Origin of the sequence: Lacisediminimonas profundi (assembly GCF_008831265.1) — a bacterium.
In the GTDB taxonomy this organism is placed as follows: Bacteria; Pseudomonadota; Gammaproteobacteria; order Burkholderiales; family Burkholderiaceae_D; genus Lacisediminimonas; species Lacisediminimonas profundi.
The window spans coordinates 170690-228360 of sequence record NZ_VTTH01000006.1; the positions used below are offsets into that span (position 1 = coordinate 170690).

Genomic DNA, 57671 nt, shown 5'->3' on the forward strand with positions numbered 1-57671 from the left:
GGCGCGATATCCAGCACGATGTCGCCGACACCTGCGACCGAACCTGTGATGCGGTCGCCCGGCTTGACCGGACCCACGCCTTCCGGCGTACCGGTAAAGATCAGGTCACCCGGTTGCAGGTGATAGTACTGCGACAGGTCGGCCAGCAGTTCCGGGATGTTCCAGATCAGCTGGCCAAGGTCCGCCTTCTGCTTGGTCTCGCCGTTGACGGCAAGTTCGATGTTACCGGTCGACAGCATGCCCAGCGGGGCGGCCGGAACGATGTCGCCACACACGGCCGACTCTTCGAAATCCTTGCCAAGATCCCATGGGCGGCCCTGGTCGCGGTACAGCAGTTGCAGGTCGCGGCGAGTCATGTCCAGGCCGGTTGCATACCCATAGATGTAGTCCAGCGCTTCAGCTTCCTTGATGCGGAACCCTGGCTTGCCGATTGCAACGACCAGTTCCATTTCATACTGGTAGTTCTCCGTGCCCGGCGGATAGGCGACCGTTGCCCCCGACTCGACCAGGGTGGACGCTGCCTTGTTGAAGTAGAACGGCCGGGCGTTGGCCTTATCCACCGGACGGCCCATCTCGATGGCATGGGCGTGGTAGTTGCGTCCCACGCAGAAGATGCGGGTGACGGGGTAGCGGACGTCGCTGCCGCGAATCGGCAACGAGGGAGTCACGGGTGTGAACAGGTATTTGGCAGTCAAGATAGTTCCTTGGCAATCGGTGAGTGGATGTTCTATTTGCGGACTTCGTACATGCCCAGCTTTTTCTGGAAAGGTGCATCGTCGGCAATGAACAGATAGGCCGGTTCGGTGGATGAGTGGTTCTCAAGCACGACCGCGGTGTAGCCGGGTATGCAGCAGGTGTCGGCTTCGCCCAGCCGGAATTCGGCATTGTCCACGCTGACCGAGGCACCGCCCTCGATCTGGTGGAACACGCAGGAACTGGAGCGAGCCGACAACTGCAAACGCTCGCCGGGACGCAGCATCAGGGCCGAGTAGCCAAGGATCTTCTGGCAATCGTCGCCGGTCTCGGGATTGATGTAGGACACCTGCACCGATTCGATAGCGGCATCGCTGGCGGCCAGCGCCTGCAAGGCGGCACGCACTTCGGCCCATGGGTAGCGCAGCAGCGGGAACGCGCTCTTGTTACGCTCGAACATGGGTGACGGTGCCACGCCGCCGCGCCGGTAGGCACCGGAGCTATCGTCGCTATGGCCGAATTCCGGCCCGCCTTCCATCACGTAGGACGCTTCCATGTAGTACACCAGCGGCAGGTCGAGCACATCGAGCCATACCACTGGCTCGCTGCCGTCATGGCCATGCTCGTGCCACATGCCGGTCGGCGTCAGGATCAGGTCGCCGCGCTCCATCGGGCATTTCTCGCCGTTCACCGTGGTGTAGGCACCGCCGCCTTCGACGATCATGCGCACCGCGTTCGGCGTATGACGGTGATTGGGTGCAGTCTCGCCCGGCAGCAGCAGCTGCATGCCGAGATAGATGGTGGAACTGGCCTGCATCTTCTCCAGCCCGTGACCAGGGTTGGCCAGCACCAGGACGCGGCGCTCCGCTTTCTCCATCGGCGTCAGTTCGCCGGCCTTGAGCAGCAGCGGACGCAGGGTCTGGTAGGGCCAGCAGGTCGGCTTGGTGCGCACGGCCGGTTTGCCGGGCGGCAGCACCGAGCGCAGGCTGGGCCACAGCGGCACAAGGTTCAGCTCGGTAAGGGCGGAACGGTAGTCTTCAGGCAAATCTTCGAGTCGGCCGAGTTCATGCACGGTGTGCGTCTCCTTGTCGTCGTTGCGCCCCCGGCTGGCTGCGCGTGCGCGCGATCCTGCCAATCTGGGCGATGGAGCAAAGATGGTAGGCCTGGAGCCCCCCCCCGTAAAGTCCATGGGTTTAATATACCGTATTCGAATATCGAATAATGGTCGCAGCCCATGGAATCCTTCGACACCCGCCTGCTGGCTGTTTTCGCCGGCATTTACGACATGCGCAGCGTGAGCCGCGCGGCCGACGACCTGCAACTGCCGCAACCAACAGTCAGCCTGGCGCTGGCCAAGCTGCGCAAGCACTATGACGACCAGCTGTTCGTGCGCACATCTTCCGGCATGGAGCCGACAGCGCTGGCGCAGGGCCTGATCGGCCCGGTGCGGCAAGTGCTGGAGGGACTACAGTCGGTGCTCTCCTACCATGACGGCTTCGATGCGACCCGCTCCGACCGTCGCTTCCGCATCTGCATGGCCGACATCAGCCAACTGGTCCTGCTGCCGCGACTGTGGGAAAGCCTGCGCGGCACGGCGCCGGGCGTGGCCATAGACGTGCTGCCGCTGGCGGCCGACACTGCACGTTTGCTGGAAAGCGGCCAGGCCGACCTGGCGATCGGTTACATGCCGGAACTGGAAGCCGGCTATTTCCAGCAACTGCTGTTTCACCAGAAATTCGTGTGCATGGTGGGCGCCAGCCATTCACGTATCAGAAGCCGGCTGACGCTGAAGCAATTCGAGAATGAAGAGCATGCTGCGGTCTCGGCATCGGGACCGGCGCCGTGGATCCTCGATCGCGAGATCGCGCGACACGGCATCAAGCGCAAGGTCGCGCTGCAATTGCCGAACTACCTCGGTGCCGGCTTCGTGGTGGAGAACACCGAACTGCTGGTCACGATCCCTTCCCGCTTGGCCGAACTACTGCAAGAGCGCGGCCAGTTCCGGGTTTTTCCTGTGCCCTTCCCTCTGCCCGAATATGACATCAAGCAGTACTGGCATGAGCGCTTCCACGGTGACCGGGGCAACCAATGGCTGCGCGGATTGATTTCCGGGCTGCTGCAGGAGGCGCCGCCGGCGAGATCCGTGCGCAACGCCAGCTGAAACCCGGGTAGCGGCTGCACAAGCCCTGGAAAAGCAAAAAGCCCAACCGAAAGGCTGGGCTTTTTGCTTGATTCATTTGGTGCCGGCTGCAGGACTCGAACCCGCCACCCCCTGATTACAAATCAAAGCGACAGGCAATTTTCCTATGTCGATGTGGATTCCGATATTTTATATATTTAATTAAATTCATATAGTTATGGAATTTCATCTTCGAAATATCATTCAGAAACATTGCTCCGCGTTGATATAATTTGCCTACACAGTGCCTACACAGTGCCTACACGGAGTCCGAACGATGAAGCGGGAGAACTTTACCAGCGAGAGAGTAGCAAGCTTCAACTGCGAGCCCGGCAAGCAACAAACCCTGTTTTGGGACGGCAAGGCTCCGGGCTTGGGCTTACGAACCACGGCAAGCGGGGCAAAGTCTTTCATCTTCGAATCGCGACTGCACGGCAAAACCCTTCGCATCACTATTGGAGACGTTCGGACTTGGACCATTGGCAAAGCGCAGGCGGAAGCAACCCGTCTGAAATCGCTGACGGACCAAGGCATCGACCCGCGCCAGCAAGAGGCCGACAAACGAGCAGCAAGGGAAGACGCAAAAATAGAAGCGAAGCGCAAGGAACTGACCTTTGCCGACGTTTGGTCCGAATACCTGATCGCCCGCCATTCGAAATGGAGCGACGGACACTATGAGGACCATGTAGCCCTGTCGTCTGCTGGTGGAGAGAAGAAGAAACGCGGCAAAGGTGAAACTGCGCCCGGACCGCTGGCGGCATTGCGCCCCATCAGGCTAAGTGACCTCAGCGCCGAAAAAATCTCTCGATGGCTGGAGAAGGAAGCCACCACCCGCCCCACCGCCGCCGCACTGAGTTATCGCCTATTAAGGGCCTTCATCCGCTGGGCCGAGGATACAGCGGACTACAAGGGGCTAATCCCCGCGGATGTGTACAACGCCCGGAAGGTCCGGGAGGCGCTACCCAAGAGCCAGACCAAGGAAGGAGACAGCCTGCAGCGGGAACAGTTGGCCGTGTGGTTTGAATCCGTTCGCAACATTAGCAACCCGATTGCAAGCGCCTACCTGCAGGCCCTGTTACTTACTGGGGCTCGTCGGGAAGAAATGGCCGCCCTGCGCTGGGAAGACGTCGACTTTCAATGGCGAAGCCTAACAATCCGGGACAAGGTGGACGGCATTCGGGTTATTCCGTTACCGCCTTATCTCGCAAGCCTGCTATCCGCCCTTGCCCGCCGAAATGAATGGGTATTCAGCAGCCTAAGCGCTAAAGGGGGAAGGATTGCCGAACCGCGCTATGCGCACATGGCGGCTATTGCCAGGGCGGGTTTACCCCACATCTCAATTCATGGCTTGCGCCGCTCCTTCGGAACATTGTGCGAATGGGTGGAGATGCCGAGCGGGATTGCCGCCCAAATCATGGGACACAAGCCTAGCGCCCTAGCTGAGAAGCACTACCGCCGCCGCCCCTTGGACCTGCTACGCATGTGGCACGACAAGATAGAGGTGTGGGTACTGAAGCAAGCGGCAATCGAATTTGTGCCGGCTCAATCCCGGCTGATGGTAGTTAATTCCTGATGAGATTCCGGGGAATTTTAAAAGGAGTAAGGGCGTAAATGTTCAATGTCAAAGTAGAGGCTAACGAGCTGGAGATCCCATTAGAAAAGCTGATCGATAGAATAATCAGATCAACGAGGCCCAAAGCATCCGCAGCATCATCCGGCGGGCCCAGTGATGCACTGCGGATTTTTTTTAAAGATATCGAAATCGAAAATGAACACGCTCGGCGGATTCAAAATCTGATCGCCGAAGAGGTCGCGGAGAGACGGCTAAGTGTTGTTAATACAAACGGCAAAAAAACCGTCTTGCTCTATGACCTAGTTGCATGGACAAACCTTTACGGAAAGCTGGTCCAGCAAGCCCCCTACCCTGGTCAAATTGCTTACGTGGTTGACTGCTACAAGCGCTTGCGCGAAGCCAGTTCTGCTCTACCCAATCATGCCACCCACACCAATCGCAGCAATCCAAGCCGAAAGCAGCCAAGCGGAGGCGATTCTATTACTGAAATTATTTGGGAGGTTTGCTATGAACTTCAGGACAGGAATTTGAAGATTACTGCCATGCCTGTTATGAAAGAGCTGAAAAAAAGGGCAGATTCCGAAGATAAAAACCTGAAAGGTCCGCTAATGTCTTCTACCGCTGGTGGTGTATTTTATGAATATGCAAATGGCGACCAGCGAGAACTTTGCTCCGAGAACTTACGAAAGCGGATTGGCGAATGGAAAAATTTTCAGAAAAAACGGAAGGTTCCGTAATCCAGGCGGAAGGCCCCGGAGACTAGCCGGAGGGTCTGTTTTCTAAATTAGAACTGATGCATATATTTCGTATCACCCCAATCAACAAAGGTGATACGAAATGAATGCCCCTAAACTCTTTCTTGCGGCCTCTGCGGCCGCGACAACAGGTACCCCACCCCCACGACAGGCGACCGTTACCGAGTCCGCAGGTTTGAAAACTAGTCCGCAATTTCTTTCAATTGAGCAGGAAACTCGCAGCCACGTTGAGACTGCCTGCGCTGCGTTTCACCTGACAAGAAAGTCGCAGACACTACGCATTTGGGCCTGCCTTGAAAACGGTCCTATACGCCCGATCCGCATCAATGGCCGCCTAGCATGGCCGGTGGTGGAACTTAGGCGCCTACTGACCGGTGGCACTCAATGACCATGCCTGCAGAAAGGAATACCCGCCGGGAAGTGGGTCCGGATGCTAGGGGTGGGGACGTGATCGGCCTGCGGAAGATCGAGTCTCAGGATAGTTCGTGGCTGGCGATCTCTTGCCGGCGCACCTCCCAAATTCAGCACCATAGAAAGTTAGGTTATCTGATTTTCCCGCTGCGAAATGTCGGCGGCGTGGTCGACGCGTCTGAAGGGGGTGGCGATCAATACGAGCGTTCAGCAACACCTCGGCGAGTCCAAAATTGCCGCTCTTATTGGGCGGTGAATGAATGAACTTCTACAAGCACTATATCGGCGATTACGGCCGTTCGACCGGCGATCTGAGCCTCTCTGAACATGGTGCATATCGCTTGATGCTGGATCATTTCTACGGCATCGGCAAACCGCTACCCGCTGAAAAGAAATCGCTATATCGGCTCCTCCGGGGAGAGAGCGCTGGTGATCGCGCGGCAATTGATGCGGTATGTATCCGTTTCTGGAGGTCGCTTCCCCCGGATCTAGACACAATCTACGAATGGCTCAAACTCGATAGTCAGGAGGCGCAGTCCAGATATAAAAAGGTCGCGGCTGAGTGGGACGGCAGCGGCCTCATCAATATTCGGGCTTTGCTGGAGATCCTAAGTGCAGCCGCGATTGCTGAAAAAAACCGAGAAATTGCCATCGATAGGGAGGAAAAGCGGAGGCTAAAAAGGGCGGGGGAGACGTGCAAGCAATACGATACGGGAGCCCGTCCATCATGATCCCTCACTACGTCGAAGATTGCACAAATCTAATGCTAACCGTAGCACGAAATCAGCACGAACCGTGCACCGAGAGTGCAACGGTGTGTGAACCAATCCATAGCCATAGCCAGATAAATACAGTAACCCCTAACCCCAGCCAGCCAGGAGATCAGATTCGCGGAAATGGTCGATTGGATGGGCCTGACGTTCATGAATATCCGTTCGAAACCCGTTCAGAGGCAACCCGCGGTATACGGCATATACAGCGTCTATCGATGGGCAAGGAGGCACTCAATGCACCTGCATAGGCGGAGAACAGCAGACCTCGCGAGGGGGCGTTGGCCGGGCATTCTCGAAGCACTTGGCGTAGAGGCGCGTTTCTTGCGGTACAGGCACGGTCCCTGTCCAATGTGCGGTGGCAAGGACAGGTTCCGGTTTGACGATAAGAACGGGCTTGGCACCTGGTTCTGCAATCAATGCGGGAGCGGGGACGGCTTTACGCTCCTCCGATATTTTAAGGGATGGGCTTTCGACAAAGCAGCGAAAGCGGTAGACGGCGTCATAGAGGCGGTCCCGGCGGGAGCAGTCGAGGCTGAACGCTCCGAAGTGCATAAGGTGTGGGCTCTGCGAAAGGTATGGACCGACAGTCGGGAGGTGGCTCATGGCGACCCGGTTTGGAGGTACCTGAACGCTCGAACTGGAATAAAAAAGGCTCCCATGGATATCCGGTTCCACCCAAGCCTCCGGTATCGTGCCGAGGACGGCAAGGATCAGGGCGAGTTTCCCGCGATGCTGGCGCTGCTCCGCGATCCGGATGGGAACGGAGTTACGATCCATCGGACATATTTGACCGACGCCGGTGATAAGGCCCCTGTGCCGAATCCAAAGAAAATCATGCCCGGAAAGGCGCTCAGTCGTGCTGCTGTGAGGCTTGCTGTCACGCAAAATTGTATTGGTATAGCGGAGGGGATTGAAACCGCTCTCGCTGCGTCTCTCAGGTTTGATGTGCCGGTCTGGGCGGCGACCAGTGCCGGACTTTTGCAGAATTGGGAGCCCCCAGTTGGCGTTAAGCTGGTACTCATAGCAGGCGACAATGATGCCAACTACACAGGGCAGGCGGCCGCCTTTGTACTGGCGAGACGGTTGCTAAGTCACGGGTTGCGCGTAGAGGTCCAGATTCCTGGTATGGAAGGCAAGGATTGGGCCGATCTTGGAATGAGCCGTAAGGAATAAGCTCTCGATACATTCGCGGTTTTAGCGACCATCTACTCGTCAGCCTCGCGCGCGTAGGCGTAAGAAAATTCTGCGATCCGGTGAGACAAACAATGCACTACCTTCGTGGTAGCCCCGAAGGCATTCCGGACGGAAACCGTGGATTACAAAGCTAGCCGCAATGGCTGGAGGTTGCACCTTGACGGAACATTGGTACCTCGGGCCAAATGAGTCGAGCCTTCTTGAGAGAGGCAGAGGGCGCCCAATGACAATTTGAATTGCACTCATCCCAACGACGAAGGAGGACCTGACGCAGTTGGTGCCGTGCTTGATCCGTCATTGTGGAAACTCAATCTTTCCTCATTGCACTCAGATTGCTCGAAAAGTGTCGCATCTTGCGCAAGAAATTTGCGCAAGTTACGCAAGTAAGTTACGCAAGTTACGCAAGTTACGCAAGCAAGTTGCGCACGAAGTGCTGCGCAACCGGCGCTATGGACGAACCGCTATGCAAATCGCTACGCCATTTTATCCACGCGCGCAACGTCGCAAAGCTGAAGAAGTATTGGGGCTATCTGGCCAACAACGTGGTGTTCATTCAGATCTCCACAGACGTCAGTAGCGCGCTGAAAATTTTCGAGACCATCAATGAGCGCGGCGTGGGTTTGAACCCGATGGATTTGCTCAAGAACCTGCTATTCACGCAGGTCAAGCAGACCCAGTTCACCCAACTCAAGGATGAGTGGAAAAAGATAACCAAGCCACTGGAGAAAGAGAAGGAAAAGCCGCTCCGCTTCCTTCGCTACTTCCTGATGGCCAACTACGTCATCAAGAACGAGCGCGGTGACTCGGTGGTGCGCGAGGACGAAATCTACGACTGGTTCGTGGCCAAGGACAACGCGGCGTTGTGCGATTATGCGAACAAGCCGTTCGAGTTCGTCCGCAAGGTGATTCGAAACGTCGAGCACTACCTGGCCTTCGCCAACGGGATGGGCAACGATGGAAAGCCTAGCCTCGCAATGGACAGCCTCAAGCGGTTGGCCGGCGGCGCCTTTAGTTTGCACTATGTCCTGCTGCTGGCTGCCGCGAATTTCCCGAAGCCACTATTTGACCATTTCGTTGCGCAGCTGGAGAGCTTCCTCTTTTACTACATCTTCACCAAGACGCCGACCAAGGATTTGGAGCGTAGCTTTTCCCAATGGGCCGACGAGCTGCGCGCGATTGCCGAGGTCAGCGATTCGATGAAACAAAAGGCGCAGCTCAACGCCTTCGTCACTGACCGCTTCGAGAAGAACATGGCAGGTAAGTTGCAGGAACTGGCCGATGCCCTCAAGCGCTTCACCTTGTATTCGATGCAGCAGTACCGGACACGTTACCTTCTGGCGCGGCTGACCCAGCACGTCGAGATGGCCTTCAGCGGGCTGAAGACGCCTGGCAACCTAGAACCGTTCACCAATTTGGAAATTGAGCACATCTTGCCCAACAAGCCAGAGGACGATCTGCGCGGTAAGTGGGCCGCCGAGAACCCGGGTTTTGTCTACGACGACTACAAGAACCGGCTGGGCAACCTGGCCTTACTGGAGAAGCCCATCAATATCGTTGCGGGCAATGACTTCTACACGGCCAAGCAGGTTGAATACCGCAAGAGCGCCAACTACTTAACCCGTAGTCTGGTGGCGCTGACCGACGTTGGGAAAAACACGTCCATCTCGCGGATCAACGCGAAGCTGGAAGCGTTCCCGACGTGGAACGCCGCATCCATCGAGAAGCGGCATGGTGTGCTGGTCGCGCTTGCGAAAGACGTCTGGAAGACGACGCCTATCGACGTTTGAATGGGGGCCGGCCAGCATGCCGGATTCAAATGAATCAGCGGCGATGTCTGATGCCTACAGAGGTTTCGTTGGGCGCCACGCGGAACGGCGCCGCATCACCCGCGCGTTTGGACGTGACTCAGCCACTGATGCGCGCCCGTCCGGCACCCCACGATACAAATAGTTACGCATTCTGATAAATCTGGGATCGGGGAAGGCGCCACCTACGTTAAAAGCGCACCCCGCGTAACCACAAACGTGCTTGCATAAATCCGTACCGACGCGACTTCAGGTGCTGATCGTACAGACCAATTGCACCGCCCCCTAGGCAGATGACGGCGGAAATTAGGATGTCACATCCCGTACACACGAATCGATAGAAAAGACATTGTGCTCGCACGGCAGACACTATCCTCTGCCAAATCCCCATTCCGACCGAGGAAACCAGCCCATAACATGGATTCAGGCCGTACTGCGCATGGAATGGAATTTGCTGCGGGCTATGTCCACCGTCGGTTTTCCATGAGGACGACAGTGCCGGCGGGATGATTTGGGGAGAAGCGGGTCCGGAATTCAGGATCTTGACATGCATTCACCAACATGCTTATCACAATAACTAAAGAGGAGCATCAATGAAGCACACCTTACGCGCTGCGCTTGTCGCCGCATCCATTCTTCCCGGATGCGCACTTGCCCAGATATCTGACGATATCGTCAAAATCGGGGTCATCGTCGACAAGACCGGTGTCTATTCGACCAACGGTGGCCCGGGCGCGGTAAAAGCCGTCGAAATGGCAATCAAGGATTTTGGTGGCAAGGTCAACGGAAAGCCGATCCAGATGGTCAATGCCGACTATCAGAACAAGGTCGACGTCGCCATGTCCAAAGCACGCGAGTGGATCGATCGCGACAAGGTCGACATGATCATCGAATCGACCGATTCGGCCGCTGCTATCGCGATGCAAAAACTCGGCGCGGACAAAAAGCGCGTGATGATCTTCGCCGGTTCCGCATCGACTGCGCTGACCAACAAGGAATGCTCGCCTTACGGCATCCACTACGTGTATGACACGTACGCGCTTGCTACCGGCACCGGTCGCGCGATCACGCAGGAAGGCGGCGACAGTTGGTTCTTCATTACCGCGGACTATGCGTTTGGTCACTCGCTTGAACGGGATACCGTCAAGGTCGTGAAAGAGTTGGGTGGCAAGGTGGTAGGCGCGATCCGCCATCCGCTTTCCGACTCCGACTTCTCTTCCTACCTGGTGCAGGCGCAGGCTTCGAAAGCCAAGGTCGTCGGCCTGGCCAACGCGGGCAAGGACATGCAGAACTCGGTGCGTCAGGCGGCCGAGTTCGGACTGACCAAGGGTCCGCAAAAACTGGCTACCTTGCTGGTGTTCGATGCTGACATCAAAGGACTGGGGCTGCAGGCGGCGCAGGGCCTCCTGTTCACCACCGGTTTTTACTGGGACTACAACGACGAGACCCGTGCCTGGGCCAAGCGCTTTTATGCCGAGACCAAGTACATGCCGACCATGATCCAGGCTGGCGCCTACTCAGCAACAATGCACTATCTGAAGTCGATCCAGGCCACCGGCACCGACAACGCCGATGTAGTGATGAAGACAATGAAGGCGACCGAGATCAACGACTTTTTCGCCAAGGGCGGCAAGATCCGGGCGAACGGCCGCATGGTGCATGACATGTACCTGGCCGAAGCCAAGAAGCCGTCGGAGTCGAAGGGAGAATGGGACATCATCAAGATCAAGCGTGTGATACCCGGCGAGCAAGCGTTCCAGCCACTGAGCGAAAACACCTGTCCGCTGAAGTAAAGTCACGGCATGGGGCTGCGATGCGACTGCAGCCCCATGCGGTGAACACTGGGCCCGACGATGCATCTATTGCCGACAGTTCGCCCGGAGACGCTCTCCAAATATATGGTGCCTATTCTGAAAATAGTATAGCCCGATCGACTGTCTATCAAAAATACAGCTCTCCCCGGCGGGTCGGCCGCGCGTCGTGGGCAAAACCCATCAAACGGCGAGCGCAGCCCCGGGGCTAAGGTCGGGCGCCAGAGCGATACGGCCCCCGATACGGCGCAATCAGGAATCAACCGTGCGAAAAACAGGCATAAATGTTGCTGAGTTGCGTGCAGGATCCACACACCAGCCACCTCTATTCCATGCTACCTGCTGATAAATTACCGCCACCGGGACCGGGAGAGCCACTCCAGCTGCTCGACGGCATACGCGTCCTTGATCTCACCACATCGGTCGCCGGCCCCTATGCGACGCTCTTGCTTGCGGATCTCGGCGCCTCGGTGGTCAAGGTCGAACGACCTGGCCGCGGCGACGATGCCAGGTCGTGGGGTCCGCCGTTCCTCGACGGCGAGTCGCTCTGGTTCCTGAGCGTCAACCGCAACAAGGAAAGCATCACGCTCGACTACTCGAATCCAGCAGGATTGGAGGTGCTGCATGCATTAATCGCCGTAGCGGATGTCCTCGTTGTGAACCAGGTCGCGCGCAGCCAGGAAAAGCTCGGCGTCGATTACCAGACCGTCAAGGCGATCAATCCGAAGCTTGTCCACGTCTCCATCAGCGGCTTTGGCCTGACCGGCGCAAACAGCAACCAGCCGTGTTATGACCTGATCGCCGAGGGCTACAGCGGTGTCATGGACCTTACTGGCGAGATTGCCAATGATCCCCAGAAGATCGGCACGCCTGCAGCGGACATGCTGGCGGGATCTGACGCGGCGCTCGCCACGATGGCAGCGCTGATCCGGCGCAACCGTACCGGAGAAGGACACGAAATCGACGTCTCGATGGTGGAAAGCATGACCCGCTTCATGGCGCCGCGCATCGTCCCCTACCTTGGCTCGGGAGAACAGCCGCGCCGTTCCGGCGGCAAGGACAGCGTGATTGCGATCTACCAGACATTCAACACCGCCGACAACCCGCTTACCCTGGGCCTTGGCAACGACAATATCTGGCAGCGTTTTTGCGAAACCATCGGCCGCCCGGACATGGGTTCGGATCCCCGCTTCGCCGATAATGTCGGACGGCGCGCGGTGCGCGAGGAAATCGTGCGCGAAATCCAGGCGACCCTGCTGCTGCACCCGAGAAACCACTGGCTGACGATGTTCGCGAAGGCGCGCATCCCGGCCGGACCGATCAATCGCCTGGATGAAGTCGCCGACGACCCCACACTGCGGGAACGCGGCCTCCTGTTTTCCGCGCAGCGCAACGGCACCGCCGTCCCCCAGGTCGGCTTGGGCATCCAGTTCAACCGTAACAACCGGGTCTACCGCAAAGCTCCTCCGCGCCTTGGAGAAGACAATCATGCGGTATTCTCATCATGGCTTTGCTGGGGCGATGAGCGAGTGCGGGAACTCGATAATTCCGGCCTGCTCTGACCAAGCCCCTGCCCTTACCATTTCAACTATCCGGAGACACATCCATGACACGACAATTCGAAACGATCATCTACGAAGAAGACGGACCGATCGGGACCATTACTTTGAATCGCCCGGCCAATGGGAACATGTTCAATGCCACCATGTGCCACGAAATCCGAGACTGCATCAATGACATTCGCCGCGAAACGCGCACACGAGTGATCGTCATCACCGGAGCCGGGGACAAATTCTTTTGCATCGGCGGCGAGAAGACCGACATGGAGGACACCAACCTCTATGCAGGTGTACTACCTGTCCTGGACATGTACGAAAGCATAGATCGCCTGCAAAAACCCGTGATTGCGTCGGTCAATGGATTCTCGGTGGGTGGCGGTCATGTGCTGCACGTCGTGTGCGACCTGACGATTGCCAAGGAGAGCGCAATTTTCCGCCAGGTCGGTCCGATGATGGGAAGCTTCGACGCCGGCTACGGCACCTGGTACCTCGAAGACCTGGTCGGCAAGAAGAAGGCGAAGGAAATCTGGATGCTCAATCCGAAAATGACTGCCGCGGATGCGCTCGCAATGGGCCTGATCAACAAGGTTGTGCCGGACGATCAACTCCAGGCCGCAACCCGGGAGATGGCGCTCGAACTCGCCAATCGCGGCGCGTTCGCGCTGGCCTCGATCAAGGCTGCATTCGGTGTCCGCCACGGCGGTGTCGGCGGAATGTCGCGCATGTCGCACGATCTGCTGTTGCGTCTCAATCTCGATACGGACGAGTCCAAGGAACTGGCGAAATCATTTGCCGAGAAGCGCACTCCGGACGCATCGAAGTTCGGCCACTGAACGCGCGAATCGGATCGAAGGAATGAACACCATTCTTACCCTGCAGGACCCGCAACAAGCACGTTCGTATTATGCCGCCGGCGTTTGGCAGGATGACACGTTCTACTCGCTCCTGAAGCGTCACGCCGAAATTCAGCAGGACGCTTTCGCCATGCGCGACAGCGTCCTGCGGCTGACCTGGGCCCAATTGCTCGAATGGACCGACGCGGTCGCAGCCGACCTCGAACAAGCAGGTTTGCGCAGGGGCTCGCGCGTGTCCATATGGCTGCCCAACCGGATCGAGGCGCTGCTGGTGTTCCTGGCCTGCTCGCGCAACGGGTATATCTGCAATCCCTCCTTGCACCAGAACTACACGGTTACTGAGATCGTGCAGTTACTCGAGCGAATCCAGTGCGAGGCGTTTTTCGGCCAGACCGGATACGGCGCGGATGCGAATCGGCCAGGCGTCGCCGAGCAGATCGGCGCGGTCGGAACACTGCGCCGGGTGTGCTGGCTTGCCCCGCACAACACGCCGGCCAGCACACCGGCCACCTTCCCGCAGCCGAACGGAAAGCGGCCCACATCCGCAGCCGACAACAATCCGGACAAGGTGGTCTATCTGGCATTCACCTCCGGCACCACTGGCACGCCCAAGGCCGTCATGCATAGCGATAACACGCTGTTGGCCAACGGCCGCGCGATGGTCAGGGACTGGCGGCACGACGAGGGCACCGTCCTGCTCACCTTGAGTCCCATCAGCCACCACATCGGCACGGTGGCGCTGGAGCAAATGCTGGCCGCTGGCTTCGAGCTGGTGCTCAACGACCCGCCAGCGGGCATGCGGCCAATCGACTGGATCCTGGAAACCGGGGCGACCTACGTGATGGGCGTGCCGACGCACGCGATGGACATCCTGGCCGAGATGAACCAGCGCGGCATGGAGCAGCTGGGCAAGGTCAAGGTGTTCTACATGGCCGGCGCACCCATCCCCACCGAAACGGCGCAAGCCTTCATTTCGCGCGGCATCCTGCCGCAGAACGTCTATGGCATGACGGAAAACGGATCGCACCAGTACACACTGCCGGAAGACGACGAGCAGACAATAGTCCAGACCTGCGGCCGCGCCTGCAATGCGTACGATGTCCGGATCTGGAATGCCGAAAATCCCGACATCGAGGCGGCGCCCGGCGAAGTCGGCGAAATCGCCGGCCGGGGCGGCTGCCTGATGCTCGGCTACTTTGACAACCAGCGCGCCACGGAAACTTCCTTCAACGCACACGGCTGGTTCTTGAGCGGCGATCTCGGCGTGCTGGATGCCAATGGCTGCCTGCAGATCATGGGGCGCAAGAAGGACCTGATCATCCGGGGCGGCCACAACATCCATCCGGCCACGATCGAGAACCATGCCCTCACCCATCCGGCGATACTGAAGGCGGCCGCCTTCCCCGTCGCCGACGATCGCCTGGGGGAAAGGGTGTGCCTGGCGGTGATCGCCAATGAGGCTGGCGCACCCGAAGCGTACGCCTTGCTCGAGCATCTGAACGAATCGGGCTTGTCGAAATTCGACATGCCGGAATACTTCATCGTGCTCGAACAGTTTCCGCTTACGCCCAGCGGCAAGATCCTCAAGCGCGAGCTGGTCGAGTGGGTCAGGCTGGGCCGCATCGCCCCCGCGCCGGTGCGCTGGAAAGCGCCCGCCCAAGCATCTTCAACAGAGGTCAAATAAACATGCCTATCACGCTCTCCTTCAAGGAAGAATTCGCAGTCCTGACAATCGATCGACCGGAAGCGCTGAACGCGCTGAGCTTTTCGCTGATCCGCGACATCGGGGCGCGCCTCGATGAAGTTGCCCGCTCGGATGCGCGGGCGCTGCTGGTCACGGGCGCCGGTGCGAAGGCATTCTGCGCCGGGGCGGACATCACTGAACTGATGAACCAGCCTGCCGAAACGCACAAACGCGGCATTGAGCTCGGCCAGGGCGTGTTCTCGTCACTGCAGTCGCTGCCGATACCATCGGTTGCGATCATCAACGGCTTCGCGTTCGGCGGCGGTCTCGAGCTTGCGTTGTCGTGCACCTTCCGACTTGCCTCGGCAAATGCCAAGGTGGGCCTGCCGGAGATCAAGCTGGGACTGATTCCCGGCTATGGCGGCACCCAGCGCTTGTCGCGCCTGATCGGCGAAGCCCGCGCAATGGAAATGATCCTGACCGGTCGCACGGTGCGCGCCGACGAAGCGCTGCAAATGGGCTTGGTCAATCGCCTGGTGGAAGGCGATCCGGTCGAAGCGGGAATGAGCTTCGCGCGCGAATTCACCTGCCACAGCCTGGCATCGCTGCGCCATGCCCGCGGTGCCGTCCATCGCTCCTTGCAGACCTCGCTTGCCGAAGGCCTCAAGATCGAAGCGGACCTCTCGACCCTGGCGTACCAGACGGCGGACGCCGCCGAAGGCATGACGGCCTTCCTGGAAAAACGCAAACCCAGCTTTCAGGACCGGTAACAACATGACGACAAAAGGCACCATCATCGTAACCGGCGCAAGCCGCGGCATCGGCGCGTCGATCGCCATCCATCTGGCCCGGCAGGGTTACACCATTGCCTGCCTGACGCGCCGCGCAGAACTGCCACCAGCAAGCAGTGCGGACAGCGAGGCTCTCGCCCGCTGCGTCGCCATTGCCTGCGATGTGACCAAACCCGAGAGCATGCGCGCCGCGTTTGCGCAGGCCGCTGCGCTGGGCAAGCCGGTCGTCGGGGTGGTCAACAATGCCGGCGTGCACCTGGAAGGGCCGAGCGACCGCTTCTCGCTGGAGGACTACGAAACCGTCTTCGCGACTAACGCAACCTCGGTATTCCTCGGCTGCCAGAACGCCTATCCGCACCTGCTCGCGGCGGGGGGCGGCCTGATCGTCAACATCGGATCATTCTTCGACAAGATGGGCGTCAAGCGCAACCTGGCGTACTGCGCGTCGAAAGCCGCCGTGGGCGCCATTACGCGCTGCCTGGGCGTGGAATGGGCCAGCAAAGGCATTCGCGTGATGGATATTGCGCCGGGATACATCTCGACCGACCTGAACAAGGAGAGCATGGAAGGTCCGTTGAAGGAATTTCTGGAAAAGCGTATCCCCGGGCGCAAACCCGGGACGGCGGAAGACGTCGCCAAGCTGGTAGTTGCACTGTTCACGATCGATTCCCCATTCCTGACCGGCGAAACGATTTACATCGACGGCGCGCATGCAATCGCGCACTGAACCAAGGTCCCGACTCCTGATTGAAGAGGCAAGCATTTGAACATTTTTGAACGGCTGGATGCGGCCATTGAATTATCCGACGACGAGAAGCTCCTGGTCGAAAGCGTGCGCGTGCTCGCGCGCGGCGAAATCGCGAAGCGGGCTGAACACCACGACAAAACTGGCGAGTTCCCCTGGGAGAATGTAAAGGCGATCAACAACCTGGGCTTGAACGCGATGTTCATTCCCGAGGAATACGGCGGCGCCGCCTTGTCCTATACCGTCTACCTGGAATGCGTGCGCGAAATCACCAAGGCCTGCGCCTCGACGGGAATCATCTGGGCCACCAATTTCCACGCGATCAAGCCGGTGATCGACTTTGGCACGCATGAACAGAAGAGCCGCTTCCTGCCGCGCGTGGCCGAAGGCGGGCTGGTGTCGCTCGCGATCACGGAGCCGAACGCCGGATCCGATGCGACCGGCATGCGCACCCGCTTCACGCCCGATGGCGACGATATCGTCATCAATGGCGGCAAGACCTTCATTACCAACGGCGATGTCGCGGACCTTTATCTGCTGTTCGGAAAATGGAGCGAGATCGACGACCCCAAGAACGCCATCACGGCGCTGGTGCTGGAAAAGGGAACGCCCGGCCTGTCGGTGGTGCGCAAGGAAGACAAGATGGGCCATCGCGCATCGAGCACGGCCACCATTTCGTTCGACAACTGCCGCGTGCCGCGCGCGAACCTGCTGTGCAATCCGGGCGACGGCTTGCGTCTCCTGTTTGCATCCCTGAACAAGTCGCGTCCGAGCGTTGCAGCGCATGCGCTGGGCATCGCCCGCGCGGCGTTCGAGGATGGGATCGCCTACATCAACGAACGCAAGCAGTCCGGCCGCAAGATCGTCGAATTCCAGGGCATCCAGTTCATGCTGGCCGACATGGCGACTGACCTGGCGATGTGCGAGGGCTGGTTGTGGCGCATGGCAAAAGTGATCGACGGCGGCGGCACCGATTTCGGCATCGAAGCCTCGATGCTGAAGATGCGCGCCTCGGATATCGCCATGCGCATCACCACCGATGTGGTGCAGCTGTTCGGCGGCTATGGCTATTGCAGTGATTTTCGTGTCGAGCGGCTCATGCGCGACGCCAAGATCACACAGATCTGGGAAGGTACCAACCAGGTCCACCGCCAGCTGATTGGCCGCAGTTTCTTGACTAAATGAGGACGCAATGAGTGATATCAAAACCATCGGCGTAGCCGGCAGCGGCACCATGGGCGCCGGCATCGCGATCGTCGCAGCACGCGCCGGCTTTCGCACCGTCGTATACGACACACGGCAGGATGCGCTGGACCGCTCGCGCAAGCAGACAGCGGATTTCTTCGCAAAATCGGTGCAGCGCGGAAAGCTGACCGAGGAGCAGGTCGCCACTATCATGGCCAATCTGGTCGGTACCACGAACCTGTCGGACCTCGCTGCCTGCGACCTGGTGATCGATGCCGTATTCGAAGACCTGCGCGTCAAGCACGACCTGTTCGGCAAGCTCAATGAAGTGTGCCCCGCACATACCATTTTCGCGTCCAACACCTCGACCCTGTCGATTACGGAAATTGCGGGTGGTTCCGGCCGCGATGACCGCTTTGTCGGCATGCACTTCTGCCTGCCGGCTCAGTTGATGAAGCTGGTCGAGATGTCGCCGGGCTTGAATACGTCTGAAGAAACCTTCAGCAAGGCATGGGCTGCATGCGAAGCCATGGGCCAGCGTCCGGTCAAGACCAAGGACAATCCCGGTTTCATCCTGAATTATTTCCTGGTGCCCTACAACAACGATGCGATCCGGCTGGTCGAAGCCGGCGTAGCCGAACCCGCCGACATCGATCGTGCGATCAAGGAAGGATTGGGCTACCCGATGGGGCCGCTCGAATTGCTGGACCTGATCGGACTCGATACTCAACTCTTGCTGTGCGAAGCGCTGTATGGCGTGACTCACGAGCCGCGCGCGGCATGTCCGCCGCTGGTCAAGCGCATGATCGCTGCCGGCCATCTCGGACGGAAGTCGGGACGCGGCTTTTACACATATCAAGGCAATGCCATGTTCGGAGGCTGATCAATGAAATATTCAATTATCGATACCGGCAACGGCCGTTCCTTTCCGGCGCCGCATGCTCTGCTGGACGGGAAGTCGGCAGAGGGAGCGCTTGTCATCCTGTTGGGCGCCAAGGCAGGCGAGGCGCTTTCGACTGTTGCAAATGCGGACAAGAAAGCAGCAATCCTGATTGAACTGGGCAACGAATGCCTGGGCGTGCACACCGGGGAAAGCCGCGGCAATGAAGGATCCAATGTGCTCGGCTTCAACCGATTCCGGCTGGGGAATGGCGATCCTTCCAATCTGATCGAACTGGTACGCCAGCCCAACACGGCCGAGCCCGCGATTGCGGCCGCCAAAGAAGTGCTTGAAGCGGCCGGGCTGAAGGTCGCTGTGTGCTTTGATTTCCAGGGACGAATCATCGACCGTCTTGTACGCCCTTACTACAATGCCGCGCTGCGTCGCCTGGACGAAGGCCTGGCGAGCGCGGACGACATGGACCTGACGCTTCGCCTGGGCCTCGGCTATCCGGAAGGGCCGATTTCCCTGTTGGAGCGGACCGGGCTTGAACATCATTTCGACGTCACCAGCGCGCTGTTCGACGCCTATGGCGAGTCGCCCTATGCGCCCGCACGCCGGGCCCGCGTGGCCAAGGCCCGCGCGCCGGACAGAAAGGCTTGACATGATGCGCCCTCTGGAAGGAGTGCGCGTCCTCGACTTCAGCACGCTTCTGCCGGGGCCGATGGCGACACTGGTACTGGCTGAGGCCGGCGCCGAAGTCATCAAGATCGAGCGTCCCGGCCGTGGCGACGAGATGCGCAGCTATGAGCCGAAATTTGGCGAAGATAGCGTGAACTTTGCCTTGCTCAACCGGGGCAAGCGCAGTATCGCGATCGACCTGAAGGAAAAAGGGATCATCGACAAGCTGCGTGGCCTGATAGCGAGCGCTGACATTGTCGTCGAGCAGTTCCGGCCAGGGGTCATGGATCGGCTGGGCCTGGGCTACGAAGCACTGTCCGCGATCAACGACAAGATCATCTACTGCGCAATCACGGGATATGGCCAGTCGGGCCCCCTGGCGCAGGTTGCCGCGCACGACCTGAATTATCTTGCCGTATCCGGAATGCTCGGGCTCTCGGCGGGATCGGATGGCACTCCGGGGCTTCCACCTGCCCTGATCGCCGATATCGCAGGCGGAACCTACCCGGCCATTGTCAACATCCTGCTGGCATTGCGTCAGCGCGATCGAACCGGCAAGGGCTGCAAGCTCGATATCGCGATGGCGGACAACCTGTTCACTTTTCTCTACTGGGCGATCGGCAACGGCCAGTTGGGGCAGTGGCCGGTGCCGGGTGGAGAACTGGTGACCGGCGGCACGCCACGTTATCAGGTCTATCGCACCAGCGATGGCAAGTTCATCGCCGCGGCGCCGCTGGAAGATAAATTCTGGGCCAATTTCATCGAGGCGATCGGCGCTCCCGAGGAGCTGCTCGACGATGCCACGGATCCAGGGATGGTCAAGTCGGAAATCCAGCAGATCATCAGCGCACAAACGGCCGAGCATTGGGCCAAGTGCTTCGAAGGCAAGGATCTGTGCTGCGCCGTCGTCGCTTCAATGAAGGAGGCGATGGAGCATCCACACTTCCGGAGCCGCGGCCTGTTTTCGAAGCAACTCGCCAGCGGAGACCGCAGCATTGCCGCATTGCCCATTCCCGTCGCAAGTGAATTCCGCGACCAGAAAGCCGTCGACGGCTACCCGGGCCTGGGCGAGGCGAACCACGAATTCGGCCTCGATCACTAACAAAGAAAACGGATAGAACACGCATGCGTGCAATCGTAGTCAGGGAACACGGCGAACCTGAAACACTGAAACTTGAAGAAGTCGGCACGCCTGCCTTTGGCGATGATGAAGTGCTGATCGAGGTCCACGCCGCCGGCGTGAACTATCCGGATTTGCTCGTCATCAGCGGCCAGTACCAGATACTCCCGCCGCGGCCTTTCAGCCCCGGGAAAGATGCGGCCGGCGTGGTGCTTGCCACCGGCCGCAACGTCAGGACCTGCAAGCCGGGCGACCGTGTCATGGCGCAGGTCGAATACGGCGCGTACGCCGAGCAACTGGTGACCAGCGGGGAGAACTGTTTCGTCATTCCGCACAGCATGTCCTTTAACGATGCTGCTGCAATGGGCCTTGTGTACCAGACCGCGCATTTCGCGCTGGTCGAGCGCGGCATGTACCGACCGGGAGAAGTGGTTCTGGTCAACGGCGCCGGCGGCGGCGTCGGCCTGGCCGCAGTGCAGATCGCAAAGGGCCTTGGCGCGACGGTGCTGGCAGGCGTGCGGCGCGAAGAACACGCAAGGCTGGCCACGGAAAGCGGGGCCGACCATATCATCAAGCTCGACGCCGACAATCTGCGCGACTCGTTGCGCGAGCAAGTGCAGGCGGTCACCGACGGTCACGGCGCCGACGTAGTCCTCGACCCGCTAGGCGACGATGTATTCGATGCCAGCATGCGTGCGCTGGCCTGGCGCGGCCGCATGGTGGTGATCGGATTTGCGGCGGGCCGAATCCCTGCCATCAAGGCGAATTACTTACTCGTAAAAAACATCCTCGTGTCCGGCTTGCAGTGGAGCGATTATCGCGAGCGCGATCCGGCATGGGTGCGGCGCGTGCAGACCGAGCTGTTTGACCTGTACACCGCAGGGAAGATCAAACCCAATGTGATGCGCAGCTTCGCGCTGGAAGACTGCGCGCAAGCACTGGCACTGGTCAAGGCCGGCAAGGTCCAGGGCAAAGTGGTCCTGACCACTGCAAACGCGAAGGCGTGATAGCACTTATTGCACCGGTGCTCCCGACCTTGCGAGTACGCCGCGTGGACACGCCCCTTCATGATTAGCTATTCCAAGGAAACATTTCAATGACAACTCGATTAGATCCCTCATGCGTTGTGGCTGTCGTCGGCAGCGGGGCGATGGGCGCTGGCATTGCGCAAGTGGCGGCAGCGGCCGGCCATCCAGTCAAGCTTTATGACACCCGGCCGGAAGCCGTCGACAAGGCCATTGGCAGCATCCGGAAGACATTCCAGATGCTGGCCGAAAAAGGCCGCATGAGCGCACAGGCGGCAATGGAAGCCAGCGCACGGATTGTGCCGGCGACAAGCCTTGCGGAGACGGCAGGCGCCGCCCTGATCGTCGAAGCAATCATCGAGAACCTGGACATCAAACGCCAGTTGTTCGCTGACCTGGAAAACGTCGTCGGGGAGGATTGCATCCTGGCGACGAATACCTCGTCCATTTCCATCACGGCGCTGGGCGCGAAGCTGCGCAATCCGGGCCGCCTGGTCGGAATGCACTTCTTCAATCCCGTGCCCCTGATGGCGCTGGTCGAGGTGATCAGCGGATTGGCGACCGACCAGCGGGTAGCAGACATCGTGCATGCGACGGCAGCGGCATGGGGCAAGAGTCCGGTCTACGCAAAGTCAACGCCGGGTTTCATCGTCAATCGTGTTGCGCGTCCGTATTACGCGGAAGGCCTGCGCATCCTGGTCGAGCAGGCCGGCGAACCGGCAACGATCGACGCCATCATGCGGGAATCCGGCGGCTTCCGGATGGGGCCGTTCGAACTGATGGACATGATTGGCCATGACGTCAATTTCGCCGTCACGAACTCGGTGTTCGATGCCTATTTCAATGATCCACGCTTTACCCCGTCCGTCGCCCAGCAAGAATTGGTTGCAGCTGGATTCCTGGGCCGCAAGTCCGGCCGTGGCTTCTACCAGTACGCGAACGACGCGGCACCGCCGCAACCGCGAACGGAAGCAACACAAAGCGCACCAGCCAGCGCGACCGTGAGCAGCGCGGGCGCTGTCGCTGACGCCATCGCCGCACGCATGACGGCATCCGGGGGCGCCTTCACGCGCGGCGCGCCGGCCAGGGAGGACGCCATACTGGAATGCGAGGGCGCGCTGCTCTACCTTACGGATGGGCGAAGCGCGACACAACGCGCCGGCGAGACCCGCATTGCCAATACGGTGTTGCTGGATCTAGCGCTGGATTACAGGACGGCCAAGCGAGTGGCCCTGTGCCCTGCCGACCAATGCGATCCACAGGCATATCGAGCCATCGTTGGCTTGATGCAGGCTGCAGGCTACGCCGTCTCGCGTCTTGGCGACGTGCCCGGCATGGCCGTCATGCGAACCGTGACGATGCTGGCCAATGAGGCGGCCGACGCGGTCAACCAGGGCATCTGCACCGCGCCAGGCGCCGACACGGCGATGCAGAAGGGCGTGAACTATCCGCTCGGGCCGCTCGCCTGGGCCGATTCGATCGGATTGCCTTTCGTGAGGACCGTCCTCAATAACCTGGCGTCCACCTACGGGGAGGATCGTTACCGGGTTTCGCCGCTGATCCAGCGCAAGGTGTGGAACGGCTCAAGGTTTCACGATTAGAACGCCCCTTCCGAGTCAGCAAGATCACAGTCGGCGACATCGGGGATTGTTTCGTACGAGGGGGAAAATTGCCGAATTGCCGAGGATTGCGACAATGGCATTCCCAGCTTGTTAAATCCCGCATGTAGCGGATCAAGCACGCAGGAAACCATCGCTCTGTCAGAGCGTGCTACCCACTACGAGGCAGTATGCAGGCACATCAATTCATACCTGGTAAGCGACCCGATCAGCAGCCCGTCACGTTGACTGTCGCATTGAAGCACCTCGCTGTGCAAGGCTAGTGACAGGCGCACCGGGTCATAGCTCTCGATCAGCAGTACCCAGTCGACATAATGGTCGGGCAATGCGCGCCGCACTAACTCGGAATTGGATGAAGATGTTATCTCGGCGTCGGATTCGCAAAGCGACATAGAAACCATGCAGCCCGACTCCTTCAGGTGCTCGGCGAAACGGCCTCGGATGAAGCTGCGCGCGACATCTTCCTTGCCTTCTATCGCCTTGCACTGGACGACGATCATGCTGCCGCCTATCGCGATGCCGCTGCGCCACACTTCACGGCACGCGGCGCGCACCACGTTCTGGAAACTCGACAGAATGGCCCTACTCCTCGGCGTCGGGTTTTCGAGTACCTGGCGATATGAAGGTGAAATCAGGTCAATTATGGATTGGCACCTGTAGATCACCATGTAGGCCGGCTGGCCACCGACGGCACGGTAGCGGCGCACCGACCGAAAACCAGGCAGCGCCAAGCGCTCGGCAAAGTGCTCATCTGGATACCAGCGGTTGAATTCCTGATCCATCTCCTCCGGTATATCGTGCATGAGCAGCAGCAGTCCGGGGTATATCTCGGGGAGTGTCTTCATCTGTCGGCCTTTCTTTCCTGATGTCGTGGTTAGCGAAGAACGGTTGCTTTCCTGCGATCTAAGGCAAATTCTATTCCATTACCCAACTGGCCCGCGAACTCCTGAGCCCGGAGCGTGGACTGCAATTTCATAATTCAAGTGTATCCAAAAAATACACCTCCCTGTCTGCCGAACTGACAGCATTGCATTGCTTGTGGGCGCAAGGAAAGCAATCGCACACATAAGGGCCGGCGCAGTGTATGGCATGGACGTTGCACAAGTCTTTCTCACGCCGGGCATTCCGCCCGGCGTCCTACCAGTGACACGGAGTACGTGCTTTGCCGCCATGACACCCCACCACCCGCCGGTTCCAATGCGTCCCGCCACGCTGTCGGCAATCCTGTTGATCCTCTGCCTCGGTACGTTTTGCTCAGGCGTGTCGATGCGGCTGATGGATCCACTACTACCTTTTCTCAGCACAGAGTTCCAGGTGTCGCTCAGTGAGGCGGGGCAAACCGTCACATGGTTCACCCTTGCATATGGCTGCAGCCTTTGCTTCGTCGGCGTACTGGGGGACTACTATGGAAAGCTTCGCGTCGCCGCCAGCGCCAGCCTGATTTGCGCAGCCACCACCATGCTGTGCGCATTGGCACCCGACCATGCCGCCCTGAAATTGGGCCGTCTGCTGTCCGGTGCCGCCAGCAGCGGGGTGATGACGCTGGCGATGGCATGGCTCGGTGATGTCATACCCTATGACCGGCGACAGTCAGCACTGTCGCGGCTGTTGATCGGGATGTCACTCGGCGTATCGGCCGGCATTCTGGTTGGCGGGTTCGCCGCTGACAGACTGATCAACTGGCGAGTGGTCCTCGGCGTGCTGGCGGCCGGCTTCCTGACTGTCAGCGTGACCCTGTGGACAATGGAATGCACGCGGACCACACCGACCCGGCAACAGCGCGAAACTCCCCGCTCATGGCTATCCATCGTTGTAGTCGAGTGCCGCAGCATCCTCGCGCTGCCTCGTGCCCGGCTGATCCTGCTGACGGTAGCGATCGAAGGCGCGTTCTACTTCGGCGCCCTGGTTTTCATTCCGAGCCACCTTCATAGTGCGCGCGGCATTTCGCTAAGCCTGTCGGGCTCGGTGGTTATGCTGACCGGTGCCGGTGGCTTGTTCTTTTCAGTGTGCGCTCCGCTGTTCCTGCAGTTTGGAGAGCGACGGCTGGTCGCATGGGGCGGCGTTGTCAGCTCGGTTTCCCTACTGGTTGTGGCGCTCGCACCATGGCAAGCCGCCCTGCCCGGCTGCTTTTTCGCAGGTATGGGCTTCTACATGCTGCATAGCACTTTCCAGGCACAGGCAACGCAGATGGCACCCGAGCGGCGGGGCTCGGCTGTCGCCTTCTTCTCAGCTGCTTTCTTCCTTGGCCAGGCGGCGGGGGTAGCGGCGACGAGCAGGATGATCGACCATTTCGGATCGGAACCCGCCATCACGAGTGCTGCACTAGGCCTGCTCGCCATCACTTGGGCATTCAGCCGCAAGCTGAAAGGCCCAAAAGCGCAGACATGACAAATTGCCTGTCTTCGCCATGAGCAGCCTTTTGCCTGTGCCAAATACATCGACTAGCCTGCCCGACTTTGCGCGAAGCGCGCCGACGACAACCCCGACGCGCCGGTAAGCCGTTGACTACGATTTAAAAACTCTATACGGAACAATGGCTTGCGCCAATAATTCTGTCACATCGACGAATTGCCCCCCCGCTTTTGGCTGCTTGGCACATACATTGCTGATTGACACTCGCCAATCACAAAGACGATCGATGACCATGGAAGAATCAGGAGAGGTTTTACTGGACAAGGCAAACGGGCTCGCGGTGATTACCTTGTCCCGTCCGAACAAGCGCAACGCACTCTCGCCGACGATGCGGGCGAGCCTGGGCGAATGCTTGGCCGATGTCGGGAAGGACGAAGCGGTCAAAGTGCTCCTGTTGCGCGGTGATGGTCCGGCATTTTGTGCAGGTGCGGATATCGTCGACGCGCCGCAATCGCCGCTTGCCTGGCGAGAGCGAATCCGAATGGCGCAAGCCCATCACATCGCGATCGTCCGCATGAACAAGCCGGTGATCGCAGCGGTACAGGGCGCAGCGACCGGGGGGGGCGCATCGCTTGCATTGGCGGCCGACATACTGGTAATGGCCGACGACGCGAAACTGTCCTTCCCCTTCGTGCGCCTGGGGCTCGTTCCTGACGGCGGTGCCTCGGCCCTGCTGCAGGCCAAGACGAATGCCGCTACCGCACTCGACTTGCTGCTCACGGGCGGCTCAATTACCGCAGTCGATGCTCAGCACCTCGGTCTCACGCGGCGGGTCGTCCCGGCCGAGCAACTCGATGCCGCCAGCCGGGCTCTCGCTTCAGATCTTCTCAATCTCCCATGGGAAGCGCTGATGCTAACCAAGGCATTGTGTGCGCAACACTGGGCAGCGGGACTTGAGCCCGTGCTCGCCCACGAGGCCGAGGCGTTCGCACTGGCCTCATCTACCGCAGGGCACCAGTCCGCGCTTGCCGCGATGCTCTTGAAACTCAACCAAAAGGGAAAATCATAGTGTTCACTGCCGATACATTGAAGGGACGGGTCGCACTAATCACAGGCGGTGCCGGCGACATTGGCCTGGAAATCGCCACCACCTATGGACGGCTGGGCGCGACGGTGGTGCTAGCCAGCCGCAACCAGGAGCGCCTGGACAGGGCCTGCGGGCAACTCGCGGCCGAGGGGATCACAGCTGCCGCGTTCCGTACCGATGTGCGCGACTTTGATGAAGTGAAGCGTACGATCGACAATGCGGTCGAGCGCTTCGGCTCGCTTGATGTCCTCGTCAACAACGCCGCTGGCAACTTCCACTGCCCGACCGCAGGTCTTACGCCCAAAGGCTGGCGCACGGTGATCGACATCGACCTGAACGGCACCTTCTACTGCTGCCTGGCTTCTTATGAACACCTGAAGCGGTCACAGTTCGGCGGCTCGATCATCAGCATCATCACCATGCTTGGCGTAACCGGCTGGCCGGGCGCTGCGCACGCGGCAGCAGCAAAAGCCGGCATCCTTTCACTCTCGCGCACGTTGGCCGTCGAGTGGGGACCGGACGGGATTCGCGTCAACACCATCTCGCCCGGGCCGATCGGCGATACCGAAGGCGTCAAACGCATGTACCTCGACACTGGTCGCGGTGAACTGGAACGCAAGAAGACCGCGCTAGGCCGCTTCGGCGCCAAGATCGATATCGCCAACGCCGCGACCTATCTGGCGTCCGACCTTGGCTCTTACATGACCGGCGAAAACATGGTTGTCGACGGTGGCCGCTGGCTCAAGTACGTGGCCTCCTGAAGCCGACCATCCACTTCTTGACGAGGTAGTCCCTTGAATTTCGAACCGACTGAAGAGCAGAATCTTCTTCGTGCCGCCATCGAACGCTTGGTGCGAACCGAGTGCTCGCACGAGAAAGTACGGATTTGGGATCGCGATGGCATTTTCCCCGAGCCGGTCTATCAAGCCATGGTGCAGGCCGGTTTCGTCGCCATGGTGGTCCCGGTTGCCTACGGTGGCCTCGGCAGCTCGATGGCCGATTGCACCATCCTGTACGAGGAAGTTGCCCGGCCCAGTGTTGACTTCGCAACCCGCATCGCCCTGCAGGCCTGGGGGTCAATGATCCTCGCGGACTTTGCCTCGGAAGATCTGCGACAGGAAATCCTGCCGAAAGTAGCGACCGGGCACGTCAAGCTTTCCTTCAGCCTGACAGAACCGCAGTCCGGTTCGGACGCGGCATCTCTGACCACCGCCGCCCGTCGTGATGGCGACGACTGGCTGCTGCGAGGACAAAAGGTATTTTCCAGCGGCGCCGATGCGCCGGACAACATGATGATCGTCGCCGCACGCACGGCAAAAGGCGCCACCCGTCAGGAAGGTATCTCGCTGTTCCTGGTCCCCAATAACCTGCCAGGTTTGACGATCAATCGCCTGGACGTTATCGGGCGCCGAATACTGGGACTGACGGAAATATTCTTCGACGACGTCCGTCTGCCATCAAGGTACCTCATCGGCGAAGCCGGCGAGGGCTGGACCTACATCGGGCGCCACCTGGAACGCGAACGAATCACCTTGGCCGCCAATTACATCGGTACCGCCCGCAGCGCCCTGGAGGAAGCCACGGCCTACGCTCGGGAAAGGCAGCAATTCGGCCGTCCGATCGGGCAGTTCCAGGTAATCGCTCACAGTCTGGCTGACATGGCAACAGAACTGGAGGCGGGGTGCTGGCTCACTGCAATGGCCGCATGGCGCTATGACCAGGGCCTGCCTTGCCGCAAGGAGGCGAGCATGGCCAAGCTCTTCGTTTCAGAAATGTTGCAGCGCGTTACCGCGGCCGGCATGCAAATCCTCGGCGGCCATGCCTACACCACCGATTACAACATGCAGCGCCACTGGCGCGATGCCCGCAACGCTACCGTGGGCGGCGGCACCTCGCAGATACAACGACAACTGATTTCAAGGGAATTGGGACTATGAGAACGACAACGGGTTATGTACCGAACCGCACGCGACTTTTCGGGCGCAAAGAGATGCGGCGGCTTATTGATCCGGCCAGCATTGCCGTCATCGGCGCCTCTGAAACACCGGGCTCGTTCGGAGCACGAACGCTGGACAACATTCGTATCGGATACGCCGGCAATATTTACCCTATCAATCCTCGCTATGAATCGGTCTCCGGACTGAAGTGCTACTCGAGGCTGGAGGACCTGCCCGAAGTACCTGATTGCGTGATCGTAATCGTACCGATGGCCCAAGTCGAAGATCTGGTGCAGCGCGCATCCGCAATGGGTGTGGGCGGCATGATCCTGTATTCGGCCGGTTTCGCCGAAGTCGGCAAACCCGAGTCCATTCAGACACAGTACCGCATGGCGAAGATCGCCCAGGAGTCCGGCATGCGCCTGCTGGGACCGAACTGCGTCGGTATTGCCAACCTGAACAGCATGGTGGGCCTGAACTTCATGCCGAAGTTTAACGAGATGCGCATGGTCAAGGGCGACATCGGGATAATTTCCCAGAGCGGTGCGCTGGGGTACTGCATGATGCAATCAATGGAGCGCGGCATCGGCTTCACGCACTACCTCTCGCCGGGAAACTCCTGCGACGTCGACGTCTGCGACATGATCAACTATCTGGTCGAGGACGATGCCACCAAGGTGATCTGCTGCATGTTCGAAGGCGTTCGCGACGGGGAGCGCCTGCTGGAAGCGGCACGCAGGGCATTGGCTGCCGACAAACCCCTCCTGATCTACAAACTGGCAAACAGTGTCATCAGTCAGCGAACTGCCATGTCGCACACCGGCACCATGGCAGGGTCCGCAGCTGCCTATGAGGCCGCATTCCGCGCCACTGGGGTGGTAATCATCGACAACTGGGAGGCAATGGTGGAAACGGCGGTCCTGTTCTCCAAGTCAGGCCGGCCCAAAGCCGAGGGCGTGGGCGTGATGGCAAGTTCGGGCGGCGCAGCCGTGATGGCGGCCGACAAAGCGGAGGAAATCGGGCTGACGCTACCGCCCCCCACCGCCGCCACCTCGGCCAGGCTGGCAAACGTGGTACCGGACTTCGGCTCCACCGCCAACCCCTGCGACCTGACTGCCGAATCGCTCAAGAGCGTGCAGATGTATGGCGACTGCATACGCGCATTCGCAGAGGATCCAGGTTTTGCCGCAGTGGTTGTGCCCATGATGTCGGCATACCGTCCGACCACGATCGAACGGGCACAATTCCTGTCCGGCTTGGCTGACGAACTGGACAAGCCGGTCTGCCTGGTGTGGATCAATGAATGGCTCAACGGTCCAGGCAGCGAAGTGTATGACGCTTCACCGCGAATCTCCATGTTCCGCTCCATGACTCGCTGCATCAAAGCGCTCAAGTTGTGGACAGACCATTACCGCAACCGGGACCGGCTGTTGCAGGCGCCTGCGCTGGCGGCCGAGGGCGACGCCAAAACCGCACGCGAGGTATTCGCCGGTGCAGCCGCTAGTGGCCACGGCCCGGCCCTGAGCGAGAGCCAGTCCAAGCGAGTACTTGCCGCATACGGGGTTCGGGTGACGCGCGAAATACTGGTGGCCAATCCGGCAAGCGCGGTCAAGGCCGCTCGCGAAATCGGCTTCCCGGTCGCGATGAAAATTGACTCCAACGACATTCCACACAAGACGGAAGCAGGCGTGGTGCGCCTGAATCTGGCGGACGAGGCCGCGGTCGAGCGCGCCGCAAGCGAGCTGCTGAATACGGCCGCAGCGCTACCGGGCACCCCCATCATCAATGGCATACTGGTGCAACAGATGGTCGAACGGGGTGTCGAGATGATGATCGGTGCCCGCCGCGACGCGCAATTCGGGCCGCTGGTTGTATGCGGGTTTGGCGGCGTCGACGTCGAACTTACCCGCGACGTTGCCGTCGCCCTGGCCCCGGTCAACCATTCCCAGGCGCGGGACATGATCCTGTCGCTGCGCAAGGCGCCGCTGTTGACCGGTTTCCGGAACATGCCCGCACTGGATGTCGATGCCCTTGCCGAAGCCGTATGCCGGGTATCGGCGCTGGCAGCCGACCTGCGCGACGCTGTCAGTGAAATCGACGTCAATCCGTTCATCCTTGGCAGGAAGGGTGGCGTTGCCGTGGACGCACTGGTCATCGGCAACCGGGAAGACCAGCCATGAATGCACCTTCCACAGCGCACCCGATGAGCATCGACACCCCGGCCAGCAAAGCGCTGGGAATCCGCTATCCAATTGTACAAGGCGGCCTGGCGCGTATCGCCCGCGCAGAGCTGGCAGCAGCAGTATCTGCCGCTGGCGGAATGGGACAAATCGCGGTCGCCGGCCTGGCCGAGGTAGACCTGTTGCGCGCAGAAATACGCAAGACCAAGCAGCTTACGAGCGCACCCTTCGGCGTCAATTTTCCTGTCGGGCATATCAAGATCGACCACCTGCTCGATCTGGTTGCAGAAGAAGGCGTGGCGGCGGTGTCCTTCACCGGGGGCAATCCCAAGCCCTATATCGATCGTCTGGCCGGCACCGGGATCAGCATCCTGGTGCTTGTCTCCGGTCCCGAGCAGGCAAAGAAGGCGGAACAGGCGGGCGCACATGTGCTGGCGACCGTCGGCTACGAGGGCGGCGGGCATATCGGCCGCACAGACCTGACCACTCTGGTGGCGATACCGCTGGTCAAGCGCGCCGTAAGCATTCCCGTGCTGGCAGGCGGTGGCATCGCCGACGGCTTTGGAATGGCGGCAGCACTGGCGCTAGGCGCCGACGGCGTGGAGGTTGGCACCCGCTTCATCGCAGTACGCGAAGCCTTCGCGCACCAGAACTACAAGGATGCCGTGATCCGGGCTGGCGCCGATGACACGGTAGTCATCAAGCGGTCGGTGGGCACCCCCGGGCGGGCCTTGGCCAACGAATGGGCCGGCAAGATTCTCGACGTCGAGAAAGCGGGCGGCTCGCGCGAGACCATACTCGGCATGGTTCGCGCCGACGCCAACGAGCGCGCGATCATCGATGGCGACATGCGTGGAAGCGTCGCTTGGCTGGGTCAGTCGGCTGCTCTGGTCGACGACATCCCGGGCGCAGCCGAAGTCGTGCAACGGATGGTGGCCGAGGCGGCAACCGCAGCCGCTCGCTTGGCCCATCAGATGCAAGTAGTGGAACGATAAAAAATCGCGAGAAATCGCCAGACCTGGTCAACTGGCCAGCACAAAGGGGGAGATGATGAAGCTGAACATGGTTCGGGGTTTTCTCGAGTTGGCCACGCGCGTGACGCTTTGCATCGCCGGAGTCGGCTTGCTGCTGATGATGGTGCTGGTAATACTGGACGTATCACTCAAATATCTGATCAACGCGCCGGTCCCCGGCACGCTGGAGATGGTGTCCTTCTACGCCATGGCAACCTGCGCATTCCTGCCGTTCGCCTACGTACAGAAGACCAACCACCACATCGTAATGACGCTAGCCACCGAACGCATGCGTCCCAAATCGCTACGCATCCTGCTGGCGGTGGTCCACATGGTCAGCGCCGCCTATCTGTTTCTGTTCGCCTGGGCGTCCGGCGTTGAAGCGATCCATATGAGCACCGTTGGCGAATCCACCAGCGCGATCCATTTCGACATTCTGATCTGGCCGGCACGTTGGTGCGTTCCGGTATCGACCTTCCTGATGGGCTGCTGGATGCTGATGCAGACCCTGCTTTCATTCACGGAGAAGACTGATGACTGAATTTTCCCCCGTTGCAGTCGGCTTCATCGGACTTGGTCTTCTGGTCGTCCTGATGGCACTGCGCTTCCCGATCGGAATCGCACTGGGTACGGTATCGCTGAGCGGCATGTTTGTCCTGCGCGGCCCGTCCGCTGCGATGGCCGCACTGGCCGGGCTGCCATTCGAGTTTGCCGCAAGCTGGTCCCTCTCGGCAGTGCCGATGTTCCTGCTGATGGGCGCGATCGCCTTCCACACCGGACTCACCCGCAGCCTGTTCTCGGCAGCCCGGAAGTGGCTCAGTTTTCTGCCTGGCGGCCTGGCAGTAGCGACCAACTTCGCAAGCGCAGGCTTCGCGGCCGTCTCCGGTTCCAGCCTGGCCACTGCTGCCGCCATGGGACGCATCGCGATTCCGGAAATGCTCAAAGCCCGCTACGATCCCGGCCTGGCTACCGCAGTCGTTGCGGCCAGCGGGACACTGGGCTCGCTGATTCCGCCCAGCATCCTTTTCGTGCTGTACGGCATCTTCACCGACCAGCCCATCGGCAAGCTACTGATCGCGGGCATCCTTCCGGGGCTGTTAACCGCGTTTGTCTACGCCGCCATGATCATCGGACGCTGTTACCTTAATCCGAATCTGGCGCCGGCTCTCGACGAGAAGGTCACCATGACCGAACGCTTGGCCGAACTGCGCAAGGTGTGGCCGGTACCGGCCCTGATCCTGGCGGTGGCCGGCAGCCTGTACAGCGGGCTGGCGACGACCACTGAAGCAGCGGCCGTCGGCGCCTTCATGGCCTTCGTGGTGGGAGCGCTGCAGGGCCGACTGACCTGGCGTGCCTTTATCGACAGCGTGCAGGAATCACTGGCCAGCACGGCATCGATATTCTTCGTCGCCATAGGCGCCATTCTGCTGACACGATTCTTGGCCCTTAGCGGCGTGCCGAACTACCTGGCCACGCTGATGGGTGCCTGGGCGCTTGATCCCATTCTGGTGGTGCTGGGCGCATCGCTGATCTACCTGTTCCTGGGCATGTTCCTCGATCCGGTCGGACTGATGCTGATCACGCTGCCGGTACTGATGCCGATGTTCCGGGCCCTCAACCTTGACCTGATCTGGATCGGCGTGCTGGTGGTCAAGTACCTGGAGATCGGCTTGCTGACGCCGCCGGTGGGACTCAATGCCTACGTGATCAGCGGCGTGGTCGGGTCTGCGGTGCCACTATCGCGCATCTTTCACGGCCTTATCTGGTTCCTGGCAGCAGAGGCATTGATCATGGCTCTACTTATAGGGTTCCCGCAGATCAGCCTGTACCTCCCGAATTTGATGAGCAACTAGTCCAATTTCCGCAGTCGCGGCGTTCAACAAGACCGAGAAGGTCGACAAGGAGACGATCATGAAAAAGTACTTTAGGATGGCTGCATTGCTCGCACTCGCGGCAATTGCACTCCCGACCGTGGCACAGCAGAGCAAGCCATTGAGCTACTCCAACTACCTTCCGCCCACTCACGCCAGCAACCGGTACGCATTGGAGCCTCTATTCAAGACGGTGGAACAGGAAACCAAAGGCAGCCTGAAGATCAATCTGCATCCAGGTGGCGCCATGGTTGGCGGCAAAGGAACAATCTCCGCCATCCGAGACGGCCTGGTGGACGGTGGCTTCATCGTATCGCTATATCATCAGAACGAAATCCCGCTGAACACAGCGCTTTCCGACCTCGCATTCCTGGTAGAAAATCCACTGGTGGCGATGGGGGCTGTAAACGAGACGGTACTTTTGGGTTGCCCCGAGTGCCTGCAGGAGTATCGCAAGTACAAGACGATCTACATGGGCACCTATGCAACTACGCCCTACCTGATGATGTGCAAGAAGCCTGTGCAGACGCTGGCAGACCTCAAGGGTCTGAAAATGCGCGCTGCGGGCACCGTATACGGGCGCTGGGCCTCCCGCCTGGGCGGTGTTCCGGTCAACATAACCAACGCCGAAGCCTATGAAGCAATCGAACGCGGTCAACTCGACTGCATGATCGGCTCACTGTCATGGCTGCAGACCCTTTCGCTGTGGGACCTGACGCGCAACGTGATCGACCTGCCAATGGGTGCCTACCTTGGTGGTGCGTTGGTTGCCTTCAACGAGTCGAGCTGGAAGAGCGTGAAGGAATCCGATCGTGCTACTTTCGTCAAGAACCTACCCGGCGCCATGGCAAGGCTGGCAGTTGGCTATGTCAAGGACGACCATGACGTCGAAGAGCAAGCCAAGGCCAAGGGCGTAACCATCAGAAAGCCCGACCAGGCACTGACCAACCTGCTGGCGAGCTATCGCCAGGATGAAATCCGCAATGCGATCGAGGCTGCCAAAAAACGTGGCGTCCGCAATCCGGAGGTTGCCGTCAACGCCTTCGTGAAAAACCTGTCGAAATGGGAAGCAATCGTTGCTCGCACCGGAAACGACCCCGTCAAATTCGAGCAGGCATTGCGCGACGAGATCTATAGCAAAGTGAAATTCTGACCATCGCATCACTTCGTTCCCGACGGATCACGTCGGGAACTCAATCCGGAGAGGTAGCAATGGAAGAGACAAACGCACCGCCATATAAAGGACTGAAAGTCCTCGACCTCAGCCAAGGAATCGCCGGCCCGTATTGTGCAGAGATCCTGGTACAGAACGGTTGCGACGTGATCAAGGTGGAACCGCCAGGGGGTGACTGGGGCCGCGGCATCGGATTCGCACCCGAGGGGATGAGCGCGCTGGCGCTCGCCTACAACATGGGCAAGCGCTCGATCTCCCTGGATGCTGGCAGCGATCAGGGACGGACCATCTTGAGGGAACTGGCGTCCCGAGCGGACATCATCGTCGAAAGCTTTCGGCCCGGCGTGATGGAACGCTTCGGGCTGTCGTACGCACAGCTATCACGCGACAACCCCAAGCTGGTCTATGTGTCTGTCAGCGCTTTCGGATCCGACGGTCCCTATGCCGAACGCCGCGGCTCCGACTCGACGCTTCAAGCAATGAGCGGCCTGATGATGGCCAACCGTGACGCCCAGGGTACACCGCGGAAGATCGGGATACTGATCGTGGATGTATCGACCGGCCTATACGCAGCCCAGGCAACCGCTACTGCTCTTTACCGCCGCGCTACCCGCGGTGAAGGCGCGCATGTCCAGGTCTCGCTACTGGACGCATCGGCTGCAATACAGGCCAATGCGATCATCGAAGCCACGTTGACTGCCGGTCGGCCTCGCACCCCATACAGTGTGCCGGCTGGCACCTTTGCCACCGCGAACGGCCACATTAACGTGACCTCCCTGCACGACCGTATGTTTGCCGGACTGTGCCGCGCCGTGGGCCGGGAGGACTGGCTCGACGATCCGCGCTTTTCCGATTCTCAGGCACGCTTCCGCCACGCTGCGGACATCAACAAGGCACTGGAGGATATCTTCCTCACCCATCCGAGTGAGCACTGGATGCGCATCCTCGGCGAGCAGAGCGTGGTCTGCGGCCCGATCAGCGGCTATCAGGATTTCCTCGCTGATCCCCAGGTGAAGCAATGCGATATATTCCAGCAGGTCGATCATCCGGGTCTGCCTCCAGTGTCCGTGCCGCGGGTTCCTGGCGTGCAGCCACAAGCCACGCTCAGGCCTGCGCCCCGGGTCGGCGAGCACACGCGCGCAATCCTGATCGAAATGGGCCGACAGGGCGCCGACATCGACGACCTTTTCGAGACTGGCGTGGTTTGCGGGCCCGCGCCGAGCTGATTTGCCCGATGTATCAGCCCGGCATGGCAGGACACCGCATGCGACTGCTCTGCCCCGCCATCCGATGACCAATTCAGCAACGAGAGAGATCGCTTGTCTTGACCAAAGACATGCTTCACTTTCCTCACCGTCTCCATGAAAGACAATCCATCTATGCGGACGCCAATCATGATACCGTCATTGCCGTTGCGTGCTTCTGCCGCGATCATGTATCCTCGAATGACACCGAAGATAACGGGGACATTGAAAATGGCGGGGACCGAGACATCCGAGTTTGGAGTGCTGGTGGTAGACGGCAGCGGTGCAGTAGCACACGCCTCCGGCTGCGCGAGCGATCAGCAGTTGCAGGCCAGCCTGCTCGCAGGATTGGCGGACAAGCGAACTCGTGGCAGCGGCATGATAGCGCTGGAGATGGGGCACCAACTGGTGGCCACCTACCGGGCCTATGCCAAATCAGTGGTATTCCTGATCCAGCCGTTCGGTACCAGATCGACGTTGTTCGACCTGATCGCCAGCGTCGATTTCGCTGATGCAATCTTCAGCCATCTGGTCGACAATCCCTACACCGCCATGGTGGTGGTTGATGAGCAGGCGCGCATAAAGTTCATCCCGCCTGTGCATGAGAAATTCTTCGGGCTCAAGCCCGGAGAAGCGAACGGCAGGCTCGTCACCGAGATAATAGAAAACACAAAGCTTCACGAAGTGGTCCGTTCGGGCAAGGGGGAAGTCGGCAAGCTGCAGGAACTCGGCGGCATCACGAGGGTAGTATCGCGCGTCCCGATAAAGAAAAATGGCATCACCGTCGGGGCGATAGGACAGGTCATGTTCAAGGAGCCGGAGACAGTACACCATCTCTCGCGGGAGGTTGCCCGGTTGCGCTCCGAAATCGAGTTCTACCGGAAGGAACTGTCCGGGATCGCGAGCAGCGGCTACGGCTTCGAGCAGATGGTCGGCGACAGCGACGCCATCCGCCAACTTAAATCCGACATACTCAAGGTCGCGCCACTGCAAGTGCCGGTGTTGATCGTGGGTGAGAGCGGAACCGGCAAGGAACTGGCGGCCCAGGCCATCCATGTACTCAGCCCACGCAACAAGAACCGGATGGTCATCGTCAATGCCGCCGCCCTCCCCGCCACCTTGGTTGAAAGTGAGTTGTTCGGCTATGAATCGGGCTCCTTCACTGGCGCCGAAAGAGGCGGCCGCAAAGGGAAGTTCGAGTTGGCCGACAACAGCTCGCTGTTCTTCGACGAGATGGGCGACATGCCGCCCGAAATTCAGGTCAAGCTGCTGCGTGTCCTGCAGGACGGCATGTTCGAGAGAGTCGGCGCCCAGCGCATCTGTCATTCCGATTTCCGACTGATCTCTGCCAGCAACCGCAACTTCCAGGAAATGATCGCCAACGGCGAGTTCCGCCTCGACCTGTATTACCGCATCAGCGGAGTCACCATCCGCATGCCTAGCCTGCGCGAGAGGCTGGAGGATCTTCCCCTGCTGGTCGAGCGGTTTCTGACGGCTTTCGCAAAGCGGCATCGCACCGGCGTCAAGCAGGTCGACCGGCGGGTATATGCTTATCTGGGCGAGCAATCCTGGCCGGGAAATGTCCGGCAGCTCCTGCATGAGGTGGAAAAAGCAGCCATCTTCTGCGATGGTCCCGAAATTACAATCGACAGCTTCCGGCTGATGACGGACATCCAACCGGAAAAATCAACATCTTCCACGCCGCCCGCAATTGCTGATGCGCCGGTAGCCGGTCGACCTGCGACTGATCTGTTACCGGCGACGCCCGCTGGCGCCGCTCCCGAAGCACCGCGCCGGATCCAGGATGCCATCGATATGCTGGAGAAAGCCATGATCCACGAGGCGATGAGCAAGTATCGCGGGAACAAGAAAAAAGTCGCAGAGGAACTGGGCATCTCGCGCGCTTATCTTTACAAAAAACTTCCGGTCGAATAAGCCTTTCGTCTATTCACAGCGTGGGGTTGCTGTCACCGCGGTAGGCAGAATCCTGTATTCGTGGTGAACAGAAAAGCCGAAACACATCGCCGTCAAGTGTCGGCCAGTACTCGTTCTACCGTTGGGCTCCCATCTTTCCCCCTCTCACGCAACGCCGGCAAAGGCGCACCTTCCGGTGATCGCCTTGCGCTTTGGCATGCGAATTGCTGTTCCTCCGGAATACTAATCACGCCCGGGTCGTTGACCCAGATGGAGGAAACAGATGGAGCCACATACAGAGCCGGACAACGACGCGGCCGTGAGTGATCAGGGGGCGACGCATTTTGGCGCCCTGCTGGGCTTTCAACACCGTGCGGCAGAAAGTGATACTGCCATCCTCGAACTCACGCTAAGGCCCTCTCACTGCAACAAGTACGGCACCGTACACGGCGGCGTGCTGATGGCCATGCTCGACGCCGCCGGACTTTGGGCTGGCGCGCCACAGGACGGCTCGTTGCCGCAGGGTGTAACGGCGGCACTCAATTGCAATTTCCTGCGCGGCGCGCGCTTCGGCGATGCAATCTCCTTGCGGGCAGAGGGCCGCATCGCCAAGCGCGGCCGCAGCATGTACTTCTCCTCCATCACAGTCACGGCGATGCCAGGCGATGTTCTGCTGGCGTCGGCACAAGGCGTATTCAGCACCCCTCAAGCCCATCCTAATGCCTAGCGGCGCCGTGCACACACCCACGCCCAACACAAACCGAACGCATTCACACTAATGCATGGAGTCGAATTGAAACAAGCACTCGAAGGAATCAAGGTACTCGACCTTTCACACGCCCTGGCCGGACCATACTGCTCGACGCTGCTGGCAGATTTTGGCGCCCAGGTTTTCAAAATCGAGCCACCGGGAACTGGCGAGATTTCGCGTTCCTGGGGACTCCCCCTTCCGGGCGGCGTGGAAAACGACTATTTCGCCAGCCTGCACCGCAACAAGAAGGGCATGGTACTCGACCTCAAAAACACCGCGGGCCGGGATCTGTTGCTGCGCATGATGGAGCGATGCGATATCGTGCTGGAGAACTTCCGGGTCGGCACCATGGACAAACTCGGCCTAGGCTACGAACAGGTGCGCCAGCGCCACCCCGGCATCGTCTACTGCAGTATCTCCGGCTACGGCCAGGACGGTCCCTACTGCGACCGTGCCGGCATGGATATGATCCTGCAGGCCGAGAGCGGCATGATGAGCGTCACCGGCGAACTGGGCGGGCGTGGCGTGCGCTGCGGGGTATCGATCGCCGACCTCACCGCCGGCAACAATGCTGCGATGGGAATCCTGTTCGCTCTGCGCGTCAAGGAAAATACAGGCGAGGGTCAGCACATCGACGTCTCGATGATGGAAGGACAGATGGCCCTGTTGAGCACAATCCTGGGAGCATATCTTTCCACGGGAGATATACCAGGGCCGATGGGAACCACGTACAAGCCAATCCTGCCCTACCAGACATTTCGCACGCGCTCCCGCGATCTGGCGCTTGCTGTCGGTACCGAGAAGCTCTGGCAGGACTTCTGCCCTGCGATCGGTTGTCCGGAACTGGCAAATGATCCGCGCTACGTCGACAACAGCACGCGCAATCGTCATCGGGAAAGCCTCATTACCCGACTGCAGGAAGTGTTCCTGACCAGAACCTACGAGGAGTGGGAGGAAGTCCTTGTACTGCGTGGCATACCGGTCGGCGCAATCAACAACCTCGAGGAACTGGTCAATCATCCGCAAGTCAGGGCACGCGGTTCCCTGGTGGAAGTTGACCACCCGCGGGCAGGCAAGCTACGCATGGTCGGCACCCCGATCCGTCTTTCTGGCACTCCTGCCACCATCCGTACCGCTGCGCCGCTGCTGGGTGAACATACGCGGGAGGTCCTGCGAGAACTGCTTTTACTGAGCGATCGCGAGTTGGAGGAATTGTGCCAGGATGGCGCGTTCGGTGAAGCAGCCCCCGCCATGATGGAGAACACATGATGACAAATCCTGTGATCCTTCGGCGCGAACAAGCCACCCTCGTAATCACCCTCAACCGGCCGGAACGACGCAACGCGTTCGACCTCGAAATGCGACAGGCTCTGGGCGAAGCCATACTCGCCGCCCGCGACTCCACTGACGTGAGAGCGGTCGTCCTGACCGGCGCAGGCGATCATTTCTCTGCTGGCGGAGACCTGAAAGCTCTGTCATCGCAGACCCTCGATCCGCATGCAGTGCGGGACCGCATCCGCCGCCTGCATCCCTGGTTCAGGGAATTGGTCAATCTGGAGAAGCCGGTCATCGCCGCAGTAGAAGGCGCAGCATTCGGCGGCGGATTTCACCTGACGCTAGCCTCGGATTTTGTCCTGGCCGCAAGCAACGCCCGTTTTTGCGCCGTGTTCGCCCGAATGGGGATGGTCCCCGATCTGGGCGGGCTCTACCTGCTCCCTCGCATCGTCGGCCTGCAGCGCGCCAAAGAAATCGTGTTCACCGCGCGCGAAATTGCCGCTGACGAAGCCGCAGCACTGGGCATCGCATTCGGGGTATATCCGCCCGGCAGTACGCTCACTCATGCGATGGAGCTGGCGGCGCGCATGGCGGACGCGCCCACTCAGGCGCTAGGAATGGCAAAGAACGTGTTGAACCGTTCGTTCAATCTCGATCAGGACACGCTTGCCGAACTCGAATCCTATGCGCAGGCGGTGGCCCTTCATTCCGACTATCACCGCGACGCAATCGAGCGCTTTATGGGCAAGAAGACGGCCCGCTTCAACTGGAACAATCGGAGCTAGTAAATGATCCGGAAGACGCCGGAATGTATTCGGCACTGCCAGTCGCGGGCTGACTGTACATCGAGTAGACACATCACACACGATCCGCCGCGGCCACAGCATTGAACGGCGCATTGCGAAATGAGCTAAATCAAGTGCGCGAACCGCATACAAATCAAGGACTTGCAGCGCACTGATGCCCCCACGCTGTGATAAACGCAGAGAGCATTGTCTGCACTGGCACATGCATTGCTAATGCAGCTTCGCACAACGACTTTTTCCAATACTTGCCGAAGGGGAGACAGATGACAGACAAATTGGTGACAACAACGCGAGAGGGCCCGGTAATGGTGATCCGCCTATCCAGCCCTGAAACGCGCAATTCGCTGACAGAGCCGCTGCGCGACGCACTCGGCATCGCTGTCAACGAAGCCGCGCTTGACCGCTCGGTGCGCGCCGTGTTCCTGACCGGTGAAGGCCCTTCGTTCTGCTCGGGAGGCGACCTCTTCGCACTGCAGAAGGCTTGCGACCCATGGCCGGTACACCGACGCTTCCGCAAGCTCAATTGCTGGCTGTCGCCGCTGATCAACTTGGACAAACCTGTCGTTGTCGGCGTCAATGGTCACGCTGTCGGCGGCGGCATGGGACTGGCACTCACGGGAGACGTGCTGATCGCAGGAGAAAGCGCGAAATTCGTCGCCGGTTTCTTTCGGCTCGGCGCCGTGCCGGACATCGCCACCCTGTACCACCTGCCGCGACTGATTGGCATGGCGAAAGCGAAGAATTTTTTGTTCAGCAACGGCACCTTCACCGCTCAGCAGGCCGCCGAACTGGGTCTGGTAGCACGAGTGGTACCGGACGACGAACTCTATGCCGCCGGTCTGGCGGAAGCTCAACGCATTGCACAGGGACCGGCTGAAGTGATGGGCTTGGCGAAGATACTGCTGGCACGCAGCTTCGAAACATCGCTGCCCGACATGCTCGCCTTCGAAGGGATGGGCCAGGCATTGGCAATGTCGAACCCTGAATTCCGGGAAGGACTGGCTGCCGCCATCGAACGCCGGTCGCCGGATTTTCTTGGCAGCGCCCAGAAGGACATGGCCAACTCGCAAGCGAGCCAGTCATGAGCGCACTACTTCCAGCACCAGTTACCAACCCGGACTCCCAACAGTACTGGCAAGGCGCACAAGATGAGCGCCTGCTGATCCGCAAATGCAAATTTTGCGGCGTCCTGCATTTCATGCCGCGCTATCTCTGTCCGTCCTGCTGGTCAACGGATCTTGAGTGGATTCAGGCCAGCGGCCGCGGAACCGTGCACAGCTATTCCGTGATCCGGCGGGCGTCGGACCCCGAATTTTCCGACCGCGTTCCCTATGTAGTCGCGCTGATCGACCTGGAGGAAGGGCCGCGCATGATGGCCAACATCCTCGGCGACGATGCGCTCGACATCAGGATTGGCCACCAGGTCGCGGTCTGCTTCGAGGAGCGCGCAGGGGGAGCCAAGGTCCCACAATTCAGACGCAGTGCCAGCAAGGAGGAAAACTAAAATGTCTGAATCAATAAATACGGCCAACAACTTGCGCAACAAGGTCGCAATTGTCGGCGTTGGCGAATCAGACATCGGTAAGGTGCCCGGTATGAGCGGGTTGGGCCTCAATGCGCAGGCGGCACGCCGCGCGCTCGACGACGCCGGGCTGAAGGTATCGGACATTGACGGTGTCCTGACTGCTTATTCCTTCACCGAACCCTACTTCATGCTGGGCAGCGTGATCTGCGAGTACCTCGGCATTCAGCCGCGCTACAACGCATCGATGGTGGTCGGTGGCGCCAGCCCTGCCGTCATGCTCAAACACGCAGCAGAAGCGATTGCAGCCGGCCAGTGCCATACGGTGCTGGTATGCGCTGGCGAAAACCGCGCCACCGGCCAGAGCCGGGATCAAGCGGTGAACGTCCTTCTTGCTGTGGGACATCCCTACTTCGAGCGTCCCTACGGCGGCTCGATTCCCGGCTTCTACGCCATGATCGCGCGCCGCCACATGGAAAAATTCGGAACCACTGAGGAACAACTGGCGAGCGTGGCAGTTACAGCCCGCCAGCACGCCCTGCTTCACCCCAATGCCCACATGAAAAAGGCGATCACGTTGGACGATGTGATGAATTCCAAGCCGATCGCCGATCCGCTGAAGATGCTCGATTGCTGCCTGCTTTCGGATGCCGGCGGCGCATTCATCGTGACGTCGGCAGAGCGAGCCAAAGACTTGCGAAGCGCACCGGCCTACTTGGCCGGAATCGGCGAGTTCCATACCCACGAACATCTGATGTGCGCGCCCAGCCTGACCGAATTCGGCGCGCGCCAATCCGGGAAGGCAGCCTACAGCATGGCCGGCCTGGGTCCATCCGATATCGACGTGGCACAACTTTATGACTGCTTCTCGATCGTCCCAGTCATCGAGCTCGAAGAGTTGGGCTTTTGCGCACCCGGCGAGGGCGGCCTCTATTACCAGGAAGGGCATGCCCGGATCGGCGGCACGATGCCGGTTAACACTCATGGCGGCATGCTGTCGCACGCCCATGCCGGCGCCGCCGGCGGGTTGTTCGGGATTGTCGAAGGAGTGCGCCAGTTGCGTGGAGGACTGGGTCCTCGCCAAGTGGAAGGTGCGGAGGTTGCTCTGGTACACAACGAGGGCGGAATCCTTTCTTCACACTGCACGCTAATCCTCACCAAAGACAAGCGCTAAGTCCTAAAAACAGTAACCAGGAGCCAAAGATGAGTACACCTGTCATTCGCGGGAAATATTTCGAGGACTTCGAGGTCGGTGTGGAATTCACCACGCCAGCTCGCACGATCACACAAACCGACATCGTTAACTTCGCCTGCCTTTCGGGCGACTTCAACGAAGTCCACACTAATTTCGAGTATTGCAAGACGACTGCCTTCGGCGAGCCAATCGCGCACGGCCCCATGGTCTACGCAGTTGCGGCAGGCCTGCAGTACGCCAGCGGCGTGAACGATGGCACCCTGCTTGCGCTATTGCAAATCGATGGCTGGAAGATGCTCGGACCGGTCAAGCACGGCGACACCATCCGTCTGGTGTCAACGGTGCTCGAAAAAAAGGCATCGAGTAAGCCCGATCGCGGAACGCTGAAATTCATGCGCCGGATCGTCAAACAGGACGGCTCGGTGGTGCAGGAAATGCAGGCGACGCTTCTGTACCGCCGGAGGCCGCAATGAGCAAGGCCAGTCAAGAAAAACCCTGCGGCGCGGTGGCGAGATGATGACGACAGCCAGTGCCGACTTCGGCCTGACCGAAGAACAAAAGATGATCCGCCGCAGCGTGCTCCCGATGCTTGCCGAAGTTCTTCCGCACGACAAGATAATGGAGATGGACGAAGCGCGAGAATTCCCCTTTGACGCCTATCGCGCGCTCGCCCAAGCTGGATGGATGGGCCTGCCGCATGAGGAAGCGTATGGCGGCTCGGACGGATCATACAAGGATCTCGCAATATTCGTCGAGACCGTCGCCTACCACAACGCCCAACTGGCATCGGCCTATCTTACCTCTGTCATCTACGGCGGCATGCAGGTCAAGCATGGAGCATCTGCTGCGTTGAAACGGGAAATCCTGCCAGGCATGATCGCTGGTGATATCCGACTGGCGCTGTGCATCACGGAACCGGAAACCGGCTCCGACGTAGCGTCGATCCGCACACGCGCAGTGCAGGATGGTGACGACTACCTGATCAGTGGCCAGAAGGTATACATCACCTGCGCGCACGTCGCACACCACTTGATCGTCGCGACCAAGACCGACCGGGATGCCGGGCACAAGGGCATTACGCTTTTTATGGTCGATGCTCGTTCGCCGGGGGTTTCTATTCGTCCACTCAAAGCGCTCGGCCGCCGCATGATCCACACCAACGAAGTCTATTTCGACGATGTTCGCGTTCCGGCCAGTCGGATGCTGGGGGAAAGAAACAACGGCTGGAGTGCCTTGATGCGCGGACTGAATCTGGAGCGTCTGTGCTTGGCGGCGGCCGCCTGCGGAAACATGATGCGCATCATCGACTATGCCGGCAGCTATGCCCGCGACCGTCAGCAATTCGGCAAACCCATCAGCAGCTTCCAGGCCATTTCCCACAAATTTGCAGACATGCAAATCATGGCGGAAAGCGCACGGGTGATGGTGCATCGGGTGGCTGACCTGCTCGACGCCGGCGAATCTCCCACGATGCAGACCGCTATCGCGAAGGTGCTGGCCACAGAGAACAACTCACGCTGCGCTGACATGGGAATCCAGATCATGGGTGGGGCAGGCTACATGATGGAACACGAGATGCAGATGTATTTCCGGGACGCCCGGGTGGGCGCCATTGGTGGCGGCACCAGCGAAATCATGCGTACTGTCATCGCCAAGCAGATGGGCCTTTAGCAGTTCGACGATCCGGTTCGCAACAACCGGCCGTCCATCCAAGCGCAACCATACATACACAGACGGAGACAACAAATGAAAATAGAATCCACGAGAAGACTGATTCTGGCCTGCGCAGTGACGCTGAGCACCACCTCAGTAGCGTGGGCCCAGAGCTTTCCATCGAAGCCAATACGCCTGGTCGTCCCGTTCGCCGCTGGTGGGCCGACCGATATCCTTTCCCGCACCTATGCCAAGGGACTATCCGAGGTGCTCAAGCAAACGGTCGTGGTGGAAAACAAGCCGGGCGCCGGCGGTAACCTGGGCGTCGACACCGTAGCCAAGGCGGTCCCGGACGGCTACACGATTGGCTTCGCTACTATCGGCCCGCTGGCGGTAAACGTGACACTGTTTGGCAATTTGCCCTATGACCCCGTAAAAGATATCGCCCCGATAACGCGCTTCGCCTTCGTTCCCAACGTGTTGCTCGCGCATCCAAGCCTGGGGGTCAAAAACTTGAACGAACTGATCCGCTTGATCAAGTCCAATCCTGACAAGTACAACTATGCTTCCGGCGGCAACGGCACCACGCAGCATTTAGGCGGCGAGATGCTCAAGGCCATGGCGCAACTCAAGCTGCCCCACATCCCCTACAAGGGCGAAGGCCCGGCCATGACGGATGTGCTGGGCGGCCAGGTTCCCATGACTTTCTCCAGCATCGCCGCCGGAATGCAGCACATAAAGGCAGGCAAATTAGTGCCAATTGCCGTTACCTCGGCGCAGCGAAGCCCTGCCTTGCCAAACGTGCCGACGGTGGCGGAGATGGGCTTCCCCGGCTACGAAGCCACCGCGTGGTATGGCGTCATTGCCCCAGCTGGCACGCCCAGCGACATCATCCAGAAGCTGCATGCCGCAAGCGTAAAGGTGATCAACTCACCGGAAGTCACGGAAAGGCTGGCTGCCGGCGGTGGCACGCCTGCGCCGACTTCGCCCGAGGCATTCGGGGCCTTCATCCAATCTGAAATTCCGCGCTGGGCTCAGGCAATCAAGGCGGCCGGCGCGCGAGTCGACTGAGCTTGGGCGGCTGCAATGTCCCACTACATTGACGTGTGAAATCCATGAGTCTGATGGCGCAAAACTTCAGACCCTGGAAAATTAATCGAGTCCTGTCGACACCATAGGCGGGTTGCCCCGCCTGTTTGCAGGGAGCCAACACTTGCGCGGCTCAGCCGCCGCAAGCTCAGAAATTTGAAAAGCACATGAACGAGACTGAATCAGTTTTTGCCGGACTTCGCGTTCTGGACGTCGGTAGCTTCATTGCATCGCCGGCCGCCGCGACTGTCTTGTCGGACTTCGGCGCACAGGTGATCAAGATCGAGCCCCCGGGTAGCGGAGATCCATATCGGGCCTTGGCTAATCAACCAGGCTATCCACAGAGCCCGCATAACTACTGTTGGTCGCTCGACGGACGCAACAAACGTAGCCTAGCATTGAACCTGGCCGGGTCGGAAGGTCAAGAGGTTTTGCATCGACTGGTCCAGACAGCTGATGTGTTCGTGACCAACGCCCCTCTGGCTAGCCGGGATCGGCTGGGTATCGACCATCAGCAGCTGGCGAAACTGAACGGGCGGTTGATCTATGCTTCGTTCACCGCATACGGCGAGGTCGGGGATGAGGCTCATCTGACGGGATTCGACTCAACCGCCTGGTGGGGTCGATCAGGCTTGATGGACCACGTACGGCCTGACAGCCAGAGTCCACCAGCACGATCGGCGCCAGGAATGGGGGACCATCAGTCCGCTCTGTCCTTGTTCGGTGCGATCGTCACAGCCCTGTACCGCCGCGAACGCACGGGCACGGGTGCCTATGTAGGTTCATCACTGATTGCCAACGGGGCATGGTCCAACAGCTGTCTGCTGCAAGCTGCATTGTGTGGTGCCAACTTCAGCGAAAAACCTCCACGCACCGAGGCCAAAATCCCCCTGTCCAATCACTATCGATGCCGTGATGGTCGCTGGATCATCCTCAGCATGAGCGTCAGTCCCGTGCAGGAAGAACGGAGTTGGCCGGCATTCGCCCAAGCCATTAGCCACCCTGACTGGGTTGAAGATCCTCGCTTCGCTACTAGGTCAGCGAGGATGAAGAACCATGAGCAATTGGTTTCCGCGCTTGATGATGCCTTTGGCATTCGGGACGCTCGGGATTGGCGTGACGCACTCGCGGCAATCGGCGTGAGCGTTGGAATCGTTGCTCGCGCAGAGGATCTTGTTGATGACCGACAAATGCTTGCAACCGGTGTTTTCGTTCCTCTTCCGGGAGGCGATGGAGCAGAGTTAACGGTCAGCAGTCCATTCTGGCTCGCTGAGTCAGCCAAAGTTACCGCGCGCCCCGCACCGAGTGTGGGTCAGCACACTGACGAAGTATTGCGTGAGCTCGGCTTTGACTTCCCGCACATTGAGTTATTGCGTGCGGCCGGCACGGTCGCCTGATTTCAAACCTCTTTGGAAGATTACAGTGAAAAATATTTCTACCGCTTTTGTCCGCCGGTTCCGCTCAGCGCTTCTAGGATTGGCAACCCTGGCATGCTTCAGTACTGGCGAAGTCCTGGCACAGGATTACCCGAACCGGTCGATTCGTATCGTTGTGCCATTTTCCGCAGGCGGTCCGACCGATGCTCAAGCACGAGCACTGGCACTCAAGCTGAGCGAGGAGTTCAAGCAAAGCGTCTTTGTCGAAAATCGTCCGGGCGGGGCGAGCAACATTGGAACCGGCGCTGTAGCAAAGGCAACGCCTGACGGCTATACCCTGCTCTTCTGCAGTGCAACGCTGGCAATAAATCCGAGTCTCTTCGACAAGTTGCCGTTCAATGCACTTAAGGATTTCGCTCCAATAACGCTTTTCTCCTTTGTCCCTAGCGTCCTGGCAACTCATCCAGGAGTGCCGGCGCGCGACCTCAAAGAGTTGCTCTCTCTGCTCAGGGCCAACCCTGAGAAATACAGTTTTGCATCAGGCGGTACCGGCTCTACTCAGCAACTGGCTGGCGAACGTATGAAGCTCATGGCTGGAGTGCAGGCGATCCACGTCCCTTACAAGGGGGAAGCGCCAGCCATGTCAGACCTCCTTGGCGGACAGGTTCCGATGATTTTCGCTAGCATTGCGACCGCTGCGCCGCACATTAAATCGGGCAGGATAAGAGCGATAGCGGTGACCTCGGCCAAACGCAATCCGGCCCTGCCCAATGTACCGGCAATGGCTGAATCCGGATTACCGGGTTTCGACGTGATGGCCTGGTTCGGCATTCTGGCGCCTGCCGGGACGCCACGCGAAATAGTCCAGAAGCTTAACGCCGCCATGGTCAAAATTATCCAGTCGGAAGAGATCAGCGCAAAGATAATCGCTCAAGGAGGCGCACCTGCAGCGAACAGTCCTGAGGAGTTCTCTGCTTTCCTTAATGCCGAGGTACCACGCTGGTCAAAGCTGATCAAGGAGTCAGGCGTCACGGTGAACTAACACGCAAGCGACATGACTCACATTCTTTGAGCCTGTAGTCGCAGTCACTGGCCTCCTGCATTCAAGTGTGCGGGAAGCCAGTAATTTAGCGGCTTAGGTCCCACAAAATTTCATCCGTGTGCTGCCCTGACCGGGGGTGGGCCAAGCCGGATTGCTCCGGGCAAATCGGACATCAGGATCGGCATGCCCGGGAAGGTCCGCACACCCTCGCAGTCATGCTGCAGCGTTGAAAAGAAGGTGACGTCTAAAGGTGCCGATCAAGCCGCAGCGCATCCAGGTCGTACGCTGGGCTTGTCCGGATATCCGATTCGCTCAGAAGCGCCGACCAGTCGGCCGTCGTCCTGTTTTGAAGTACGTCTGCGACGATTTCGTACAGCGCATCGATATTCGCATCCTGCTGCGGATGTCGCCAAAGCGCGTGTCCTCAAGCAATTCGTCCAGTTCAAACAGGGTGAACAGCCCCATCCACTGCGGCTTAATATTTGTGCGTTTGTTGGGTGGGGTCTCACTTGACAAAATTGTGACTACTTGAATCTTCCACAACTCCAGCCCCCCGTTGGCCGGTCAAATTCCCCCACTCTTGGCCACCCCAAATTCACCCGGCCTCTGATCGTTTGTCGGTGCTGTAAAGCAGGCGCCGGCGGCGACCACAGGGAGCATCCCGCTGGCGGGTCTGATAGCAATGTGTAAGCTAGTCCCTTCTGCCAGAAGTCCCATGGTTGTCGCAGCGGGCATCCTGTCGATCAATCTAATCCTGGTGTTTCACGAAGGACAGAAAGCGGCGCAAGCCCAATGGCAGCCAGTCAAAGAGAAGCTTGTCGTGATGCTCTTGGAGGCCAAGCGAAACTGCAAAGAACTGATACAACAGAACGTTGCCCTCCCCAATGAGAAGGAGAGCGAACAACGGCTTTGGGGAAAAAAGGTCGAGGACTTGATTTCGGAAGCACAACGAGACCGCGCGGCGCTAATGCAAAGGAACGCCGTCCTCCTCAATGAGAAGGAAAGCGAACAACGATCCTGGGTAAGAAAAGTCGACCAATCGTTGAGAGAACTTAACGAAACGAGATGCCTTCTGAGGAAAGTTGAGAAAAGGTGCAAATTATTAGAGCGGGGTGCTCGAGCCACCGTTGCGACCGCCCTTGTCGTCGGCGCCATCTCGTTCGCTTGGCCGCTCCTCTCAACATAATGAAATGGGCCGTCCACGAGCCCTTCGAGAAAAAAAGGTAGAAAGGGGCCCTGTTTTCCCGGCGACAGCCGAGACAGTTCCCCAGCTGCAGCTAGGCCGTATAACCAAAGCCTCGTCACGACTGCCAGGGTACAGCGCCCCGCACATAAAGCGTGTTCCATTGGCGGTCGCCGCTCCAATGACACATGCAATTCACTACGTTCGTGTTAGCCCCGAGGGCAGTCCGGACCAAGTAAGCCTGCTGGTTTCGAAAATTTCTACTCAATCGAATTCGGTCGCCAGTATGGATGCCAGCGCGGTCATTTACAGCCTGATGTTGACCTGTCGTGCTTGCGATGTCGAGCCCTATGCCTATTTGCAGCCTGTCCTGACGGCGCTTCCCAAGCGCAAGGCCGGTGAGGATGTCACCGATCTGCTGCCCTTCAATTACACCAAGGCCTGAATCCGCACTCCCGTTAGCGCATTTGGCGCAACGGTCAAGGTGGCCCGCGCTGATCCCGTACCGCTCCGACACTCCGCCCGAATCTCGGTTCTGGCGGTTTTTTTTTTGTGCCTTTCGCTGTCTCGATCGCGCGCTCCCGAGCAAGCGAAGAAACACACTTATCGCCCGCAAACCCGCGTCAATACACAGCTTCGGGCCTTGAATGCTCAAGAGGGCAGCAGAGAAAGGAGAGAGAGAAATGGCGGGCTGTGCGCCTGGAACGGCGACTTCGGGAGTGGTGTGCACAAGAGGAAAAGGCGCGAAACTGCGCCAACACTGGGGGAACGGGCAAAAAAAATCCCAATATGGTGGCGGATAGTTGACCATGTGCCGACTAGCCTCTCGAGCTTATGAGCACTGGTGCGGGTTGCTACGGAATCGTGAGAAAACGCCAGCTTCAGACTTGCCTGTCAAAGTTTGTGACGCTTCCGGCCCGTGGGTCAGCGTTTGGTGCTCGCATCCTCAATCGCTTTAGTCATGGCAGCATGTTCCCATTTCACGGCCTTGCATCCATTTTGCTGAAACGCTGGTGGCGTTCTGGCAGGCGGCGTGTCGCCTTTGTAAACACCGATGACGCCCTTGCCACGCTTTACGCTTTCCTCGATCTCCCAATTGACCCACTTGCTGGAGGCGGTCTTGTCGGTCAGATAGACCAGCGAGACTGAGCAGCGATCGATCTTCTCGCGGATATTCCGCTTGATGTAATCGGCATTGTTGCTGTCATAGGGTTCTTTGACCGAATGATCATCGAACTGCAGGTCCAACTTATCGTTTTTGGCTTGGCCGCGAAGCAGATTCACTTCGTCTAGATCTTCATGGTCAAAGCTGATGAAAACGTGCCTGCTGACGTCCCCTTTGGCTTCGGCGAGCCGTTGCTTCACCTTGTCTTCCAGGCTTTTGATATCTGAGCTGAACAAACCGCCACCGGAACCACCGCCCATGTTTATTCTCCTTCGTTGAACTGAAATTCGAGACAGGCAATGCAGCGACCACACGGTTCTGTGTCTCCGGTATGGCACGAGTAGGTACCGCTGACGCCCTTTTCCGTTGCAAGCCTCACAACATCGACTTTGCCAAATTCGATCAGGGGCGTCAGGACCTTGATCCGACGCCCCATCGCCGCCTCTATGGCCTGCTCTGCCTGTACAAGAAAGGGCTGACGCTGATCCGGAAACAGGCTGAACTGTTCGGCCAGCAAGCCAATGGCGACCGACGATGCGCCAACTTGATAGGCGTATGCGCTACCCATAAGCAAGAACAGCAGATTCCGGCCTGGCGTAAAAGCGTCTTCCTTGACGTCCATTCCCGTGTTCGTCAGGCCCGATGCGATAACTTGGCCGAAGCCGCTGAGGTCCATCTTCGTGGGTTCGGGTAGTCCAAGCTGCCGGTGAACGACTTGGCATGTCGCCCACTCCTTGGCGGCGGCCCGCTGTCCGTAGTCGATGAACAAGGGGAAGTGTTCGATATGGTCTGCCTTGGCCATGACACCAATCAGGGTTGAGTCCAGACCGCCCGAAACAAGATTCACAAAGCTCACAGGTAGGCCTCCCGCTTTGCAACGCGCATCGTCAGCCAGGTTGCCAAATCGACGCAGCCAAGCGAGTGTCCAAATCGGGAAGCTATCTCGCGAAACGTGTCTTCGATTTCTTCGTAGCAGGACAGGCGCCCCAGCCTGTTCGGTGCAACCCTGAGCCCGCTCGTCAGATGGAGGTAATCGAGCACGTGCACATCCAGCACGGCAAGATCGGCGCAGTAACCCACCCGCCGCAAGAAGAGGCTCGCCTGTTTGGGTCCGAAACCCCAAACGCTCAGCATCAAGGCCTTGCGCGCATCCTTGGCGCCTTCGGCGGCAAACAGCAGCCTGCGCAGGGAGTCTCCCTTGCCGTAAATCTCCGCCACCGTGGTGGCGAGCAATGACGCTAGCCGGTTCCGGAATCGGGCGTGCACCCGACGCACAGCCCCGTCCTTGCCGGCCAATGACAACGGCTGACTGAGCGCATCGAGAATCCGTGCTTCGTAGTCGGCTATGTCTCCCAGCTTTGTAGAGAGCAGCATGCCCTGATTCCTCAGTCGGTCTGCGGTGGCCACAGCCAACTCGAACTGCATTTGGCTGCAAAAGATGCAAATAGACGCTTCGTACAGCAGCTCGTCCTCGGTCAGCAGTCGCCAGTCCGGCGCTGAACTGCCTTGTGCATTGATCTCGCTGCACATGGCGTCAATGGTGCGATTGATGATGTCGGCGTTCATGACATTCTCCAGTCGAATGCTGCAGCGCAGTGCCGAAACACATGCGCGGGAAAGTTCAGACGGCAGAAGTCGACCACCGTCCCGTTGGCGATCGCCGCCCGCAGCCGTTGCATCCACGAAGCATAGAACTCCAGGTTATGCGCCAGCGTGCGCGCCTGAAACGAAAGCCCGGCCTCGGACCAGGCAGTCTGTCTGGTAAAGAAGTCCGCCTGCGACAGGTGATAGAGCAGCGCCGTTTCATGATCGACAACGGTTTGGCACCATTCCAGGCCATCAAAGCTGTCCGCGCCCATCGCCGAGTACAGGGCAATCGAAATCGGGTTGCCCGTACCGAGCAGGTGCAAGGCCACGTAGCGTCCCAGTTTGTCGAGCTCGTTGCGAATGGCAACCACCGCACGGGCGCGGTCGATCACGCCATTACCAAGGCGGCGCTCTGCAACGGCCAGCATTGAAACACCAGTCTGGTTGGCGACGGCACTACACAGACCGGGCAAGTCGCTCGCTTGGGCATGAATGATTGGCACCACCTGACACGCACCGGCCGCTGCTTGATCGTCGCTCCACCGTCCCGCCAGCAGCGCAACGTGCTCAGCGAAATCGGCAGGTGGTTGCTGCTCGTCAAAGCCGAAGGCAAGATCGCAGGGAAAGGCGCCCAACATCTTGTGGAATTCGGGCTGCAGCCATTGCTGCTTGGCATCCTTCCAGAAACTCTCGTAGTTGCCGGAATCCATCAGAGTCACCGCACCGGCATCGCGCGACGCTTGCAGCAACTTGGCGGCATCGGCCGATTGCGTAAGAGCGGCCAGATCAAAGGCGGACACCAGGTACTGCCCATTCAAGCCCACCAGCGAGGAGAGCACCTGCAGGTAATCCTGCGGTTGCAGCGCCGTTTTCACCGATGAGATCGAGGGAAAGTAAACGGGCAGCGGGGGGGCCTTGCCGCCGATGTCCAGCTCCAGCAGACGGGCCACAGTCATCCCTTGTTCTCCGTCTTGGCGAGGGCAACGCGCCGGTTTTCGTTGAACCAGTTGGCGTGCTCCGTCGAGACGTGTTCTTCCACCCGTTCGGCAAGCTGAATCAAGCGCTCAGGTTCTGGCAAGCCGCGATAGGGGCCGGCGGCGGACAGGAAGAGATACTTCTCGTGCTTCAGCCGCTCTGCCGTGGCGCGATAGGTCACCCACAGCGTGGAATACTGGTTCATTTGCTGCACGGCCTCCAGCAAGGCGATTGCAGTGCCCGAGATGGCCGTAGCCCATTTCGCCAGATCTGCGGGCAAGAGGCTCATCACCGGAATCAGCACTGCCAGGGCCACCTGCGCGAGCTTCAGCCGCTTGTACCAGCGTTGACTGAGCAGACTCTTGTTGTCATACCACTGCATCTGGTCTTCCAGTCGCAGCCAGGCCGGATGCGCAGCGGCAAAGTCAGGCACGGCGATACCCGGCTCCGTAGTGTTGTTGTTGTCCCTGCTGGCCATAGCGTTCCGCTCCTTATTCTTCAGTTGAACACGCGTTCCAGCGTCGCCGGGATCAGCGCGTCGTTGGCCTGGCGGATGGCGACGTGGCGAGATTTCAGTGCTGCAATCTTGGCTTGCAGGGTATCGAAGCGACGCTGTACTGCACGAGATGGGATGGGCACCTGAATAACCATCAGCTTCTCGAGACCTAGTGTTCGGTTCCGGCCAGCTCCGCCCGGTGATGCCTCGCCAATCTTTTCCAGGCCGGCATCGGTCAGGAAGTAGTAGCGGAGAAACTCCGCCGAGATGGTATCAGGATCAACGCGACAGGTGATGAATCGATGTGAGCCGAAACGGCCCGCGTCCCCCGGCTGAGCAACGGCAATCGCACCTTCCCAAGCGAACACGTTGGAGAAAAGTAAGTCACCGGGTTCGATACTGAACAGCCGCTTGGTGCCCACGTCGGCGCCGGTAAGCGGTGGTTTGTGAAACGTGCCTTTGCCAAAAGAGCGGATACCCAACTCCGGATAGCTGCCTTCAAGTTCGATGGCCACTTCCCTGCGCACCAGCGGTGCCACTTCCGCCATCGGCCGCAAGGGTGCATTGGCGATGGCATCACGGAAGCTCACAGCCAGGAGCCGGTCAGCATCGCGCTCGATGGCGCCGAGGTGTTCGTTCACCTGCCGTGCCTTGTCGGCCAGCGTGTCGAGGCGGCTGACGATGGCTTGTTGTTCGGCGAGCGGTGGCAGGCTGACTTCCATACGGAGGAATGCATCTTCCTGGAGATATCGCCGGTTTGTGGTTCCATCGCTCCCACGTACACATGCGTCAACAAATGCCGGACTTCGAGACAGGTACCTGAAAAACGACGGGGCAACACGATCTAGATCGAAGTCGAAGACCCAGAAGTTTCCAGTTACGATAGCTTTGTCGCACTCTTGAGGAATTACTCCAAAAGCCCCGTTTCGTGCGTCAATTTTTGAAAGAACAAACTGGCCGGTTCGCGCGATAAATTGACGCTTTGTTCCGATCTCCGAACCCAAGGCTCTATCTCGAAGCAACACGCCATTTCCATTCATGCGAATGGTCACTCGGCTGTAGGTCGTTAGGTCATCAATCGCGATATCGTCCTTCACGCGAGTGAGCAACTGCCCGAACGGAATGCTCTGCCACTGCCTCATCCCTGCACCTCGGCTACCAGCGCTTCGATCTCGCTGAGCAGGCGCAGCACGTCCTCTTCCCCGGCGCGCATGGCGGCCACCAGATCCTTCGGATCGGCATGTTCCAGCCCTTCGGCGGCGTGCGGATTCTTCAGGTCCAGGTTGTAGATCGGCCAGTAGAACGCGTCGCCCTCGGCCTGCGCGGCCTTGGCGGCGGCTTCATGGGCTTGCTGGCGGGTTTTCAGCTCGCGCAACTGCGCGTGCAGCGCGGCCTTGTCGCCAATGGCGGCGTTGCTGATGGTCTGCTCCAGCTCACGGAGCGGTTTGCCCAGTGCCAGCGCACTGGCGCGTTCGGCCTCGGCCCGTTGCCAGTTTGGCGTCGCGGTCTCGATGGCAGTGGCGCGTCTGGCAGCGAAGTCCACGCGCCAGGCCTGCGGGCTTTCCTCGCGCATGTTCCACCAGTCGATCACCGGTGGGACCGCCGCGCTGGAAGAACAGCAGGTTGGCCGGGATGTCGGTGTAGGGTGCGAACACGCCCTGCGGCAGGCGCACGATGGTGTGCAGCCGGAACTCCTTGAGCATCTCCTCCTTGATGGCGGCGCTGATGCCATCGCCGAACAGGGTGCCGTTGGGCACCACCACGGCCGCGCGGCCTCCCTGCTCGGTACCGTGCCCGGCGTAGCGCAGCTTGCGCATGATGTATTGCAGGAACAGCAGCGCGGTTTCCGCCGTCTGCATGTTGGCCGGGAAGTTGGCTTTGATGCCGGCTTCCTCCTCGCCGCCAAAAGGCGGGTTGGTGAGGATCACGTCCACCCGCTCGCTGTGGCCGATCTCGGTGATGCGCCGCTCCAGCGTATTGCCGTAGGCGATCTGCGGCGCTTCCAGTCCGTGTAGCAACAGGTTCATCTGCGCCAGCATGTAGGGCAGCGGCTTGGCCTCCTGGCCGAACAGGGTGTCGCGCTGCAGGGTGCGGCGCTGGTCCGGGTTTGTCACTTGTTCGGCAATGTGGTCGTAGGCCTCCACCAGAAAGCCACCGGTGCCACAGGCAGGATCGAGCACGGTTTCGCCAAGCCGTGGATCGCTCACCTGCACCATGAAGCGCACCACCGGGCGTGGGGTGTAGAACTCGCCCGAGTCGCCGGCGGCGTCGCGCATCTCGCGCAGCATGGATTCGTACAGATGCGAGAGGGTGTGAATCTCCTCGCTACTGCTGAAGTGGATGCCGTTGATCTTGTTGATGATGTCGCGCAGCAGGTAGCCGCTGACCATGCGGTTCTGCACGCGGCGAAACACGTTGGCAATGACCTCGCGCTGGCTGCCTTTCTCGCCACTGCCGGCCAGCCCGCGCAGATATGCGAACAGGCCCGCACCGCGTGAGCCGTCTGCGCGGTGACATTCGTCCTGGTTGATGAAGGCCAGCAGTTCGTCGCCCGTCAGCCAATCCTCGCGTGCGGCCCAGTCACGCCAGCGGTATGGCGTTTCGATAATGGGGTGGTAGGGCTTGCCATCGAGCTCGGCTTCCTCCTCGTGGACGACTTCGAGATCGTCGAGGAACTTGAGGAACATCACCCAGGTGAGCAGCGGCAGGCGGTCGACGTCGCCGTTGAGCCCCTTGTCCTTGCGCAGAATATTGCGGGCGCTGCCAATCAGCGCCGACAGGTTGTCGCGCGTGGTCAGCGGCGGCTTGGCGCGTTTGGTTCTTGGTTTTTTTTCGGTTGCGGCCATTCAGGAGATTCTCGTCATTGGTAAAGGGCCGTCTGCAGGCGCGAGACGGCTTCCTTGAAAGGTTTGATGCCGCCGAAATGCTGGGTGGCGATTTCGGAGGGGCTGCCGAAGCGGTCAAAAGGTTGAACCTTCATCAGCTCGGACAGGGTGCTGAACTGGATGATGCCGCGCTCGATGTACTTGTCGAGCAGCAGCGTGAGGATTTCGCGGGCCGATTCGCCGTATTGGCCGAACAGGTCTTGTGCCGCCTTCCTGGCCTGCTCGGCGCGCTGACGGCGGGTGAGTAATGGCGCGTTCCAGGCCAGATGGCACAACAGGTCGAAGGGGTCGGCGTCGGGCTGGTCGGCGCTGGCAGCCAGTTCCTCGAAGCTGATGCCGCGCTCGGTAAGTTCGCGCAGTACATCGGCGCGGGTGTCGGGGTTGGCCCAGGCTGATTGCAGCGCATCGCGGGTTGGGTACAGGGTGCGCACGGTGCGGCCCGAGTATTCTGTGTACTTGACCACCTGGAGCTTCTTGCCGTCGGTATCGAGGTCGTAGACCAGATGGCCGATCACCTCGACGTCGCCGCCATCGACGTAGAACTTACGCGGTTCTTCAGGCG

The 57671-nt window shown here is 59.6% G+C and carries 52 protein-coding genes and 2 pseudogenes (2 of these 54 running past the window's edge); 42 read left to right on the forward strand and 12 right to left on the reverse strand.

The window, feature by feature from the left end; all coding sequences use genetic code 11:
* On the reverse strand, positions 1-695 hold the 5' portion of the coding sequence (locus FVE66_RS17130) for a fumarylacetoacetate hydrolase family protein (RefSeq protein ID WP_206668784.1). It extends 10 nt beyond the left edge of the window; the window shows 695 of its 705 coding nt (coding positions 1-695); its start codon is at positions 693-695; its stop codon lies off the left edge, out of view.
* 32 nt (positions 696-727) lie between these two features.
* Positions 728-1765 (reverse strand): cupin domain-containing protein, encoded by a 1038-nt coding sequence (locus tag FVE66_RS17135; RefSeq protein ID WP_151448692.1) that lies wholly within the window; start codon positions 1763-1765, stop codon positions 728-730.
* Between the two features lie 162 nt (positions 1766-1927).
* Between FVE66_RS17135 and FVE66_RS17140 the strand changes: the two genes are divergently transcribed.
* From FVE66_RS17140 to paaH, 18 genes are all read left to right on the forward strand, one after another.
* Complete coding sequence (locus FVE66_RS17140) at positions 1928-2854, forward strand: LysR family transcriptional regulator (protein WP_151448693.1); 927 nt, start codon at positions 1928-1930, stop codon at positions 2852-2854.
* Positions 2855-3149: 295 nt separating this feature from the next.
* Positions 3150-4445, forward strand: coding sequence for a tyrosine-type recombinase/integrase (locus tag FVE66_RS17145; protein WP_151448694.1), 1296 nt, complete (start codon positions 3150-3152; stop codon positions 4443-4445).
* Positions 4446-4483: 38 nt separating this feature from the next.
* A complete protein-coding gene (locus tag FVE66_RS17150) occupies positions 4484-5182 on the forward strand; it encodes a hypothetical protein (RefSeq protein WP_151448695.1) in 699 nt (232 codons plus the stop codon).
* Between the two features lie 689 nt (positions 5183-5871).
* Entirely contained in the window at positions 5872-6342 is a 471-nt protein-coding gene (locus tag FVE66_RS17160) for a YdaU family protein (protein ID WP_151448696.1), read from the forward strand.
* A gap of 177 nt (positions 6343-6519) precedes the next feature.
* Positions 6520-7557 (forward strand): DUF7146 domain-containing protein, encoded by a 1038-nt coding sequence (locus FVE66_RS17165; protein WP_161993326.1) that lies wholly within the window; start codon positions 6520-6522, stop codon positions 7555-7557.
* A 470-nt stretch (positions 7558-8027) separates the two neighbouring features.
* The gene (locus FVE66_RS17170; protein WP_241673256.1) at positions 8028-9365 is read left to right on the forward strand and encodes a DUF262 domain-containing protein; all 1338 of its coding nucleotides are present in this window, start codon (positions 8028-8030) and stop codon (positions 9363-9365) included.
* 611 nt (positions 9366-9976) lie between these two features.
* The gene (locus FVE66_RS17175) at positions 9977-11176 is read left to right on the forward strand and encodes an ABC transporter substrate-binding protein (RefSeq protein ID WP_151448698.1); all 1200 of its coding nucleotides are present in this window, start codon (positions 9977-9979) and stop codon (positions 11174-11176) included.
* Positions 11177-11526: 350 nt separating this feature from the next.
* Positions 11527-12756: a CaiB/BaiF CoA transferase family protein gene (locus FVE66_RS17180; RefSeq protein WP_151448699.1), complete on the forward strand. Its 1230-nt coding sequence runs from the start codon at positions 11527-11529 to the stop codon at positions 12754-12756.
* Between the two features lie 44 nt (positions 12757-12800).
* A complete protein-coding gene (locus FVE66_RS17185) occupies positions 12801-13586 on the forward strand; it encodes an enoyl-CoA hydratase-related protein (RefSeq protein ID WP_151448349.1) in 786 nt (261 codons plus the stop codon).
* 22 nt (positions 13587-13608) lie between these two features.
* Positions 13609-15291, forward strand: a complete 1683-nt coding sequence (locus FVE66_RS17190) for a class I adenylate-forming enzyme family protein (RefSeq protein ID WP_151448700.1) — start codon at positions 13609-13611, stop codon at positions 15289-15291.
* 2 nt (positions 15292-15293) lie between these two features.
* Entirely contained in the window at positions 15294-16061 is a 768-nt protein-coding gene (locus tag FVE66_RS17195; protein WP_151448701.1) for an enoyl-CoA hydratase/isomerase family protein, read from the forward strand.
* Between the two features lie 4 nt (positions 16062-16065).
* Complete coding sequence (locus FVE66_RS17200) at positions 16066-16809, forward strand: SDR family NAD(P)-dependent oxidoreductase (protein ID WP_151448702.1); 744 nt, start codon at positions 16066-16068, stop codon at positions 16807-16809.
* Positions 16810-16845: 36 nt separating this feature from the next.
* Positions 16846-18012 (forward strand): acyl-CoA dehydrogenase family protein, encoded by a 1167-nt coding sequence (locus FVE66_RS17205; protein WP_151448703.1) that lies wholly within the window; start codon positions 16846-16848, stop codon positions 18010-18012.
* A 7-nt stretch (positions 18013-18019) separates the two neighbouring features.
* Positions 18020-18895, forward strand: a complete 876-nt coding sequence (locus tag FVE66_RS17210) for a 3-hydroxyacyl-CoA dehydrogenase family protein (RefSeq protein ID WP_151448704.1) — start codon at positions 18020-18022, stop codon at positions 18893-18895.
* Positions 18896-18898: 3 nt separating this feature from the next.
* Positions 18899-19555: a 3-hydroxyacyl-CoA dehydrogenase family protein gene (locus tag FVE66_RS17215; protein WP_151448705.1), complete on the forward strand. Its 657-nt coding sequence runs from the start codon at positions 18899-18901 to the stop codon at positions 19553-19555.
* Position 19556: 1 nt separating this feature from the next.
* Positions 19557-20675, forward strand: a complete 1119-nt coding sequence (locus FVE66_RS17220; protein WP_151448706.1) for a CaiB/BaiF CoA transferase family protein — start codon at positions 19557-19559, stop codon at positions 20673-20675.
* 23 nt (positions 20676-20698) lie between these two features.
* Positions 20699-21700 carry an NADPH:quinone oxidoreductase family protein gene (locus tag FVE66_RS17225; RefSeq protein WP_151448707.1) on the forward strand — a complete coding sequence of 334 codons (1002 nt, stop codon included), beginning with the start codon at positions 20699-20701 and terminating at the stop codon, positions 21698-21700.
* 89 nt (positions 21701-21789) lie between these two features.
* A complete protein-coding gene (gene paaH / locus FVE66_RS17230; protein WP_151448708.1) occupies positions 21790-23319 on the forward strand; it encodes a 3-hydroxyacyl-CoA dehydrogenase PaaH in 1530 nt (509 codons plus the stop codon).
* Between the two features lie 176 nt (positions 23320-23495).
* Here the strand turns inward: paaH and FVE66_RS17235 are convergent, their stop codons facing one another.
* Positions 23496-24182, reverse strand: a complete 687-nt coding sequence (locus FVE66_RS17235) for a DUF4286 family protein (protein ID WP_151448709.1) — start codon at positions 24180-24182, stop codon at positions 23496-23498.
* 352 nt (positions 24183-24534) lie between these two features.
* On the opposite strand from FVE66_RS17235, the gene FVE66_RS17240 reads away from it, so the two are divergent.
* From FVE66_RS17240 to FVE66_RS17355, 24 genes and pseudogenes are all read left to right on the forward strand, one after another.
* A complete protein-coding gene (locus FVE66_RS17240) occupies positions 24535-25725 on the forward strand; it encodes an MFS transporter (RefSeq protein WP_161993327.1) in 1191 nt (396 codons plus the stop codon).
* A 250-nt stretch (positions 25726-25975) separates the two neighbouring features.
* Positions 25976-26758, forward strand: a complete 783-nt coding sequence (locus FVE66_RS17245; protein WP_151448711.1) for an enoyl-CoA hydratase/isomerase family protein — start codon at positions 25976-25978, stop codon at positions 26756-26758.
* Positions 26758-27537 (forward strand): SDR family oxidoreductase, encoded by a 780-nt coding sequence (locus tag FVE66_RS17250; RefSeq protein ID WP_151448712.1) that lies wholly within the window; start codon positions 26758-26760, stop codon positions 27535-27537. The genes FVE66_RS17245 and FVE66_RS17250 overlap by 1 nt, the downstream gene beginning before the upstream one ends.
* 33 nt (positions 27538-27570) lie before the next feature.
* On the forward strand, positions 27571-28713 hold the full coding sequence (locus tag FVE66_RS17255) for an acyl-CoA dehydrogenase family protein (protein ID WP_151448713.1): 1143 nt from the start codon (positions 27571-27573) through the stop codon (positions 28711-28713).
* 53 nt (positions 28714-28766) lie between these two features.
* Positions 28767-30893, forward strand: coding sequence for an acetate--CoA ligase family protein (locus FVE66_RS17260; RefSeq protein ID WP_161993328.1), 2127 nt, complete (start codon positions 28767-28769; stop codon positions 30891-30893).
* A complete protein-coding gene (locus FVE66_RS17265) occupies positions 30890-31888 on the forward strand; it encodes an NAD(P)H-dependent flavin oxidoreductase (RefSeq protein WP_206668785.1) in 999 nt (332 codons plus the stop codon). Before FVE66_RS17260 ends, FVE66_RS17265 begins: the two co-directional genes overlap by 4 nt.
* A gap of 52 nt (positions 31889-31940) precedes the next feature.
* Positions 31941-32447: a TRAP transporter small permease gene (locus tag FVE66_RS17270; RefSeq protein WP_151448715.1), complete on the forward strand. Its 507-nt coding sequence runs from the start codon at positions 31941-31943 to the stop codon at positions 32445-32447.
* Positions 32440-33759: a TRAP transporter large permease gene (locus FVE66_RS17275; RefSeq protein ID WP_151448716.1), complete on the forward strand. Its 1320-nt coding sequence runs from the start codon at positions 32440-32442 to the stop codon at positions 33757-33759. Before FVE66_RS17270 ends, FVE66_RS17275 begins: the two co-directional genes overlap by 8 nt.
* 58 nt (positions 33760-33817) lie before the next feature.
* Complete coding sequence (locus FVE66_RS17280) at positions 33818-34930, forward strand: C4-dicarboxylate TRAP transporter substrate-binding protein (RefSeq protein WP_151448717.1); 1113 nt, start codon at positions 33818-33820, stop codon at positions 34928-34930.
* 59 nt (positions 34931-34989) lie between these two features.
* Positions 34990-36177 carry a CaiB/BaiF CoA transferase family protein gene (locus FVE66_RS17285; protein WP_151448718.1) on the forward strand — a complete coding sequence of 396 codons (1188 nt, stop codon included), beginning with the start codon at positions 34990-34992 and terminating at the stop codon, positions 36175-36177.
* A 135-nt stretch (positions 36178-36312) separates the two neighbouring features.
* Positions 36313-38130: a sigma-54 interaction domain-containing protein gene (locus FVE66_RS17290; protein WP_241673257.1), complete on the forward strand. Its 1818-nt coding sequence runs from the start codon at positions 36313-36315 to the stop codon at positions 38128-38130.
* Between the two features lie 262 nt (positions 38131-38392).
* Positions 38393-38836 carry a PaaI family thioesterase gene (locus FVE66_RS17295; protein WP_151448719.1) on the forward strand — a complete coding sequence of 148 codons (444 nt, stop codon included), beginning with the start codon at positions 38393-38395 and terminating at the stop codon, positions 38834-38836.
* A gap of 66 nt (positions 38837-38902) precedes the next feature.
* Positions 38903-40129 carry a CaiB/BaiF CoA transferase family protein gene (locus FVE66_RS17300; protein WP_161993330.1) on the forward strand — a complete coding sequence of 409 codons (1227 nt, stop codon included), beginning with the start codon at positions 38903-38905 and terminating at the stop codon, positions 40127-40129.
* Positions 40129-40920, forward strand: coding sequence for an enoyl-CoA hydratase/isomerase family protein (locus tag FVE66_RS17305; protein ID WP_151448785.1), 792 nt, complete (start codon positions 40129-40131; stop codon positions 40918-40920). Before FVE66_RS17300 ends, FVE66_RS17305 begins: the two co-directional genes overlap by 1 nt.
* 284 nt (positions 40921-41204) lie before the next feature.
* Positions 41205-42026, forward strand: a complete 822-nt coding sequence (locus tag FVE66_RS17310; RefSeq protein WP_151448721.1) for an enoyl-CoA hydratase/isomerase family protein — start codon at positions 41205-41207, stop codon at positions 42024-42026.
* Positions 42023-42445, forward strand: a complete 423-nt coding sequence (locus FVE66_RS17315) for a Zn-ribbon domain-containing OB-fold protein (RefSeq protein ID WP_151448722.1) — start codon at positions 42023-42025, stop codon at positions 42443-42445. Before FVE66_RS17310 ends, FVE66_RS17315 begins: the two co-directional genes overlap by 4 nt.
* A 1-nt stretch (position 42446) precedes the next feature.
* Positions 42447-43637, forward strand: coding sequence for a thiolase C-terminal domain-containing protein (locus tag FVE66_RS17320; RefSeq protein WP_151448723.1), 1191 nt, complete (start codon positions 42447-42449; stop codon positions 43635-43637).
* 29 nt (positions 43638-43666) lie between these two features.
* Positions 43667-44131 carry a MaoC/PaaZ C-terminal domain-containing protein gene (locus tag FVE66_RS17325; RefSeq protein ID WP_151448724.1) on the forward strand — a complete coding sequence of 155 codons (465 nt, stop codon included), beginning with the start codon at positions 43667-43669 and terminating at the stop codon, positions 44129-44131.
* A gap of 40 nt (positions 44132-44171) precedes the next feature.
* A complete protein-coding gene (locus FVE66_RS17330) occupies positions 44172-45329 on the forward strand; it encodes an acyl-CoA dehydrogenase family protein (RefSeq protein ID WP_338325398.1) in 1158 nt (385 codons plus the stop codon).
* Between the two features lie 75 nt (positions 45330-45404).
* On the forward strand, positions 45405-46382 hold the full coding sequence (locus tag FVE66_RS17335; RefSeq protein ID WP_151448725.1) for a Bug family tripartite tricarboxylate transporter substrate binding protein: 978 nt from the start codon (positions 45405-45407) through the stop codon (positions 46380-46382).
* Between the two features lie 185 nt (positions 46383-46567).
* Positions 46568-47797 carry a CaiB/BaiF CoA transferase family protein gene (locus FVE66_RS17340; protein WP_151448726.1) on the forward strand — a complete coding sequence of 410 codons (1230 nt, stop codon included), beginning with the start codon at positions 46568-46570 and terminating at the stop codon, positions 47795-47797.
* A gap of 25 nt (positions 47798-47822) precedes the next feature.
* Positions 47823-48818, forward strand: a complete 996-nt coding sequence (locus FVE66_RS17345; protein ID WP_241673258.1) for a tripartite tricarboxylate transporter substrate binding protein — start codon at positions 47823-47825, stop codon at positions 48816-48818.
* A gap of 715 nt (positions 48819-49533) precedes the next feature.
* Complete coding sequence (locus FVE66_RS17350) at positions 49534-50004, forward strand: hypothetical protein (RefSeq protein WP_151448727.1); 471 nt, start codon at positions 49534-49536, stop codon at positions 50002-50004.
* 283 nt (positions 50005-50287) lie between these two features.
* Positions 50288-50446: pseudogene (locus FVE66_RS17355) on the forward strand (transposase domain-containing protein); the annotation flags it as partial.
* Positions 50447-50925: 479 nt separating this feature from the next.
* Here the strand turns inward: FVE66_RS17355 and FVE66_RS17360 are convergent.
* The 9 genes and pseudogenes from FVE66_RS17360 to hsdR all read right to left on the reverse strand — a co-directional run.
* Positions 50926-51426 (reverse strand): TIR domain-containing protein, encoded by a 501-nt coding sequence (locus FVE66_RS17360; RefSeq protein ID WP_151448728.1) that lies wholly within the window; start codon positions 51424-51426, stop codon positions 50926-50928.
* 2 nt (positions 51427-51428) lie between these two features.
* Positions 51429-52022 carry a 7-cyano-7-deazaguanine synthase gene (locus FVE66_RS17365; protein ID WP_151448729.1) on the reverse strand — a complete coding sequence of 198 codons (594 nt, stop codon included), beginning with the start codon at positions 52020-52022 and terminating at the stop codon, positions 51429-51431.
* Positions 52019-52732, reverse strand: coding sequence for an 8-oxoguanine DNA glycosylase (locus tag FVE66_RS17370; RefSeq protein WP_151448730.1), 714 nt, complete (start codon positions 52730-52732; stop codon positions 52019-52021). The genes FVE66_RS17365 and FVE66_RS17370 overlap by 4 nt, the downstream gene beginning before the upstream one ends.
* Entirely contained in the window at positions 52729-53709 is a 981-nt protein-coding gene (locus tag FVE66_RS17375; RefSeq protein WP_151448731.1) for a hypothetical protein, read from the reverse strand. The genes FVE66_RS17370 and FVE66_RS17375 overlap by 4 nt, the downstream gene beginning before the upstream one ends.
* Positions 53706-54206: a DUF4231 domain-containing protein gene (locus FVE66_RS17380; protein WP_206668786.1), complete on the reverse strand. Its 501-nt coding sequence runs from the start codon at positions 54204-54206 to the stop codon at positions 53706-53708. The genes FVE66_RS17375 and FVE66_RS17380 overlap by 4 nt, the downstream gene beginning before the upstream one ends.
* A 20-nt stretch (positions 54207-54226) precedes the next feature.
* Complete coding sequence (locus tag FVE66_RS17385; protein ID WP_151448732.1) at positions 54227-55366, reverse strand: restriction endonuclease subunit S; 1140 nt, start codon at positions 55364-55366, stop codon at positions 54227-54229.
* The gene (locus tag FVE66_RS20550) at positions 55363-55767 is read right to left on the reverse strand and encodes a hypothetical protein (RefSeq protein ID WP_241673259.1); all 405 of its coding nucleotides are present in this window, start codon (positions 55765-55767) and stop codon (positions 55363-55365) included. Before FVE66_RS20550 ends, FVE66_RS17385 begins: the two co-directional genes overlap by 4 nt.
* Positions 55658-57070, reverse strand: a complete 1413-nt coding sequence (locus FVE66_RS17390) for a type I restriction-modification system subunit M (protein ID WP_241673260.1) — start codon at positions 57068-57070, stop codon at positions 55658-55660. The genes FVE66_RS20550 and FVE66_RS17390 overlap by 110 nt, the downstream gene beginning before the upstream one ends.
* Before the next feature lie 14 nt (positions 57071-57084).
* Positions 57085-57671 (reverse strand): annotated as a pseudogene (gene hsdR / locus FVE66_RS17395) (EcoAI/FtnUII family type I restriction enzme subunit R); it runs 1794 nt beyond the window's last position.

Excerpts from the sequence above, each read along its gene's own strand:
- FVE66_RS17150 (WP_151448695.1), top strand. The coding sequence starts at position 4,484 with ATGTTCAATGTCAAAGTAGAGGCTAACGAGCTGGAGATCCCATTAGAA.
- FVE66_RS17175 (WP_151448698.1), top strand. The coding sequence starts at position 9,977 with ATGAAGCACACCTTACGCGCTGCGCTTGTCGCCGCATCCATTCTTCCC.
- FVE66_RS17200 (WP_151448702.1), top strand. The coding sequence starts at position 16,066 with ATGACGACAAAAGGCACCATCATCGTAACCGGCGCAAGCCGCGGCATC.
- FVE66_RS17160 (WP_151448696.1), top strand. The coding sequence starts at position 5,872 with ATGAACTTCTACAAGCACTATATCGGCGATTACGGCCGTTCGACCGGC.
- FVE66_RS17370 (WP_151448730.1), bottom strand. The coding sequence starts at position 52,732 with ATGAACGCCGACATCATCAATCGCACCATTGACGCCATGTGCAGCGAG.
- FVE66_RS17385 (WP_151448732.1), bottom strand. The coding sequence starts at position 55,366 with ATGAGGCAGTGGCAGAGCATTCCGTTCGGGCAGTTGCTCACTCGCGTG.
- FVE66_RS17380 (WP_206668786.1), bottom strand. The coding sequence starts at position 54,206 with ATGGCCAGCAGGGACAACAACAACACTACGGAGCCGGGTATCGCCGTG.
- FVE66_RS17310 (WP_151448721.1), top strand. The coding sequence starts at position 41,205 with ATGACAGACAAATTGGTGACAACAACGCGAGAGGGCCCGGTAATGGTG.
- FVE66_RS17275 (WP_151448716.1), top strand. The coding sequence starts at position 32,440 with ATGACTGAATTTTCCCCCGTTGCAGTCGGCTTCATCGGACTTGGTCTT.
- FVE66_RS17195 (WP_151448701.1), top strand. The coding sequence starts at position 15,294 with ATGCCTATCACGCTCTCCTTCAAGGAAGAATTCGCAGTCCTGACAATC.
- FVE66_RS17270 (WP_151448715.1), top strand. The coding sequence starts at position 31,941 with ATGATGAAGCTGAACATGGTTCGGGGTTTTCTCGAGTTGGCCACGCGC.
- FVE66_RS17240 (WP_161993327.1), top strand. The coding sequence starts at position 24,535 with ATGCGTCCCGCCACGCTGTCGGCAATCCTGTTGATCCTCTGCCTCGGT.
- FVE66_RS17285 (WP_151448718.1), top strand. The coding sequence starts at position 34,990 with ATGGAAGAGACAAACGCACCGCCATATAAAGGACTGAAAGTCCTCGAC.
- FVE66_RS17390 (WP_241673260.1), bottom strand. The coding sequence starts at position 57,070 with ATGGCCGCAACCGAAAAAAAACCAAGAACCAAACGCGCCAAGCCGCCG.
- FVE66_RS17190 (WP_151448700.1), top strand. The coding sequence starts at position 13,609 with ATGAACACCATTCTTACCCTGCAGGACCCGCAACAAGCACGTTCGTAT.
- FVE66_RS17215 (WP_151448705.1), top strand. The coding sequence starts at position 18,899 with ATGAAATATTCAATTATCGATACCGGCAACGGCCGTTCCTTTCCGGCG.
- FVE66_RS17315 (WP_151448722.1), top strand. The coding sequence starts at position 42,023 with ATGAGCGCACTACTTCCAGCACCAGTTACCAACCCGGACTCCCAACAG.
- FVE66_RS17220 (WP_151448706.1), top strand. The coding sequence starts at position 19,557 with ATGATGCGCCCTCTGGAAGGAGTGCGCGTCCTCGACTTCAGCACGCTT.
- FVE66_RS17140 (WP_151448693.1), top strand. The coding sequence starts at position 1,928 with ATGGAATCCTTCGACACCCGCCTGCTGGCTGTTTTCGCCGGCATTTAC.
- FVE66_RS17180 (WP_151448699.1), top strand. The coding sequence starts at position 11,527 with ATGCTACCTGCTGATAAATTACCGCCACCGGGACCGGGAGAGCCACTC.
- FVE66_RS17225 (WP_151448707.1), top strand. The coding sequence starts at position 20,699 with ATGCGTGCAATCGTAGTCAGGGAACACGGCGAACCTGAAACACTGAAA.
- FVE66_RS17235 (WP_151448709.1), bottom strand. The coding sequence starts at position 24,182 with ATGAAGACACTCCCCGAGATATACCCCGGACTGCTGCTGCTCATGCAC.
- FVE66_RS17340 (WP_151448726.1), top strand. The coding sequence starts at position 46,568 with ATGAACGAGACTGAATCAGTTTTTGCCGGACTTCGCGTTCTGGACGTC.
- FVE66_RS17145 (WP_151448694.1), top strand. The coding sequence starts at position 3,150 with ATGAAGCGGGAGAACTTTACCAGCGAGAGAGTAGCAAGCTTCAACTGC.
- FVE66_RS17335 (WP_151448725.1), top strand. The coding sequence starts at position 45,405 with ATGAAAATAGAATCCACGAGAAGACTGATTCTGGCCTGCGCAGTGACG.
- FVE66_RS17290 (WP_241673257.1), top strand. The coding sequence starts at position 36,313 with ATGAAAGACAATCCATCTATGCGGACGCCAATCATGATACCGTCATTG.
- FVE66_RS17280 (WP_151448717.1), top strand. The coding sequence starts at position 33,818 with ATGAAAAAGTACTTTAGGATGGCTGCATTGCTCGCACTCGCGGCAATT.
- FVE66_RS17320 (WP_151448723.1), top strand. The coding sequence starts at position 42,447 with ATGTCTGAATCAATAAATACGGCCAACAACTTGCGCAACAAGGTCGCA.
- FVE66_RS17185 (WP_151448349.1), top strand. The coding sequence starts at position 12,801 with ATGACACGACAATTCGAAACGATCATCTACGAAGAAGACGGACCGATC.
- FVE66_RS17260 (WP_161993328.1), top strand. The coding sequence starts at position 28,767 with ATGCGGCGGCTTATTGATCCGGCCAGCATTGCCGTCATCGGCGCCTCT.
- FVE66_RS17165 (WP_161993326.1), top strand. The coding sequence starts at position 6,520 with ATGGGCCTGACGTTCATGAATATCCGTTCGAAACCCGTTCAGAGGCAA.
- FVE66_RS17330 (WP_338325398.1), top strand. The coding sequence starts at position 44,172 with ATGATGACGACAGCCAGTGCCGACTTCGGCCTGACCGAAGAACAAAAG.
- FVE66_RS17170 (WP_241673256.1), top strand. The coding sequence starts at position 8,028 with ATGGACGAACCGCTATGCAAATCGCTACGCCATTTTATCCACGCGCGC.
- FVE66_RS17325 (WP_151448724.1), top strand. The coding sequence starts at position 43,667 with ATGAGTACACCTGTCATTCGCGGGAAATATTTCGAGGACTTCGAGGTC.
- FVE66_RS17375 (WP_151448731.1), bottom strand. The coding sequence starts at position 53,709 with ATGACTGTGGCCCGTCTGCTGGAGCTGGACATCGGCGGCAAGGCCCCC.
- FVE66_RS17265 (WP_206668785.1), top strand. The coding sequence starts at position 30,890 with ATGAATGCACCTTCCACAGCGCACCCGATGAGCATCGACACCCCGGCC.
- paaH (WP_151448708.1), top strand. The coding sequence starts at position 21,790 with ATGACAACTCGATTAGATCCCTCATGCGTTGTGGCTGTCGTCGGCAGC.
- FVE66_RS17245 (WP_151448711.1), top strand. The coding sequence starts at position 25,976 with ATGACCATGGAAGAATCAGGAGAGGTTTTACTGGACAAGGCAAACGGG.
- FVE66_RS17295 (WP_151448719.1), top strand. The coding sequence starts at position 38,393 with ATGGAGCCACATACAGAGCCGGACAACGACGCGGCCGTGAGTGATCAG.
- FVE66_RS17360 (WP_151448728.1), bottom strand. The coding sequence starts at position 51,426 with ATGGGCGGTGGTTCCGGTGGCGGTTTGTTCAGCTCAGATATCAAAAGC.
- FVE66_RS17350 (WP_151448727.1), top strand. The coding sequence starts at position 49,534 with ATGGTTGTCGCAGCGGGCATCCTGTCGATCAATCTAATCCTGGTGTTT.
- FVE66_RS17210 (WP_151448704.1), top strand. The coding sequence starts at position 18,020 with ATGAGTGATATCAAAACCATCGGCGTAGCCGGCAGCGGCACCATGGGC.
- FVE66_RS17305 (WP_151448785.1), top strand. The coding sequence starts at position 40,129 with ATGACAAATCCTGTGATCCTTCGGCGCGAACAAGCCACCCTCGTAATC.